This is a genomic window from Phenylobacterium sp. Root700 (genome assembly GCF_001429025.1).
Taxonomy (GTDB): Bacteria; Pseudomonadota; Alphaproteobacteria; order Caulobacterales; family Caulobacteraceae; genus Phenylobacterium.
In genome coordinates this window covers 56,735-111,667 of record NZ_LMHT01000029.1, presented here as the reverse complement: position 1 = coordinate 111,667, position 54,933 = coordinate 56,735, and the positions used below count along the sequence as shown (strand labels likewise).

The window sequence follows — 54,933 nt, the reverse complement described above, 5'->3', positions numbered from 1 at the left end:
ACCGAGACGCTTGCGCCCTTCGATGTACGTGGCGAGTTCGTCGTCGTGCATGCGGTCGCGCCCCAACTGCGCCTGCGCCGAGGCCGTCAAACTCTGTGCATCTTCAACACGGCCTACGATCCCCATGGCGTCAATTCGGGCCTTGGCACCGCAGCTAGCGACGTCGAACGCGTGATTCAACCGGAGCGCCGACATTGAGCGGTCCCAACCCCGAAGACCCAGTCAGCGCCCTGAGCCAAAGTGGATCCAGGGCCGGCGCTGACGTCGTTGATCGCACGATCACCCCGGTTTCCGGCTCGCTCTTCGGACGGCCAGCGCTGAAGATCACGGGCCTGGCCGTGCTCTGCCTCAGCACAGCCGCCCTCCTGGCCGCCACCTTGGAACGTGAAACGCCAATTGCCGAGGTAAGGCGAGACCCCGCCCGCCAAATCGTCCGTTTCGAGACGCTGGGAGCGCCGGCACCCGCTCAGCCCGGCCCCAAGGCGCCCCGCCTCGACGATGGACTGACTGAAGTACCAGCCATCGATGTCAGCCCCGCGCAGCCCACGAGTGAACGAACATCCGGCGGCCGAACTACGCAGGCGGCGGCGACCTCCTCCTTGTTGATCTACTCGCGCGCCCAACGGGAACAACCCGTGAGCGCCACAGGAGCGACCGCAACCAACAAAGGCGCAGGAGAAATACGCGTTTCCCCTACCGAGCTTGAAACCCTGAGCCAAGGCTCATCTGTCGCGACCCTGTCGGCTCGCCGCCTTCCTGATCGCAACTTCCTGATTGTCGCCGGCGCCAGCCTCCCCTGTATTCTTCGCACCGCCCTAGACACCACCGCGCCGGGTTTGGTGTCCTGCGTAATCCCGCTCGACATTCTCTCAGACAACGGCGCCGTCGTGCTGCTTGAAAAAGGCACCCGCGTACTTGGAGAGTACAGATCCTCAATGGGGCAAGGCCAGCGACGGGTCTTTGTGCTCTGGACGCGGGCCGTGACGCCTCACGGTATCGTCGTCGCTCTGGCTTCGCCGGCCACAGATCAATTGGGCCGCTCCGGCTTCGATGGTGATGTCGACAATCACTTTTGGACTCGCTTCGGAGGCGCGCTCCTCCTGAGCCTGGTCGATAGCGCTTCTGGCGACATGGCCGGTGACGATAATGACCTACGCCGACGGGGTTCTGAGGTCGCCAACACCGCCCTTGAGGCCACGGTCAACATCCGACCTACCCTGCGCAAGGATCCGGGAGCCGGCGTTGCGATCTTCGTCGCCCACGACCTCGACTTCTCTGCGGTCTATGGTCTGAGGAGCCGATAATGGCCGACGCGTCAGTCCTTGAGCACTACCTCGCACCGCTGACTCATCTGCTCGCATCTCCTGGCGTCACCGAACTCGTGGTCAACCGCCCCGGCGAGGTCGGCGTAGAGACCTCCGGACGCTGGAGCTGGCACAACACCCCCGAACTCAGCTTTGAATGGCTTTCGACCCTGGCGACAGCGGCGGCCGGCCACACCCGCCAGGACATCGGAGCGGACCGACCGATCTGTTCGACAGTCCTACCGGGCGGCGAGCGATGCCAGATCGTAATCCCTCCGGCGACGCCGCCAGGCCTGGTCTCGCTCACAGTGCGCAAGCCCTCTCAGGCCCGCCTTGGCCTCGACGACTTGGCCCATTCCGGCTTCTTCAGCGCGGTCGCCTCAAGCGATAGCGTCTTGCAGCCGAATGAAGAGGAGCTCCTGCGTCTGCAGGCAGCTGGCCAGTGGCCCGCCTTCTTTGATCTTGCTGTGCGTGCACGGAGAAACATCCTCATCAGCGGCGCCACAGGCTCGGGCAAGACCACGTTCGCTAAGAGTCTGATCGCACTCATTCCGCTTGAGGAACGCCTGCTGACGATCGAAGACTGCCGTGAACTCATCGCCCCCCACCGCAACCTCGTGCATCTGCTCTACTCCAAGGATGGGCAGGGCGTTTCGAAGGCCGACGTGAAAGCGTTGCTTGAAAGCGCACTGCGCATGCGCCCCGATCGCATCCTGCTGCAGGAACTGCGCGACGGGATCGCCTTCTTCTACCTGCGCAACATCGCCAGCGGTCACCCCGGATCCATCACCACGATACATGCGGATTCGGCCGCTCTCGCCTTCGAGCAGCTCACGCTGCTGGTGCGGGAGTCCGATGGCGGCCGTAACCTTCCGAGAGATGACATCCACAGCCTCCTGCGATTGCTCGTCGATATCGTCGTCCAGGTCAGAAAGACGAGCGGCTGCTTCGGCGTGACCGAGGTTTACTATGAGCCGCTTCTCAAACGCCGGAGCCCAGTCTAGGGCCCTCATCCTTGGCGGCGGCCTGTTCGTCGGCGCCGTGCTCATTGGCGCGCTGACGATATTGGTCGCGCTCGCCGGGCTGCGGCGGCTTGGCGACGACACCGACTTGCTCACGGCGGCCGCCTGGCTCTGGTATTATCGGTTCGATCCAGAGGTTGCGCGCTGGACACGACTTGGACTGCTCACCTCAGGCCTGTCGGTCACCACCATCGCGTTCTCCATTATGCTGAACATCCGAAGGCCTTTGCATGGTGCTGCGCGCTGGGCCCGCGCTGGAGAGCTGCGCAGAGGGGGCCTGCGCAGCCGCGAGGGCATAGTGCTCGGCATCCATGGGCGAAGGCTCATGGTCTTCGGCGGGCCCGAGCACGTGATGCTCTACGCTCCCACTCGAACGGGGAAGGGCGTTGGCGTCGTCATCCCCAATCTACTGTCGTGGCCTCATTCCCTCATCGTCCTCGACATCAAGCGCGAGAATTGGGCCGCCAGCGCGGGTTTCCGGGCCGCCCATGGCCAGGACGTGCTGCTTTTTGACCCGTTCGCCGCCGATGGAGCGACAGCGCGCTTCAATCCGCTGGGGCACATCGATCGCTCCGACAGTAGCGCCACGCTCGATGAGCTTCAGAAAATCGCGATGATGCTGATCCCGACATCCGAACATTCCGATCCCTTCTGGTCGGAGGCGGCTCGAACCGGCTTCATTGGAGTGGGCGCGCTCGTCGCCGAGACATCGGAATTGCCTCTAACCCTGGGCGAAATCCTCCGGCAGCTCACCACCGGCGTCCCACGTGCGCGACTTCAGGAGTTGGTCGTCGACCGGGCCAGGAGCGCGCGCCCGCTCTCCAGCGGCTGCGTCAGCGCCCTTGGCGACTTCTGCAGCGCCAGCGAAAATACGTTCAGTTCTATTCGCCAGACGATTACGTCGCGCTTAGGGCTCTTCCTCAATCCGCGGGTCGACTGGGCCACAGCGGCATCAGACTTCGATCTGGCGGAAATTAAGTCTCGGCCGACGTCGCTCTATCTGGGCGTGAGCCCCGACAATCTCTCCAGGGTCGCACCCCTTTACAATCTTTTGCTGCAGCAATTCATCGACTTGAATACGCGAGGCCTCCCCTCTCACGACAACTCAAAGCCAATCTTGGTCGTGCTCGATGAATTCGCGCGGCTGGGCCATGCGCACGTCATCGCGCGCGGCTTTTCCTTCGTGGCCGGATACGGGATTCGCCTTCTGGCCGTCCTCCAAAGCCCGTCACAGCTACGGGCCGAGTACGGCCCTGATCTCGCCGACGAGATTATTGGCAATTGCGGCGTGGAAATCGTCTTCGCCCCCAAGGATGTCAGGGTGGCGCAGACACTCTCCGAACGACTGGGCTACTATGGGGCGCCTGCGCAGTCACACTCTCGCCCGTTTGGCCTAGCTAATGGCCGGCACAGCATCACCCAGAGTGATCAGCGTCGCGCCCTCATGCTCCCCCAGGAATTGATCGGTTTGTCGCAGGACGAGCTCATCGTACTGCGCGCCAGCCTGCCCCCGATCCGCGGTCGGAAGCTCTGCTACTATAGGAATCCGGAATTTCGCCATCGCGTTTTGGCGCCTCCGAAACTCCGGCCGCGGATGGATACGTTCAGCGCCCCGCCAGGTCAGCCCTATGCCGACGCTCAGGGGCGCGAAGACGCGATAGATGCATCGCCCGTCAATCGAGAAGCCGCAGTACGCGCTTGGACCGAAGCTGTTCTTGATCGCGACCTGAAAGCGCCGCCACCTCATGAAGGCCGATCCAAGTCTTAACGATACGAGCGAACTACTGGGCCGAACTTTGTGTGACACTGGCGACTTGGCGCAGCGTCAAGACCCTCCGCGCCTGCAGGTGATCGCTCTTGATTAGTCCAGGACGACTGGGCCGTAAGTTCGTCGCAAACCTGGCTGGGTTCGTCCACTTTAGGGATGTCCCGACTGCGCCCAACCGCTAGCTGGACTGATCATCCAGTCCGTGAGCATCCATTGCCCAATTCCCAGTCCCCGTCGGCGGCGATCGCACCGCGGTCCGCTCGCTTGTTGACGCTGCTGTTGCTTCTGGCGGCCTCGGGCGCCGCCTGGGGCTATTTCATCGCGACCTTCGGATGGTCGGGCGCGCTGCTCGGATGGTGGCCTGCGGCCGTGATTGGCGGCGGCGGCGGTCTCACGACCCTGCGGGGAATCGAGCTTTGCTGCGCCGGCTTCAGGAGGCGGCCCGCAGGGCCTCCACCGGCTCCTGCGGGCGCTCAAGTTCGGTAAACCAGCACTCGTCGTCGCGGCAGTGCATGATCAGGGTCGCCTCGCCGTCAGCCGGGCTCAGCTCGTACTGGCCATACCAGGCACGGTCCTGAGCAGGGTCGCAATCCAGTAAGACGGCGGCGTCGCCAAGCTCACGGAACAGCTGCTCAATGTCAGCGGGCGCGGCAAAAATCCGTCTGATCTCGTAGCCCTCTCCCACGAGTTCAGCGACCCTGGCGTCCAATATGTCGGCGAAACGCGAAGTCATCGGGGGCAAGCATTAACCAAAAACAGGCATCGCGCACTTCAAATTGTGTTGGCCGGTCAAAGATCTCGAGCCTAGCGATCAAACTCAGAAGGCACGAACGCTTCAACAGAGAGGCCCAATCTCAGCAGAGAGACCGCGCCTTGAACTGTAAGGCAGGAATTCAGGCGAAGGCCTGCAAACGACAACGATTGCTGCGAACCATGGCGCCTGCCGCCCCCCAAAGCCGATGATGATCATCGCCCGCGTTGAGAGTTCCGGAACACGTCGCCGGCGCACTTGCTGGTGGGACGCCCCTCCCAGTCAGTTGGCTACGCCCTTAGAAAGCGATCGATTTTCTGAGTGCGCTCCAAGAAGCCGGCCGCGATCGGCCCGCTCACCGACGGCGGAAAGGCCTCTGGCAGATCTTTCAACACCTGGTCGAGCGCCGCTGGCCCCTCGATGACCAGGTCGCTCAGCAGTGCAAGCATCGCGGTTTCCGCTAGCCCGGCCTGAACTCCTGTCTGCACGAAGTGCCGCGGGGTGATCTCATCGACCCGGTAACGGCGCTTGTCGCCAGCCGCCATCGCCAGTTTCATCTGGCTCTGGCGGATCTGGCCCGCGGCGAGGTTGGGCTGCGCCGAGAGCACGTCATAGAGCGGCGTCATACGTGCGCCACCTCCAGGGAACAGGAATAGGCTGAAGTTCTTAGCGTGGCCGTCGGTCGCGGCCAGGAGCCAGAAGGCGATGATCGCCTTCATGAACGTTAGGCGGTCGAGATTGGGCTCATCGCTGACGCTGAGCAGGTCAAGGCATCGCGCAACGCCAGGACCGCCGTCGCTCTCGTGCTTCAGCGTCCACGGCGTAGACAGGGCCTGGCAGAAGTCTTCCTGCGGAAGACGCAAGGGCCGGCCGTCCTCTAGCCATCGGCGATCGAACCGTTCGACAACGAGCGCCTGCTTGGCGCCGAACCTCGCCATTTCCACACTGGCGGTTGGTAGTCCCAAGGCGCGCAGCAAGGTGAGGCAGAAGTACTCGTTTTCGACGCTATTGGAGAGGTCGAGGCCGTTCGGAAGCTGACCGATCTGCGGCTTGAAGATATGGGTGGTCGGTGTCGCGCCGATCGGCCTTTTCCAGCCATCGACGGTCCTGAGGAAGGCGGTCTTTTCCTGGGCCCCAGCGATGGAAATACGAAAATTGATGTCGCGCTCGACGCCAGGTGGAGCTCGGGCGAGGTTTGAAAGGATCTCCTCGATCTGCTCATCGCTAACAGCTTCCCCCTCCGGCAAACCAACTTGCGGAGGGTTCAAGCCGTCTGGTGCGGGCGGTCGGAATCGAACCGACACGAGCCTCTCGGCCCTACGGATTTTCATACCACTTCGGCTTTCACCGCCGCACCTGGTCGTGACAGGGCGTTCGTGGTCTGGACTATCCCTTCATCCTAACCTCGAAAGAGGCCTTAGACGCCGCCCGTCTAGTCTCTACACCTTCCCTCCGAAGAGGGCTTGGCTCGGGATCGCCATCTGACAGGGTTCCCCGAATTTGAGCGGTTCTACGTCCGGGGTTTCCCCCAGCGCACTCAATCCTCAGCTTAAGTCCGTTGCGTCTACCAGTTTCGCCACGCCCGCGAGCCGAGCGGTCGGTATAGCGAGTAGGCCTGTCCAGGCCAAGGCGCTCACGCAGCGTTCACCGCTCAGACCACCCATTGTCTTGCTAGAGTGGCGACGCCGGGCTCGGTCCACCCCGACCGAAGCATGAGACTAAAGTGGCTGTTAACCACGGTCGGGGATGGTGGCGACGTCAAAGGATGGCCGGCGCCTAGGCTGGCCTCGGGAGCCGTCGATGAACGCCATGATCGCCGCTGACGCCAGGTCCGACCAGGTCGTCGCCGACTTCATTCGCGACGGCGCCCATCTGTTCCCCGAGCCGCTCGACCCGGTGGCCGCGAGCGACCTGCTGACCAAGGTCCGCGCCACCCGCGCCTTCGACGAGACCCTGTTCCTCAGCGAGGCGGAGTTCGACGCCGATCCCCAGTACACCGGGGTCAATCCACGTCCGGGCCGCAACCTGCTGGAACAGTTCGAGACCGGGCTTGGCTTTGTCGAGCAAGCCCCGCAGGTCGTGGCGGCGATGACCACCCTGCTGGGCGAGGGCTATGAGCTGCTGAACAAGAAGCTGGTCTGCGGCGTGCCGGCCAAGTCGATCCCGCCCTGGCTGCGCGAGCGGATCGCCGGCAACCCGGTGAACAACCTCGGCGCCTATGTGAAGCCGCAACACCGCGACATCACCTACTTCTACGGCATCGATTTCCACCAGGACCTGATCGACTACAAGGAGCGCGAGGCCGACTTCGTCACGCTCTACATCTACCTGCACCCGGTCACCCGCCAGGACGCGCCGCTGTTCCTGCTGAAGGGCAGCCACGCCTTGGGCGGCGCGGTGTTCCCCCACGACCTGACCCGCACCGGCCCCGACAGCTGGGCCTATCGCAACGGCGGCTATGGCGAGACACAGGCCGGACAGATCATCCTGACCGGCGCTGCCGGGTTCGCGGCCATGTGGCACGCCTGCACCCTGCACGGCACCCAGCCGGACGAGGCCGACCACGAACGCATCTCCCTGCGCTATCTGCTGGCTCGCAAGCCTGGCGTGAGCGCCGGCATCGACCAGGTCAACGCCGCCCTGCGCGGTCCGCTCAGCCTGACCGCGACCCGGATCGATCTCGACGTCGCCGGCGCGGCGGTGATCAAGGCCAACACCGTCAACCAGGCCTAAGCCCCGCTAACCCTTCGGCAGCGCCGCCACCGCCTCGCGCAACGCCGCCAGCCTGGGGCCGTCGGCCGGATGGGTCGACAGCACTTCGGGCGGCTGGGCCTGGCCCGCGCCCTTGGCGGCCATCCGCTCGAAGAACCGCACCGCCCCGGCCGGGTCCATGCCGGCCCGCTGCGCCAGGTCGACGCCGACCTTGTCGGCCTCCAGCTCGTGCTTGCGCGAATAGGGCAAGATCACCCCGTAGAGCGCGCCCATGCCCATGGCCCCGGCGATCTCGCCGGCATATTGGCCATAGTCGCCATTGGCCAGCACCGCCTGGACCACGCCCACCCCGACCTGCACGGCCAGTTGCTGGCTGACGCGCTCGGCCGGATGCCGCGCCAGGATGTGGCCGACCTCATGGCCCAGCACCCCGGCCAACTCGTCGTCGTCCTGGATGAAATCCATCAGCCCCTTGAAGGCGCCGACCTTGCCGTTCGGCAGCACGAAGGCGTTGATCTGCGGCCCGTCGAACACCACGAACTCCCAGGCCAGGTCCTCGCGCCCGCTGGCGGCGACGATCTTGCGGCCGACGCGCGCCAGGCGCGCCTGCAACGCGAGGTCGGGCGAGGCCGGGGTCTGGGCGCGCATCTCGCTCCAGGCCTGGTCGGCCATCTGGACCAGCGCCTCGTCGGGGACCACCGCGAACTGGCTGCGCCCGGTGGCCGTATTCTCCGAGCAAGCCACCAGCACAGCGCCGCAGGCCAGGAGCGCCAACAGATTGCGCCGCGAGACCGGCGTTACGCCCGGCGCATGGGCGCAGCCGCCCTCCAGGCTCAGAGCGACACCCTCGCCGCAGCTTCCCACTCCAGGAATTCCGGGGTCGCCAGCAGCCGTGTGGCGTAGGCGCCGCAAGCGCCGTCATCGCCATAGTCGGACAGATGGATGCCATAGCCGCGGAACCGCGTCGCCACCGGGGTGTAGAACGCATCGGCGATCGACCACTCCCCGACCAGGAACGGGCCGCCCGAACGCTTCAGCAGGCTCGACCACAGGGTCACGATCCGCCGCACGTTCTTCTGGGTGGCTTCGGAGATCGCCGTCACCTTCGGCTCGACGTCGAGCGCCATCGGGCATTCCCCGCGCAGCGACTGGAAGCCGGAGTGCATCTCGCTAGCCGCCGCCCGGGCCAAGGCGCGTAGCGCCGGATCGGCCGGCCACAGCTTCGCCTGCGGGAACTTCTCAGCCAGATATTCGCAGATCGCCAGCGAATCCCAGACCGTCAGATCCCCGTCCTTCAGGGCCGGAACCAGGCCAGAGGGGGAATGCGGCAATATGGCCGCTTCGGTCCGCCCCTCGTCCTGGCGCAGGCCGACCAGGGTCTCGATAAACGGCGCGCCGGTGCGTTTCAGCGCCAGCCAGGGGCGCAGCGACCAGGTCGACCACCGCTTGGTTCCGATCACGAGTTCCATGAGCCGCTCCTTTTCCTTAGGTCAGCCTATTGCCCAAGCCCCCCGTGCTTCGTCTAGAGTGGCGCCAACAATAAGAAATTCAGTTCCCCTATTTTCAGGAAACGCCATTTATGACCGAGACCGCCGCGCCGTCGGTTGAACCAACCGCTCCGCCCGTCACATCAACGGTCAGCGCAGCCCCATACTCAGCCGCCTACACCCGCTATGCGATGTTCCTCCTGCTGGGGATCTACATCGTCAATTTCCTCGATCGCGCCGTGGTCAACATTCTGGCCGAGCCGATCAAGAACGACCTGGGTCTCGCCGACTGGCAGCTCGGCCTGATGAGCGGCCTGGCCTTCGCCATCTTCTACACCGTGCTCGGCATCCCGATCGCCCGCATGGCCGAGCGTAAGAACCGTCCGATCATCATCGGCACCGCCGTGGCCGTCTGGTCGGGCTTCACCGCCATGTCGGGCTTCGCGCAGAACTTCGTCCAGCTGGTGATCTTCCGCATCGGCGTCGGCGTCGGCGAGGCCGGCTGCACCCCGCCGGCCCACTCCCTGATCGCCGACTACGTGCCCAAGGAGAAGCGCGCCTCGGCCCTGGCCTTCTATTCGATGGGTACGCCGCTCGGCGGCCTGCTCGGCCTGGTCATGGGCGGCCTCGTGGCCGACGCCTACGGCTGGCGCGCAGCCTTCCTCGTCGCCGGCGTGCCGGGCATCATCTTCGCCCTGCTCTGCTGGTTCACGCTGAAGGAGCCGCGCAAGCAGATCGCCCAGCACTCGGCCGCCATCCAGGCGACCCAGGCCAGCTTCGGCGCGACCCTGAAGTACCTAGCCACCAAGAAGACCTTCTGGCTCATCGCGCTGGGCGCCGCCATCAAGGCCTTCATCGGCTACGGCCACGCCCCGTTCACCGCCTCGTTCTTCCTTCGTGTCCACGGCGACGAGATCAAGGGCCTGGCCGAGGGCTTCGGCCTGCAGTCGATCGGCTTCCTGGGTCTGGCGCTTGGCCTGATGGGCGGCACCGCCGGCGCCATCTCGTCCTATCTGGGCGGCCAGATCGCCGACAAGTACGCCAAGACCGACCTGCGCGGTTACGTCGTCGTCCCGGCCTTCGCCTCGCTGCTGGCGGTGCCGATCTACATCCTGGCCGTCAGCGTCCCCTCGGCCTCGGTCGCGCTCTGGATCCTGGTCATCAACGGCCTGCTGGGCTCGCTCTGGTACGGCCCGGTCTACGCCATCGGCCAATCGATCGTGCCGCCGCACATGCGCGCCACCACCGCCGCCATCCTGCTGTTCACGATCAACCTGATCGGCCTGGGCCTCGGCCCGCTGGCGGTCGGCATCCTGTCCGACGTCATGTCGAACGGCGTCGGCCTGGGTTCGGCCCAGGGCGTGCGTTGGGCGCTGATGATCTCCACCTGCTTCGGCTTCGTCGCCTTCGCCCTCTTCTGGGTGGCCCGTAAGACGATCCGCGAAGAAATGGTCAGCTAGTCTCCGGAGCGGAGGGCGCAACCACGCCCTCCGCTACCGCAGGAACGCCAACCAGATCGCCGTGACGCCGAAGATCGCCGCGAACATCACATTCACCCAGCGGGTCCGCCGCGTCGGACGCCCCTGGATCGCCTGAACCAGAAAGACCCCGCCGGCCAGGCCGCAACCGCCCGCCGCCAACCAGGTCTTCCACGGCGGCCCGACGAACAGCGCGCCAGCCACGATGGCCAGGGCCAGCAGCCGGACAAACAGCTCCGGCGACACCGGCCGGCCCATCTTTCCCCCGGTCTTCCCATCGTCCGCCATGCCGCGCTCCCGTCGTTTGCGAATCCGGCGAAGATACGCACAAGCCCGCGACGCGGCTGCATCTGCTTGAAATCGGGGCCAAAGCCTCGACGGCGGCGCCCATCACACAATCGTCACGTGTGTCCCCCGCGCCATAGCGCCGCCTCCGCCGAGCCCATAGGCTCGTGTGCAAGCCACCCGCACCGGTGGAGAGTCCCTAGGGGGGAAAGCCGAATGATCTCCAAGCGTTCAGGCTTGCTTTGCGCAAGCGCCCTGGCCAGCGTCATGGCCATCCACGCCACCCCGGTTCTCGCCCAGCAGACCGAGGTTTCCGAGATCGTCATCACCGGCTCGCGGATCGCGCGCCAGGACTACGTGTCCGAAAGCCCGATCGTCACCATCGGCCAGGACCGCATCGTCGAAGCCGGCATGGCGACCATCGAAAACGCGCTGAACCAGCTGCCGCAGTTCCAGCCCTCCAACGGGGCGGGCACCAACACCACCAACTTCGTCACCACGCCGGGCCAGGCCTACGCCAACCTGCGCGGTCTTGGCCCCACCCGCACCCTGGTGCTGGTCGACGGCCGCCGGATGGTCGCCGGCAACCCCAACGCGGTCGTCGACCTGAACACCATCCCGACCTTCCTGGTCCAGAACGTCGAGACCATCACCGGCGGCGCCTCGGCGGTCTATGGCTCGGACGCCATCGCCGGCGTGGTGAACTTCAAGCTGCGGAAGAACTTCGAGGGCCTGGTCGTCGACACCCAGCTCGGCTCGACCAGCGAGAACGACGCCGGCCAACAGAGCTTCTCGGTCGGCTGGGGCAAGAACTTCGCCGAAGGCCGCGGCAACCTCTCGGTCGGCCTGTCCTATGATCGCCGCGAAGGCCTGGTGGCCTCCGACCGCGACTGGGCGGCCATCGGCTATTCGGTGCTGACCACCGGGCTGACGCCGTCAGGCGCGGCGACCATCCCCGACGGCCGGTTCGACCCGACCTCCAACGCCGGCGGCGCGGCCAACACCCCGACCCAGGCGGCGATGGACGCGGTCTTCGCCAAGTACGGCTTCGCGGCCGGCAGCATCGCGCGCGGCGCGAACCTGTCCTTCAACGCCGACGGCACCCTGTTCTCGACCTCGCCGGTGCGCAACTATCGCGGCGACCAGATGCCGGGCTTCTCGGCCACCAGCTACACCTTCAACAGCGCCGACTACCGCTATCTGAACCTGCCGCTGGACCGCTGGTCGCTCTACGCCTCCGGCCGCTACGACCTGGGCGCGGCCGAGGCCTACGGCACGTTCAGCTACACGACCTATGACGTCTCGCGGCAGCTCGGCCCGGCCTCGGCCTCGGACGGCGCCTTCCCGGGGCCCGACATCGTCGTGCCGGTGACCAACCCCTACATTCCCGCCGACCTTCAGGCCCTGCTGGCTTCGCGCGCCAACCCGACCGCCGCCTTCTTCCCCCGGCGCGCCTTCAGCGAGGTCGGCGGACGCCTCTCCGACAACACCTATGAGACCTTCCAGATCGTCGGCGGCCTGCGCGGCGACTTCGGGTTCAAGGACTGGAAGTGGGACGTCTACGCCAGCTACGGCGAGATGAACCACACCGAGGATCAGCACGGCAATGTCAGCCGCGCGGCCATGCGCGAACTCACCTTCGCCGCCGACGGCGGCAAGGCGATCTGCGGCGGCTTCAACATCTTCGGGGCCGGCAAGGTCAGCCCCGGCTGCGCGGCCTATATCGCCCGCGAGGTCAGCAACGACACCAAGATCCAGCAGACCGTGCTCGAAGGCTTCGTCACCGGCTCGATCTTCGACCTGCCGGCCGGCGCCGTGAAATTCTCGGCCGGCGCGCAGTATCGCAAGGATCAGTTCGACTACGCGCCCGACGCCCTGCTGCAAGGTCCCGACCTCGTCGGCTTCAACCCGGCCGTCCCGGTCAAGGGCGACATCTCGTCGAAGGAAATCTACGGTGAGCTGCTGATCCCGATCCTCAGCCAGGCGCCTCTGGCCTACAGCCTGGACCTGTCGCTGGGCGGCCGGATCGCCGACTACAACACCACCGGCACGATCAGCGCCTACAAGGCCGACCTCACCTGGCGTCCGGTGGAAAGCCTGATGCTGCGCGGCGGCTATCAACGCGCCGTCCGCGCGCCCAACATCGCCGAGCTGTTCTCGCCCCAATCGCTGGGCTTCTCCGGGATCGGCACGCCCGGCGCCGGCACCACGGCGGGCGATCCCTGCGACGTGCGCTCATCCTTCCGCACCGGCGGCGCGGCCGCCCAGGTCAGGGCCCTGTGCATCGCCCAGGGCGTTCCGGCCGGCATCGTCGACACCTACAACCAAGCCTCGACCCAGGTGGAGATCCTCGGCGGCGGCAATCCGGGTCTCAGCGAGGAGAAGTCCGACAGCTACACCCTGGGCGCGGTCTGGGCGCCGAGGATCGACGCGCCGTTCCTGCGCCGGCTCAGCGTCAGCCTCGACTACTACAAGATCGAACTGGAGGACGTGGTCGGCTCGCTGTCGGTGCAGACCATCGTCGGCGAGTGCTTCAACACCGGCGGCGCCAATCCCAGCTTCGACAACTCCAACTTCTATTGCCAGCAGTTCAAACGCATCGGGAACGGCAACATCACCGGCGTGCTGACCACCCAGGTGAACCTGGCGGCTTGGAAGACTTCGGGGATCGACGCCCAGGTCGACTGGGGCTTCGACCTCGCCGACCTCGGCCTGCCCGAGAGCGCCGGCGCGTTCGACCTGAACCTTGTGGTCTCCAAGCTGGAGAGCTTCGAGAAGCAGGCCCGCCCCGGCGCGCCGTTCCTGGAAAGCGCCGGCACCATCGGCGGCGACCTGTCGGGCGGCGCCTATCCGGAGTGGAAGTCGACCCTATCGGCCACCTATCGGGTGGGCCCGGCCAAGGCGACCCTGCGCTGGCGCCATATCGCGGCCATGCAGGACTTCCGCAGCGTGCCGGTGTTCTCGCCGACCGCGGTCGACACGCCTGACTACGACCTGTTCGACGTCGTCGGATCCTGGTCGTTCGACGAGCGGGTCACCATGCGCATCGGCGTCAACAATGTCGGCGACAAGGACCCGCCCTTCTATACGAGCTACTCCAACTCCAACACCGACCCCTCGACCTACGACGTCCTTGGCCGCCGGTTCTTCGTCGGCCTGAACGCCCGGTTCTGACCAACCTCGTTTCTCCCCCGCCGGGCGGGGGAGAAACGAGTTGCTTGCCCGTCGCCGCGTTCCTCCCGACAATGGCGGGGTGACCAAGCTCATCTTCGATTGCGACCCTGGTGTTGACGACGCCGTCGCCCTCTTCCTGGCCTTCGCGTCTCCGCAAGACCTCGAGATCCTCGCCATCACCACCGCCGCCGGCAATGTCGCGGCCGACCTGACCGCGCGCAACGCCGCGATCATTCGCCAGATCGCTGGGCGCGAGGACGTCCCGATCCATGCCGGCGCCCAGCGGCCCCTGGTCCGCCCGCCTATCGGCGCCGGCGACTTCCACGGCGAGAGCGGCCTTGGAACCCTGCCGGTCTTCAAACCCACGAAGGGCGCCGCGAAGGGCCACGCCGCCAACGTCATCGTTGACCTGGTCATGGCCCATGCGCCCGGAGAGGTGACCATCGCGGCGACCGGCGCGCTCACCAACCTGGCCCTGGCCATGCGGCTGGAGCCCGCCATCGTGCCGCGTCTCGGCCCGATCGCCATCATGGGCGGCGCGCGGCGCGAGGGCGGCAACATCACCGCCTCGGCCGAGTTCAACATCTATGCCGATCCCCATGCCGCCGACGTGCTCTTCACCTCCGGCGCGCGCTGCGTGGTCTTCGGCCTCGACGTCACCCACCAGGTCCGCGCCGACCCCGCCCGCACCGCCGCCATCGCCGCGATCAAGACCCCCGCCGCCCAGGCCAGCGCCAACCTGCTCGAATTCTCCAACGCCCTGGAACGCGACATCGTCGGGGGAACCGGCGCCCCGATCCACGATCCCTGCGTCATCGCCTGGCTGCTGGCGCCGCAGCTCTTCACCCTGCGTCCCTGCGACCTGAAGGTGGAGACCGCCTCGCCCCTGACCCTGGGCCACACCGCCGTCGAGTTCCGCCTGGCCGATCCGTCCGCCGCCACCGTGCAATGGGCGACCGGGGCCGACGCCGACGGCGTGTTCGCCCTGCTCAATGAACGGCTGGCCCGATGACCGCTGTCACCGTCATCGGCTCGGTCAATCTCGACTTCGTGGCCACGGCCGCGACCCTGCCGGCGCCGGGCGAGACCGTGACCGGCGCGACCCTGGCCCGCCATCCCGGCGGCAAGGGCGCCAACCAGGCGCTGGCCGCTCAGCGCCTGGGCGCCGACGTCAAGCTGGTCGCCCGCGTGGGCGCCGACAGCCTGGCCGACGAGGCGCTGTCCCTGCTTTACGCCGAGGGCGTCGATCTCTCGGCCTGCGCGGTGGACGAAGCCGCCGCCACCGGCGTCGCCCTGATCGCCGTCGCCGCCGGCGGCGAGAACCAGATCGTCGTCGCGCCCGGCGCCAACGCCGCCTTCACGCCGCGACACCTGCCCCACACGACGCCCGGCGCGCTGATCTGCCAACTGGAGCTGCCGCTGGACACCGTCGCCGCGGCGGTGGCCCAGGCCACCGGCTTCGTCTGCCTCAACCTCGCCCCCGCCGCAGAGATGCCGCCCCAGACCCTGGCCCGCGCCGACCTGATCGTCGTCAACGAGACCGAGGCCGCCTTCTATGGTGAGGCCCTGCACGCCCTGCCTGGCCTGATCGCCGTCACCTGGGGCGCCAGGGGGGCCGGCCTCTACCGCGCCGGCCAGCAGATCGCCGCCGCTGCGCCGCCGCCGGTCATCGCCATCGACACCACCGGGGCCGGAGACGCCTTCGTCGGCGCCCTCACCGTGGCGCTGCTGGAAGGCCAGGCCCCCGAGACCGCCTTGAAATTCGCCTGCGCCGCCGGCGCGCTCGCCGCCACGCGGGCCGGCGCCCAACCCTCCCTGCCAACCCGCGCCGAGGTCGACGCCCGCCTGGAGTCCGTCTGATGCCCGTCCCCACGCTCAGCCTCAAAGACTTCACCCACGGCTCGGAGACGCAGCGCGCCGCCTTCTCCGACGCCCTGATGGCCGGCCTGCAGGACTACGGCTTCTTCATCCTCACCGACCACAACGTGCCGACCGACCTGCTCGACGCCGCCTACGAGCAGAGCGCGCAGGTGTTCCACCTGCCCTATGTGGACAAGCGCCGCTACGCCGCCGGCCTGCGCGGCTACACCCCGTTCGGGACCGAGCACGCCAAGGATTCCGGCCTGCCCGACCTCAAGGAGTTCTGGCAGATCGGCCGCGAGCCGGCGCCCGGCCTGCCGGCCGACGACTTCCCGCCCAATGTCTGGCCCAAGGAAGTCCCGGCCTTCGAGCCGACCTTCAGCGCCCTGTTCACCGCCCTGGACGAAACCGGCCGCCTGCTGCTGACCGCGCTCGCGCCAAAGCTGGGCCTGAACGCCGACTACTTCGACGACAAGGTCGCGGCCGGAACCTCGATCCTGCGGGTCCTGCACTATCCGCCGGTGCCCGACGACGCCCCGGAGGGCGCGGTGCGCTCGGCCGCCCACGAGGACATCAACTTCATCACCATCCTGGTCGCCGCCAAGGGCGCGGGCCTGCAACTGCTCGACCGCGACGGAACCTGGCTGCCGGTGGAGACGCAGCCTCGCAACCTGATCGTCGACAGCGGCGACATGCTTCAGCGCCTGACCAACGGGGTCATCCCCTCGACCACCCACCGCGTGGTCAACCCGCAGGGGCCGAACGTCAGCCGCTACTCGATGCCGTTCTTCATGCACCCGGCCTCGGACGTCTCGCTGAAGTGCCTGCCGACCTGCGAGGGTGACGGCGCCAAGTGGCCGGAGATCACCGCCGGCGCGTTCCTGACTGAACGCCTGCGCGAAATCGGCCTGGCCAAATAGGCGTTCGCCGCGATGCGGCGCGATCGTCGCCTATTCGGAAACGGTGTGTCGCGAACGGTGACCTACAAGCGGGGCTTGCGGATCACTAGATTGTCCTCGCGCCTTTACTGTGGAGGCGCGATGTCGGCCCTCGGGGGGAGCACGATGCAAACCGATCCAGCGCGCCCTCCAAGGCATGGGGGCCTGCGCGCCTGTCTCGTCTAACCTGCCCGCCGACTCGTTCCCCCGCCAAACCCACACACGCCAACACCAGGAACCGCCTATGAAGACTCTCGCCATCGCCTTCGCCGTCGCCGCGATCGCCACCCCCCTCGCCGCCCAGCCGGCCTCGGTGGACATCTCCAAGATCGCCGCTGGAACCTACAAGGCGGACGGCTCGCACACCCAGGTGGCGTTTACGGTCAATCACATGGGCTTCACCGACTATCGGGGCCTGATCGCCGACGCCAAGGGCGAGCTGACCCTCGATCCGAAGAACCCGGCCGCCGCCTCCGTCACCATCGAGATCCCGATCTCCAACCTGGCGACCACCAGCGCGGGCCTGACCAAGCACCTGCACGCCGCCGACTTCTTCGACAGCGCCAAGTACCCGACCGCGACCTTCCGCTCGACCAAGGTCGTCGTCGACGGCCAGACCGCCAAGATCACCGGCGACCTGACCCTGCGCGGCGTCACCAAGCCCGTCACCCTCGACGCGCGCCTGACCGGCGCCGGCCCCAACCCGATGAGCAAGGCCCAGACCGTCGGCTTCCACGCCTCCGCCGTCATCAAGCGCAGCGATTTCGGCATGACCTACATCGTCCCGGTGGTCAGCGACGCCGTCGACCTGCAGATCGAAGCGGCCTTCGAAAAGGTCAACTAAGGCCTTCGGGCGTCGCGCTCCGTAGAGCGCGGCGCCCATCGCTACCCCTCGCCGTGGCGCCCCGTTAGGGTTGCGCCATGACCGACCCTTCCACGCGCCGACCAATTCTTGCTCAATCGCCTCGATGCGATGTGGGAGGAAGAATGGCGCACAATCACTCGCCTTGCGCCGGGTCGGTTCGACGAGGTCGCCACCCGGGCCCGCTGGCTGAAATTGCGCGCTCATTCGCTAGATCGCACTGCCGTGAGCGTGGCTCTAACCAGCGCGCTGATAGCCGGCGCCGCCACGCTCCTGGGCCATGGTATCGAAAGCAAAGCCTTCGCCCCCTGGCTTGAGGGGGAATCGCTCGCCCGGCTCCAAGCTTGGATCAACCACATACCCGCGGCCATAGGATGCGGAATGGCGATCTCCGCGCTGTATCATCACCGGCTGGCCACAAAGCTAAGTCGGGTGGAGTCCCTGATCTCCGAGGCTGCCCTGGCGGCCCAAGCGCTAGCTTTGCCCAAGCCTTCAGGCCCCGAGAGCTCCCACCCGCACGCCGCCGCGCCAAGCCCGGCTAAGCCGAGAGCGGTGAGGCGTAGCCCGTCCAAGATCCAGGCCTAGCTGGCGTCGACCGATCAACGTCACGTGTCCGACTAAGGTCAAGGTTCGGCGGGAGAAAATCCCTCCCAAGTGCAGAACTCAAGAACGCAAACCATTGCAAGCAGGCGGAGCTAGCCGCGCGCTAGCCCAGCCGTCTCACCACGACCCGCCGAATTTCGCCATGGCCATCGCGATCTTCCATCCTCTTCGGCCGCTAGGCTCAGCAACTCCCACTACGGCGACGCCTGTTGCGATGGGCTCTGACGCTCCGACCACCACCGGAAGGTGGAATGTCATAGGCTTTCCAAGAAGCCAGCCGGCTGCTGATCGCCCCCATCGTTACAAAACCTAGGACTTTGAAAATATTCATCTAGGATTTATAACACTCACATGGAACCAAAAGGCCATCGTCAGCGCGCCATCGAAGTCGCCCAAACTCGTGGGATCGCCCGTGGGTCGGACTTCGACGCGGCGGGTGTAGCGCGCACGTACCTGAAGCGCCTGACCGAGGAGGGCGTCTTCCTACAGGTCGGACGCGGGCTCTATCGCCTCGCCGATTCGCCCGCCCATGCAGCGTCGAGCCTGGCGGAGGCCGCTCGCATCCAGCCCCGTGGTGTCATCGGCCTGCTCTCCGCTCTCCAGTTTCACGACCTCACCACCCAGACGCCTCATGCCGTGTGGATGCTGCTTGGGCCGAAGGACTGGTCGCCCACCAGCGCGCCCGTCCAGATCCGTGTCATTCGCGCCAGTGGCCGCGCGCTTACCGAGGGCGTCGAACGTCACGAGATCGACCGAGTGCAGGTGCCGATCACCTCGCCCGCAAAGACGGTCGTCGACTGCTTCAAGTACCGCAATAAGATCGGCCTCGACGTAACCGTAGAGGCGCTGCGCGATCTCCTGCGCCGCGCTGATAGACGCCCCCCCATCGACGAGCTCTGGCGCTTCGCCGCGATCGACCGGGTCCAGACCGTGATACGCCCATATCTTGAGGCGCTATCATGAGCGAGACGCCAAAGAACATGGCCGTATCGGTCCGCGCCCGCCTCACCAATCGGGCCCGGGAGCGCAGGAGAACGCACAGCTGTTGATGACCCGCTACGTCATCGAACGGCTACTCTGGCGCCTCAGCATCTCGGACTATCGCCAGCTCTTCGTACTGAAGGGCGCCATGCTCTTCAGCCTTTGGGCGCCGACGCCTTATCGGGCGACTGGCGACCTGGACCTGCTGGGATTCGGCAACAACGACCCCGAGCAGGTGGCCGGCCTCTTCCGGGAGATCATGGTCATCGCGGCGGACGATGGCGTCGTCTTCAAGCCGGCCACCATCGTCAGCGCCGCGGCCCGGGCGGAAGATGAGTACAGCGGCGTTCGCCTGGACTTCCAGGCCGAGCTCGCCGGCGCTCGCCTGTCTATCCATGTGGACATCGGCTTCGGTGACGCCATCACCCCCAGTGCCCAAGACATCGACTACCCCTCCCTGCTCGACCTGCCGCAGCCGAAGCTCCTGGCCTATCCGCCCGAAACGGTGGTCGCAGAGAAGTTCCACGCGATGACGGCGCTCGGCATGATCAACTCGCGCATGAAGGACTTCTTCGATCTCTGGGCGATCGCCAATACCTTCATCTTCGAAGGTCCGGTCCTAGCCGAGGCCATCGCCCTCACATTCGCTCGACGCGAGACACCGCTGCCAACAGAGCCGCCGGTCGCGTTCACGGCAGCGTTCGCGGATGCGAAGCAAGGCCAATGGTCCGCCTTCCTAAAGCGCACCGAAATCTCGATGGCACCCGAGCCATTCCCGGAAATCCAGGCCCAGGTCGCAACGTTGGTGATGCCGCCAGTGCTCAGCCTGACAAAGGGTGAGGTGTTCGAGGCTCGCTGGCCGGCGGGCGGCGCCTGGGTCGCGTGAGCGCCTTCGCCCACCCCCGCGAGCCGAGCGATCAAGTAGCCGGAGGCCTGCTCAGGCCAAGTCGATCACGCGGCGTTCGCCGCCTTCCTCGCTGAAGCCGTCCGTTTGGCCGGCTTGGGCTTGCGAACATTGATCGCCGCCGCATCAAGAGTGTTCTTGATGTGAGAGGCGTAGAATTTCTCGATCATCTCGACGCTGGTGCGGCAGTTCTTGGCGACCTGATAGATGTCTGCGCCCTCCATGAGGCGCATGCAGATGTAGGTATGGCGAAGGCTGTAAGCGGTCCTGCGTTGGCCATCGCGGTCCGTCCGCAAGTTCAGCTCGGCGAGCAGAGTGTTGAAGAGTTCGCGCTGGAAGGTCGGGAAAATGAGGTCGGTCGCTTGCCCTTTGTTGCGCTCCTTTAGGCGGCGCAGAGGCATGACCGCGCCCGGCATGCTCTTGCAGTAACCAACGCCGCGTTTGCCCCGGACCTCGATCTCCAGGATGCGTTCACCCGTGGGCGACTGAGCTGCCGCTTTACAGCGCCATCGCCTGCCGTGCTCTGGTCGAACTTGTGAAGACGATCACACCGGACCAATTGCGTGCCTACGGCTGGTCGCCTGAAGACAGGGCGCCCACTTGGAAGACGCCCACGCTCCTCAACTCTGAAGAGCTTCAGTCAGTACTCGAAGAGGCGGACGCGAGCGACGCTCTGTGAACAGGCCGCTCGAGGCAGTCTCCAGCGGACGTCAAAATGGCTACAAACAGCCAAAGGCCGTTTGGCCTCGGTTCGCTGAAGGTCTCAGATGGGTCGATGGCGGTCCTGGGCGCCAGTGCGACTAGCAGACGTCAGGCGCGTCCGCTTGACCGCCGGACGGTGATTTCGGCTTTCGACCCATGGCGACGCTCGAAAGGTCTGCTATTGGGGACCATGCTCGACTTCGGCAGCGCTGCTTCGGCCGCCCCCGCTAAAGTTTGGCCGCCTCGTCACGGACGATCCCCAGCAACCAGTTGACCGGCTGGCTCTCGCCGGCGCGGATCACCGCGCCGAAGCTGGCCGGTTCCGGCTCGCGGCTGGGTTCGATCAGCACCAGGCGGCCGCGCTGCTGCGCCAGCATCGCCAGCCGACGCGGCAGCAGGGCCGCCATGTCGGTCTGGCCGACGATGATCAGCGCCGAATAGGCGTCGGGCACTGTCACCGGCCCTTGGAAGTCCCGCAGCGAAACCCCGCCCAGATCGTAGTCGTCGCCCCAGGAGGTGATGGTCCGCAGGCCCAGGTCCCGCCCGCCCATCCGCGCCGCACCCTCCATGGCCGCGTCGCCGCTGGCCACGATCAGGCGCGGCAGCCGCGCCAGCACCGCGTCGTCCAACTCGCCATTGGCGGCCGGGTGGTCGGCGCGGATCACCCAGACGCCGGTCTCCATGAACAGCGGCGCATAGGCGAAACGCGCCGCCACATAGTCGAAGCCGCCGATCACCATGTCGAGCCGCCCGCGGTCGAGGTCGTCCACCAGGCTGGCGTCCGGGCCGCGCATCCGAAGCTTGACCCCCGGCGCCTCGCTCAGCAGCCGTTGGACCACGCCGGGCATCAGCACCGAACAGGCATAGGCGCTGGCCGAGATGTGGAACGTGCGCTGGGTCGTGGCCGGGTCGAACCGGGGCGTGGTGACCGCGCTCTCCAGCAGCTTCAGCGCCGCCCGGATCGCCGGCCCCATCTCGGCGGCGCGTGGCGTGGCGCGCAGGCCGGTCGGCCCGCGCAGGAACAGCTCATCGCCAAGCGAAGCGCGCAAACGGCCCAGGGCATGGCTGACCGCCGACTGGGTCAGCCCCAGCCGTGCGCCCGCCCGCGTGGCGCTTTCCTCCTCCAGCAGGGCGACGAACACCCGCAGCAGATTGAGGTCGAGGTTTCGAAAATGAGTATCAGGCATAATGGTAGTGACCAATTATCATTTGGCTCATGGCGCGGCGAGGCCTATCTGCCGCAGCCTAGGTTCAGCCTCCCCGCTGGGCCTTTCACAATCACACACCCAATCCAGCGGGCGACGTCATGTCGGCCGCTTCAGCACGTGGAGCAGCCCGTGAGCGACGCGGAAGGTTATCAGGCGATCGCCGAGGCCGAGCAGGAAGCCGCCAGCCATCGGCCGCCGGAACGCTCGCTCGGCCAGAAGCTGCGCCTGCCGCTGATGCTGGGCGGGCCGTTGGCGGTCGTCGCCATCGTCGCCTACTTCGTCCTGACCGGCGGGCGGTTCGAAAGCACCGACGACGCCTATGTGCAGGCCGCGCGCGCCGCCATCAGCCCCAGCATCGACGGCCGGGTGATCGAGATCGACGTCAAGGAGAACCAGCAGGTCCGCAAGGGCCAGGTGCTGTTCAAGCTCGACCCCGCCGACCACCAGGTCGCCCTGGCCCAAGCCGAGGCCGCCCTCGCCGCGGCCCGCTTTGAGACCCAAGGCTCCCAGGCGGTCTATGGCCAGCGCCAGGCCGATCTGGCCGCCGCCCAGGAAACCGTGATCTACACTGAGCGCGAAGCCGCCCGCCAGAAGTCGCTGGCCGCCGCCGGGGTCTCCACCCAGGCCCAGGCCGACCAGGCCGCCCACGAGGCCGAGCAGGCCCGCCGCCAGATCGCCGTCGTCCGCCAGCAGATCGCCTCGGCCCTGGCCGACATCGGCGGGCGCACCGACATGGCGGCCGACCAGCACCCGAAGGTCATGCAGGCCAAGGCCCAGCTGGACCGCGCCAAGCTCAACCTCTCCTACGCCACGATCGTGGCGCCGGCCGACGGCGTGGTCGCCAAGGTCGAGCAGCTCCAGGTCGGCAACCGGGTTTCGGCCTCCCAGACCCTGTTCTGGCTGATCTCCGGCCAGCCCTGGATCGAGGCCAACTTCAAGGAAGACCAGCTGGCGCACATGCGAGTCGGCCAGCCGGCGACGATCAAGGTCGACGCCTATGACCACGACCTGAAGGCCCACGTCGCCAGCTTCAGCCCCGGCACCGGCTCCAGCTTCGCCCTGCTCCCCCCGGAGAACGCCACCGGCAACTGGGTGAAGGTCGTTCAGCGCCTGCCCGTCCGGCTGGTGCTCGATGAAGCCGCGCCGCATCTAAGCGGCGGCCTCAGCGCCAAGGCGATCGTCGACATTCGCTCGGCGAAGACGGCGGCGGCGGCGCGATGACCCGCGCCGGAAACGGCAAGGGCGACGCGGCCAACCGCGTCGCGATCACCGTCTCCATCATGCTGGCGACGGTGATGAACTCGCTGGACACCACCATCGCCAACGTCGCCCTGCCCCATATCCAGGGCAGCGTCTCGGCCTCGGCCGACCAGATCACCTGGGTCCTGACCTCCTACATCGTCGCGGCCACCATCATGACCCCGCTGACCGGCTTCCTGGCCGACCGGCTGGGCCGCAAGATGGTGTTCCTGATCTCCATCGCCGGCTTCACCATCGCCTCGATGCTGTGCGGCGTCGCCGCCAGCCTGTTCGAGATCGTACTGTTCCGCCTGCTGCAGGGCCTGTTCGGCGCGGCGCTGATCCCGCTGTCGCAAGCCGTGCTGCTCGACATCAACCCGCCCGAGAAGCACGGCCAGGCCATGGCGGTCTGGGGCGCGGCGGCCGTGCTCGGCCCGATCCTCGGCCCCGGGCTCGGCGGCTGGCTGACCGACAACCTCGACTGGCGCTGGGTGTTCTTCATCAACCTGCCGATCGGCATCCTGGCCTTTGGCGGGGTGTTCCTGTTCCTGTCGGAGAAGAAGGGCGAGGAGAAGCGGCCCTTCGACATGCTGGGCTTCGCCAGCCTGGCCCTGACCATCGGCGCCTTCCAGATGATGCTGGACCGCGGCCCCGGCCAGGACTGGTTCGCCGCCACCGAGATCTGGATCTACCTGATCGTCGCGATCATCGCGGCCTGGATCTTCGGGGTGCAGCTGGCCACCGCCGCCAAGCCGTTCGTGGCCCGCGCCCTGCTGGCCGACAGCAACTTCATCACCTGCTGCGTGTTCGGCTTCTTCGTCGGCATCCTGCTCTATTCGACCTTGGCCCTGCTCCCGCCGATGATGCAGAATCTGCTCGGCTATCCAGTGGCCTTCACCGGCCTGGTCTCCATGCCGCGCGGCATCGGTTCGTTCATCGCCATGTTCGCGGTCGGCCAGCTTATCGGCCGGGTGAACATCAAGCTGATCCTGCTGGCCGGCCTGAGCATCAGCGCCATCTCGCTCTGGCAAATGACCCACTTCAGCCTGGGGATGGACACCGACCTGATCATCGTCTCCGGCTTCCTGTCGGGGGTCGGCACCGGCCTGATCTTCGTGCCGCTCTCGACCATCGCCTTCGCCAAGGTGGCGTCCCAGTACCGGGCCGAGGGCGCGGGGCTCTTCACCCTGGTCCGCAACATCGGCTCGTCCGCCGGCATCTCGATCATGCAGGCCAGGTTCATCACCGGCATCGAGACCCACCACGCGGTGTTGGTCGAGCACGCCCGCCCCGACAACCCGCTCTACCAGGCCTACGCCCCGACGGTCTTCCAAACCCAAGGCGCCATCGCCGGCTTGAACAATCTCATCACCCGCCAAGCCTCGATGCTCTCCTACATCGACGATTTCCGGCTGATGTTGGTGATCACCGTCCTCTGCGCTCCCCTGATCCTCCTCATGCGTACCCCCAAAGCCACGGGGGGAGAGACCGTCCATGTCGCAGCCGATTAAGTCCCGCCTCGCCGCCATCCTCGCCTGCGCCAGCCTTTCGGCCCTCGTGGCCGGCTGCGCGAGCGTGGGCCCCGACTTCGCCCGCCCCGACGCCCCGGCCGCCAGCAGCTATGCGATGCAGGGCGACGCCGCCCCGCCGCAGGCGCGCCTCGACGCCGCTTCCAGCGCCAGCGGCCCGTGGTGGAACGCCTTCGGCTCCCCGGCCCTCGACAGCGTGATCCGCCAGGCCCTGGCCGACAGCCCGACCATCACCGAGGCCGACGCCACCCTGCGCCAGGCGCAATCGGCCCTGGCCCAGGCGCACGGCGCGGCCGGTCCCCAGGTCGACATGAACGCCGGCGCCAAGCGCGAGCACGCCAACCTCCAGGCCTTCGGCTTCACCGGTTTCGGCGACGTCGAACTCAGCAACCCGACCTTCAACCTCTACTCAGTGGGAGCCGGGGTCGGTTACGATCTGGATCTGTTCGGCGGGCAGCGCCGGCGGATCGAGGGGGCGGCCGCCCGCGCCCAGGCCCAGAGCCAGCGCGCGGACGCCGCCTATCTCACCCTCACCGCAAATGTGGCCCTCCAGGCGGTGACCATCGCCACGCTCCAGGCCCAGATCGACGCGGTCGATGCGATGATCGCCGCCGACGAAGCCAATATCGACCTGGTCCGCCGCGCCAATGCGCTCGGCGGCTCGACCAGCACGGCCAAGGTCGCGGCCCAGAGCCAGCTCGAGCAAGACCGCGCCCTGCTGCCGCCCCTGCGCGGCCAGCTCGCCGCCGCCCGCCACGCCCTGGCGGTCCTGGTCGGCCACGCTCCCGCCGATTGGACAGCGCCTGACTTCAAGCTGACCGAGATCGCCCTGACCTCGGCCGTGCCGCTCGCCCTGCCTTCGGAGTTGGTGCGCAAGCGGCCCGACATCCTGGCCGCCGAGGCCGACCTGCATGCGGCCACCGCCGACATCGGGGTCGCCACCGCCGACCTCTATCCGAACATCCGGCTGACCAGCTCGCTGACCCAGGGTTCGCTGAAGCCCGGCGACATCTTCTCCTACGACGCCAGCGCCTGGGACCTCGCCGCCGGCCTGACCGCGCCGCTGTTCGACGGCGGCGCCCTGAAGGCCCGCCGCCAGCAGGCGCGTGAAGCGGCCCAGGCGTCCTCGGCCCGCTACCAGCAGACCGTGCTCACCGCCTTCGCCCAGGTCGCCGACGCCCTCACCGCCCTGGCCGCCGACGACGAGGCCATCGCCGCCCAAGGCCGCGCCCAGGTCCAGGCCGACGAGACCCTGCGGCTGGCCAAGGTCGCCTACGAAAAGGGCGGCGGCACCCTGCTGGAGGTGCTCGACGCCCAGCGCCGCGCCCACGACGTCCAGTCGTCCCTGGCCCGCGCCCAGGGCCAACGCCTGGCCGACGCAGTACGCCTCTTCGCCGCCTCCGGCGCCGACTGGCGCACGGCGAGCTGATCGCCACCGGCCACAACTCGTCATCCTAGGCACAAGGCCTAGGATGACGAAAGCTGGGGATGACGAAGTTTGGGGCCCGCGCTCACGCCAGATCCTCCCCCGCTGGGGGAGGTGGCGCGCGCAGCGCGACGGAGGGGGCCAGCGGCAAGAGCCGCAAGTCCCCCTCATCAGCCATTCGGCCGACAGATCCCCCAGCGGGGGAGCATCTCGTGATCAGCCGGCCGCGCCGAGATAATCCATCTTGCCGATCTTCACGCCCTGGCTGCGCAGGATGTCGTGGGCGGTGGCGACGTGGAAGAAGAAGTTCGGCAGGGCGAAGGTCAGCAGATAGACGTCGCCGGGGAAGCTGATCTTGCGCTCGGGACCGAAGTTCAGCTCGACGGTCTTGGTCTCGCTGCCTTCCAGCGCCGCCTCGTCGAGGGTCTCCAGATAGGCCACAGTGTCGGCCACCCGCTTGATCAGGTCGCCGAAGGTCGTCTCGGTGTCGGGCATCGGCGGCGAGGCCACGCCGCTCAGCCGCTGGCCCGAGAGCTTGGAGGTGTCGCTGGCGCGCTGCACCTGGCCGGCCAGGTTCAGCATGTCGGGGGCGAGTTGGGCGTTGATCAGATCGGCTTCGGCGACGCCGGTCTGGGCCGCGTGGGCCGCGCCCTTTTCCAACAATCCGGAGAGCGCCTGCAGCCCCCGGACGAAGACCGGGATCGAGACCTGATGCATGGAAAGGGACATGGCGTGCTCCAACGGTAGAGGTGAGCGCCCGATATGGTCCCGCCCCTCGCCCGCCGCAACGGCGTTCGGCGTTCAGGCCGGTTCGGCCACCAGGCTCGGCGGCAGCGGCGCCGTGCGGGCCTCCTCGATCAGCCAGTCTCGGAAGGCGCTGACCACAGGGCGCGGCGAGGTCTGCGGCGCCACGAAATGGAACCGCGCCGGACTGCGGACGAACCCGAACGGCGCCGCGAGCCGCCCCGAGGCGATGTCGCCGGCCACGTAGATCCAGGGCGAGACCCCGACGCCCAGGCCCGCCACCGCCGCCTCCAGCATGTAGAACAGGTGCTCGTACTCGCGGTGCTCGGCCGCCTCGCCGATCTGGACATCGGCATGCCGCGCCCATTCGGCCCAGGCCTGGCGGTGCGGACGGGTGTGCAGCCGCGGCGCGCGGGAGATATGCGCCAGATCGCCGGCCAGGCCAGGCGCCATCACCGGGCCGTGGAAGTTGTCGAGGAACGGCGTGGCCTCCAACCCCTCGCCTGGGATCGTCTCGGCCAGCCGGATCGCCGCGTCGAACTGATCGCGGCCGAAATCCACCGGCCCATAGGCCTCGGTGACCCGGATGCTCAGGCCCGGATGCAGGGCGTGGAACCCCGACAGCCGCGGGATCAGCCAGCGCATCGCCAGGGTGCCGACGCAGGAGACATGCAGTTCGCGGTCGGCCGTCGACTTCAGCGACAGGAACGCGCGCTCCATCCCGTCGAAGGCCTCGCCCAGGCTGGCCGCCAGCCGCACCCCGGCCTCGGTCAGCCGCAGGCTGTTGCGCGGCCCCTGGGTCAGCCGCACCCCGCATTCGCGCTCCAGGCTGCGGACCTGACGGCTGATGGCCCCATGAGTGACGCAAAGCTCGTCGGCGGCCACGCTCATCCGCCCTAATCGGGCGAACGCCTCGAAGGCGCGCAGGGCGGTCAGCGGCGGCAGGGTTCGCTTCGACATGTGACCTCAGATCACAGACATGACGCGGTTATATCGGCGGATGACCTGGCTTGGTAGCGGTCTCACCGATCCTTCTCGGTCGGCCCCTGAAGCACCTTCAGCCACGGCGCCGGCGGGTCTTCCAGGCAAGACCGAGGGATGCCGTGACGCGCGGCGACATGGACCCGCAGCACCCACCAGTAACAGGCCCAGATCCGCTCCAGCTCGTAGATCGAGCGCTCCAGCAGCCAGTCCAGGACGCCGCCCTGCCTAGCCTCGCTGATCGGGATCTCGTTGGCTCGCATCGAACCGCCCTCGCGTCATGAGGGCAGGATGCGAGGCCTCGCCCCGCACCGCAAACGACATCTGCGCCGCCTCTTCGTGATCTGAACTCACAGAGGTCGGGCGGGCCGCGAATACCTCACCTAGCGGCGACGGCGGGTCTTAGAAATTGACCACGACATTGACGAAGCCGCCCGTCCAGATGGGCGCGTCGTTGTTGACCACCGAGTCCACGCCCGCGCCGGGAACCGACACGCTGAAGCCCGCCGTCAGGTAGGTGTTGCGGTTCAGCGCGCGATTGTACTCCAGGAACACGTCGTCGGAGAGATGCGCCCGAGTGACGCCGGCGATCGGGTTCACCACGCCATCGACGATCTCGACGCGGGTCGCCTGGCCAAACTGGATCGGACTGCGCAGTTCGTTGGCGCTGATGTGCGCGTAGCGCAGGGTCAGCGTGTCGCGCGGCGTCGGCTGAGTGCGCAGCGTCAGCTGATGGGAATTGACGTTGGAGTTGATGAACACCATCGCCGACTTCGACCCCGTCGACCAGGAACTGGGGCTGCCCTCGTAGTAAAGCGGATCGAACCGCTCCAGCCTGCTGGTCGAGGGATCATCGCCCGAGAAGGTCTGGTAGGCGTAGGACAGCGTCGGCGACCAGGGCGCGCTGGCGAAGGTGTAGCCGACCTGGATGCGCCCAGCCCACGCCTTCAGGTCGATGTCGTTGTTGCGTTCGATCGCCAGGTCGCCGGCGATGAAGGCGTTCTCGAACGCCCCGCTGAACGGATAGGCCCGCCCATAGAGGCTGACGAACTTCAGCCCGTCGCGGGCGCCCGGCAGGATGCTCGGCGCGCCGATCCCGTTCGGCGCGGCCTTCGGATAGGGCGATCCCGATTGCAGCACCTGGCCCACGCTCATCCCGGCGAAGGTCCCGGCCTGCCCGTCGTAACGCAGGTCGACGCCGGCGATCTTCGTGCCGCTGTCGCCGCCCGACTGCTCGTTGGCGTCGACATAGAACCCCGTCCCGGTGAACTTGCCGTAGCCGACCTTGCCCAGCATCGCCATTTCCCAGGCCCGGTGCGGCCCCAGCTTCAGCGCCCCGCGATCAAAGCCGCTGGACCCGCCGTTGGAGATCAGCATCCCGGTCCCGGCGCTGTACTCACGCGGACCGACCGAGAGGTCGAAGGTCAGCCCGCCGGCGCTGCGGGTGTGCACGCCGATGAAGCCCTCCTCCAGCGTGACCCGTCCGGTGTCTCCGGTGTCGAAGGCGTCGGTCCCCACGGTTGCAGAGGCTACCCCCGAAACCATGCCGTAGAGCGTCGTCCCGCCGCCGCCCTGTTTGTAGAAGCTGATCCCAGGCTTGGCGTAGAGCTCGAGCCATTCCTTGTCGGCGTCGAACCGGGTCGTCGGCGCCAGGGCCTTGGACATGTTCCAGAACAGGTTCTGCTCGGCGACCGCGTTCACCCCTGCCTGGAAATGGCCCCGAACCACCAGCCCGTCGCTGTCGTGCAGGACCATCGCGTCGGCCGCCTGCGCCCGCGGCGCCGACGGCGCGAGCAGCAACAGCGCCGCGCTGGCCCACAACGCCCGCCCCGCCGTCCTGCGTCGCCAATCAGCCCCCATCATTCGTGAACGCCCCACAGAACCCCGCCCCGGTTTTCCTCGGTGCTCCAATGCGACTCTCCCTGATAGGTTGCCGGGCGCCAGGGAAATTTGCGCCGGAGAACCCCGCAGCATGACAGGACAGGTCACCGACATCGGCGCCCTTCGCGCCTTCGTATGGAACGCCGAGGGACCGCTCCTGGCCACCTCGCGCGATGCGTCCGACCTAGTCGGCGAAGCGTTCTCCGCCGACGCGCGCCTGGTCGTCGTTCCGGTCGAGCGGCTGGGCGGCGACTTCCTCAAGCTGTCCTCGGGCCTGGCCGGCGAGGTGCTGCAGAAGTTCGTCAACTACGGCCTGAAGATCGCAATCCTCGGCGACGTCTCCGCCGCGAGCGCCGCCAGCGGCCCGCTGCGCGACTTCATCTACGAGTCCAATCGCGGCAAGAGCGTGTGGTTCGCGCCCGACATGGCGGCGTTGGAGGCGCTGGTCGCGCGCGGTTGAATTCCGCCCCCTCGCCGCTAAGCTGGCCCGGTCGAAAAAGGCGGATCGGTATGGTTAGCCCGATCGCACCCCGCCGGGGTGTTCTGGCCGAGGCTTAGCCTTCGAGTCCCACGACCCTGACCTGCCGGCGCATGGTGCGCCGGCACAGCAAAGGGCGTGTGTGATGCAACAGCAGATTTCGGTGATCACCCTCGGCGTCACGGACCTGGCCCGTTCGCGCCGGTTCTATGTCGAAGGCTTCGGCTGGACGCCGGTGTTCGAGAACGAAGAGATCGTCTTCTACCAGATGAACGGCCTGATGCTGGGGACCTGGCTGCAGTCGGGCCTGGAGGACGACATGCGGCGCCAAGGCCTGTCGCGGCCCGGCGCCTTCGCCCTGGCCCACAACGTCGCGCACCTGACGGACGTCCAGCCGCTGATCGACCAACTGGCCCTGGCCGGCGGAAAGGTCCTGCGCGACGGCGACGCCCCGCCGCACGGCGGCTTTCGCGGCTATGTCGCCGACCCCGACGACCACGCCTGGGAGATCGCCTGGAATCCGGCCTGGACGATCGACGAGCATGGCGCCGTGACCTTCGGCCTGTAGGAAATCCTTGTCATTCGGCGCAATGAGGCGCGCAGTGACGCTTCACGCCAAGCCATGGGAGAAACCCGTGCCTCAGTTTGTCATAGAGCGGAACATGCCCGGCGTCGGGGCCCTCAGCCCCGGCGAATTGCAGGGCGCCTCGCAGACCTCCTGCAATGTCCTGCGCGACCTCGGCCCCGATATCCAATGGGTCCAAAGTTACGTCACCGACGACAAGATCTACTGCGTCTATCGCGCGCCCAGCGAAGACCTCATACGCGACCACGCGCAGAAGGCGGGCTTCCCGGCCAACACCATCTCCCAGGTCCGGGCGATGATTGACCCGACGACCGCCGAGTAGACCCAAGCCTGCGCGACGGCCGAGATCTGACGCTCCTCCGGCTGCCTGGCTGGTCGGAACCATTCCAGCTTGGCCGTCGTTCGGGTTTCTTGACCCGGAGCGTTCCATGAAGCCCATCGTCTTGGCCGGCCTGCTTGCGGCCTGCGTCCTACCCACCGCCGCCGCGGCCCAGCCCGTGGCGCTCGGCCTCACGCGCCTGCAGCTGGAGGACGCCGACCTGGTTGACGCCAAGGGCCGCGAGATCGGCGAGGTCGAGCGGGTGCTCGTCGACGCCAAGGGCGCGGTGACCGGGCTGATCGTCGAGATCGACCGCCCCGACCCCACCCCCGACCACATCGCGCGCATCCCGCTGACCAGCCTCGCGGCCATCCCCGACCCCGACGAACCGGGCGACTTCGACATCCAGACCCAGCTCACTATCGACGATCTGCTGGCCCTGCCGGCGACGAGCGTTCGCTAACCCTCGCCCGCAGATCCGCTCATCCCGACGGAGCCCGGGCCCGAACCCCGGACATGCAAAAGGGCGCGGTCCAGCCACGCCCCTGCACAACTATCGTATCTTGATCCCGGACCGCCGCGACGCGGCGGTCTCCGGGATGACCGTCAAACGCCGAGGTAGGCGTTAGACGTGTTCAGGCGCCTGATGCGTCGCGGCGCAGATGGCGCTCAGATGGCCTTGCAGCGACCGGCTGGCGAGCAGAGCGTCGACGGCGCGGCAGCCTTCTTCCTTCAGCCGGGTCTTCAATTGCCCGATGCTGGCGAACTGACCGGTGCGGGCCAGGGCGTAGGCGCGTTCTACAGTGGAGACTTCAGCCATAACAATCACCGCTTCCTAAAGGGAGGACGTTGACCACCGCCGACCCGGGGGCCGTCGGTCTTGTGCCGGAAGGTGATCCGACCACGGGTCAGATCGTACGGCGTCATCTCGACGATAACACGGTCCCCGACCAGGGAGCGGATTCGGTTCTTCTTCATCTTGCCGGCGGTGTAGGCCAGGATCTCATGATCGTTATCGAGCTTCACGCGGAACCGGCCCTCTGGCAGCAGTTCAATGATCAGCCCGTCGAATTCGATGAGCTCTTCCTTGGCCATACATGGCCTCCTTTCTGCTAGGCCGCGTTTTATCCCGTAGCGATAGGATAACGCGGCAAACGAAAAAACGGGCCGGCGAATCGCCGGCCCGTCTCAACTTAGTGCAGGCTTGAAGCCTGCCGCCGTCTTAGACGGACTGGAGCTGGCCCGCGGACATCTTGCCGCTGCGCTGATCGCGCTCCAGTTCGAACGCGACCTTTTGGCCTTCGTTCAGGGTGCCCATGCCGGCACGCTCAACGGCCGAAATGTGCACGAAGACGTCCGCTCCACCTTCATCAGGTTGGATGAAGCCAAAGCCCTTGGTTCCGTTGAACCACTTCACAACGCCGGTAGCCATGTTTAGTCCCTTTCCGGGTCTAGTATATTCTCTGAACCAAGTTCGGCCGAGAGATCAAAATTTCGGAGAGGGTCGAAGGCGGGTTCCGGATGTCCGCAGAGCGAACGAGGGATAGCGGCCGAACCACAACGATATTCGATGGGTCCTTAAATCCTACATTGGCGCGAAAAGCAAATTCTTTCGGGAAAGCTGAGCCGCGACAGATCCGCAACCCCCCAGCCGCTAAGGCGCCGGCGCCCTAAACATAACTGTCGGTGACGACCATGAGGGCCAGGAATCCGGCGACGATGGTCAGCCCCGTCATCGCCAGCCCGAGGCATTGGATGAAGCGGCGAACCGGCCCCGCGTCCCGCGCCACGACGACCGGAAGGGCCAGGCTTACGACGATCATCAGATAGATGAACCAGGTGCGCCAGTCCGCGGCGCCCCGGCTGGCGGCCGCCTGACCGCCGAACGCCACGGCCCACATGAGCGCGAGGGCGGCGGGGACCGGCAAGATCAACACGGGAAGCAGCCGACGCTGCGCCTCCTGGTCCTCGTAGGGGAACGTCACGACCGCGCCCGACACGCCGCAGACGATGGCGACGACGGGCAGGACCTCGAAAAGCAGCAACGTCCACATGACGCTGATCATGACACTTTCATCGACCCTGGGGCAGGCTGCGCGCCGCGCGACGAGCTGAGCTACCCCTCACGGACCGGAGTGTGGAACATGATCGTCAGGTGACCGCGCGCCGCCGACGCCAGGGCCGCCGCGAGCGTTCCGATCAGCAGGAACATCGCGGCCTCCGCAAAGGCCGGCGCGAACATCGTCAGGTCCGGCGCGGGCCTGACATTCACCAGCCCCAGACACACCTTCATCACCTCATAGATCGCCCGGACGAACGCCAGCAGCGGCGCGGTGACGACCACGGCCGACAGATAGGCCAACGCACTATCGCGCCAGGCCCCTCGCCCTCTGACGAACGCGATCCACTGCATCGCCCAGACGATGATCGTGGCGACGATGGACGCCAGCAGCACCGCGAAGACGATCTGCGCCAGCCAGTCCGAGTGAGTGAAAATCCTGAGTAGGGTCAGGCGCTCCTCGTCAGGAACCAGTCTACGCACCTCGACCATCGTCACGCCCCTCGCCCAAGCTTTTAACTAGGCTGATAAGGCCCGAGCTTGGCAATATCGCCCACGCCGCTCACCACCCGGAAAAGTTGATTGTCGTGGACAACGCACCGACCGCCCGCTCAATAGAAGCCGTCGTGTGGGGCGACGGTTTGAGGGGCGAGCAATGAAATCCTGGACGTTTTGCATCGCGCTGACGGCGCTCGCGGCCGCGTCGACCGCCGCCGCCGACACCCTGACCTTCACCCCGCAGCCCAGCGCCTCGCAAAAGCTGGGCGTCGCCAGCGGCAAGCCGGCCCTGCAGTCGGACGGCCGCGCAGTCAGCGCCGTGCTGGTGCTGAACAACGCCACCCTGGACGCCGCGGCCGCGCCGATCTTCCTGGTCGGCGTGCACAACGCCGCCGCCGCGCCGCTGAACATCACCATCAAGTCCATCAGCGCCAAGGCGGGCGAGACTGTCGTCCATGTGTTCACCGCCGAGGAACTGCGCAAGTCGGCCCAGGACCACCTGACCATCGCCCAATCCCAACTGCGCGCCAGGACCGACCCGAACGCCGGCCTCGGTCAGTCCAGCAACATCGGTTATGTCCGCAAGCCTGGCGGCGCCTATCTGGTCGACACCACCCCGCAGGTCGGCTCCAACAAGCGGCTCGCCGCCGAGGCCCAGGTCCGCGTCGAGGCCGCCACCGCCGCGCTGGCGAGCGCCGACGCCGCCGGCTTCAAACCCGCCACCATCGCCGCCGGCGAAAACGCCTGGATCCCGATGACGCTCGCGGCCCTCCCAAAGAAGGCCTCCACCCTCCAGCTCACCCTGACCGCCGCCGGCGAGACCCACGTCTTCACCTACGCCGTTACGCGCCAGCCCTAGCGTCTGGGCTCCGGAACCAGCTCAGCTCTTGGTCCCGATCCAGATCACGTGCCGCGCGCCTCGCCCCTTGCGGTTGGCGTGGACGCGGACCTCCTCGACGGCGTAGCCCGTGGTCCGCAGCCGCCGGGCGAACTCGTTGTTCGGCCCCGACGACCACACCGCCAGCAGTCCGCCGGGGCGCAGCGCCTTGGCGCAGGCCCGCAGGCCGGGGACCGAATAGAGCCCGTCATTGGCGTCGCGGCTGAGGCCGCCCGGCCCATTGTCGACGTCCAGCAGGATGGCGTCATAGCCGCCGTCCGCCGCGCCGATCAGGGCGGCGACGTCCACCTCGTGGATCGCCACGCGCGGGTCGGTCAGGCTGTCGCCGAAGATGTGGGCCATCGGCCCGCGGCCCCAGGCCACCACCGCCGGCACCAGCTCGGCGACGTCGACCTGCGCCGTGTCCGGCAGCTCGGCCAAGGCCGCGCGCAGGGTGAAGCCCATCCCCAGCCCGCCGATCAGCATTGCCGGCTTGGGCCGCCCGGCGATGCGCTCGCAGGCCAGACTGGCCAGCGCCTTCTCCGACCCGCTCATCCGGCTGTTCATCAGCTCGATCGAGCCGGACATGATCGAGTATTCCTCGCCGCGCCGCATCAGCCGCAGCTCGTCCTCGCTGTCGGGAATCTTCGCGGTGTCGAGATGGACCCAGGGAATCAAGGAAACCTCACCTTTTCAGCAGCCGACACACCTATTCCATGCCGGGCCGCGCGGCCACGCCGCCGCACCTCCATCGACCAATCGCGACGCTGGCGCGACCAAAATGGAAGCCTCGCCGCCTGGCCTGAGTTATGGTCAAGTCCGGCTGGAGCAGAGGGCGCCCCATGTTCAGGACCGAGGAAATCCGGCAAGTCGCCTGGCTGACATTGGGCGTATGGCTGCTGTCGGCCACGCTGTTCGTCATCACCTATATTCTGGTCAACGGGTCGATCTCGGCCGTGTATTTCGCCACCGCCGTGGCGATGAACCTGCTCGGCGTCGTCGGCTCCATCGGCCTCTACCAGGCCGCGTCCCATACCCGGTATCGGTCCACCCTGGTGCGGGTCGGCGTCGTCGCGGCCGCGGCGGCGGCGGCCTCGGCGGGGCTCAGCCTGATCGACGTCCTGATGATGGACTTCGTCAACGGCGTTTTCGACGCCGGCAAGATGTCGACCAGGCCGCTGTGGATCCGCTCCTCGGTGAACTTCGCCGCCTTCCTGTGGGTGTTCGGCATGCTGGCGGCGATCTACCTGACCCTCCAGGCCAACTGGACGGTGCGCGAGCGCGAGCGCCAGCTCGCCGACGCCCGCACCGCCGCCAGCGAGGCCAACGCCGCGGCTAGCGCCGCGCGGCTGGCGGCCCTGCGCTACCAGCTCAATCCGCACTTCCTGTTCAACACCCTGAACGCCGTCTCGGCTGCGGTGATCACCCGCAAGACCGACCAGGCCGAGAGCATGCTCTCCAAGCTGGCCGACTTCCTGCGCGTCACCTTGGTGGCCGATCCCCAGGCGATGATCCCGGTCGAGGACGAACTGGCCACCCTCCAGGCCTATCTGGAGATCGAGGCCGTCAGGTTCCGCGAGCGTCTGGCCCTGGAGTTCGTCTGCCCGAACGAGCTGCGCGAGGCTCAGATCCCCAGCTTCCTGCTGCAGCCGCTGATCGAGAACGCCATCAAACACGGCGTGGCGCCCACCAGCCAAACCGTCACCATCCGGCTGGAGGTCCACCGCGAGGACGACGACCTGGTGATCCTGGTTCAGGACGACGGCGACGGCCAAGGCGCCCAGGGCGAAGTCCGCCCCGGCGCGGGCGTCGGCCTGCGCAACATCCGGCTGCGGCTGGAGACCCTCTATGGCCCGCGCGGCGCGCTGCAGGCCGCGCCGCTGGACCGCGGCTTCCTGGCGATGGTCCGCCTGCCGCTGCAATGGCCGCCGGCCAAGCCCTTGTCGCAGGCGGCCTGACCCGATGCGCGTGCTCCTGGTCGACGACGAACCCGCCGCGCTTGAGCGGCTCTCGGCCCTGCTCGCCGACGCCAGCGACGTGAGCATTGTCGGAACCGCGCGCAACGGACGCGAGGCCGCCCAGGCCATCGCCGACCTGAAGCCCGACCTCGTCCTGCTCGACATCCAGATGCCCGAGGCCAGCGGCCTGGCCGTGGCCGCCGCCCTGCCCCTGGACGAACGCCCGGAGATCGTCTTCGTCACCGCCTTCGAACTCTACGCCGCCGACGCCTTCGAGGTGGAGGCCGCCGACTATCTGCTCAAGCCCGTGCGGTTCGACCGGTTGCGGCAGGCCATCGAGCGCGCGCGCCGCCGCCAGGCCCTGCGCGCCGCCGCCGCTCGCGCCGAGAGCGCCCTGGCCGCGCCGGCCGATGAGGACCCCGACGGCTTCTGGGTCCAGGTCCGCACCGGCTTCGTCCGCGTGCCGCTGGCCGATATCGACTGGATCGAGGCCGCCAAGGACTATGTGCTGCTGCACACCGCCACCCGCAGCCACATCCACCGCGCGACCATGAACGCCCTGGAGCGCAAGCTGAACCCGGCCGAACTGACCCGCGTGCACCGCTCGGCTTTCGTGCGCCCCTCCCGCGTCAAGGAGGTCCAGCGCCTGGGCAAGGGCCTGATCTCGCTGATGCTGCAAGACGGCGTCAGCGTCGCCGTCGGCCCGTCCTACGTCAACGCCGTCACCGGCCGCCTGGCGCTCTATCAGGACTGAGCGCGCGGCCCCCCAGCATCGTTATCCTCCGGTCAGCCGCAGGCTGATCCGGGGGACCCAAGCTGAATTGCAAACCTGGAGCCGCCACATGGGTCCCCCGGATCGTCTTTCAGACGACCGGAGGATGACGAACGTGTGGGGGACGCCAACCCGCCGCCCTCACAGAATTTGCGGCCCCATGTCGGGAGCGGGCATACTCGCCCGTCCTTGGGGAGAACGAGAACGCAAATGCTCTACGCCGTCCTTTGCTACAACGACGAGGCCGTCACCACTTCCTGGACCCAGGAAGAGGACGACGCGGTCATGGCCAAGCTCATGGTCGTCCACGACCAGCTCTATGCCGACAAGCTGCTGGGCCCGTCCATCCGGCTGATGCCGACCACCACCGCCACCACCCTGCGCAAATCCCAGGACCTGGTGATCGACGGCCCGTTCGCCGAGACCAAGGAACAGCTGCTCGGCTTCTACATCATCGACGTGGCGGACCTCGAGGCTGGCCTCCAGGTCGCCCGCGATCTCGGCAAGGCCAATCCCGGCGGCGCCTATGAGCTGCGCCCGATCAACCTCTACATCCCTGGAATGGAGATCAAATGAGCGACCCGGCCTGGATCGATGCGGCCCTCACCTCGGCGCGCCCCCAGGCCGTTGGCGCTCTGCTGCGCTATTTCCGCGACCTCGACACCGCCGAGGAGGCGTTCCAGGACGCCTGCCTGCGGGCGCTGAAGAACTGGCCGGTCAACGGCCCGCCGCGCGATCCAGCCGCCTGGCTGATCATGGTCGGCCGCAACAGCGGCATCGACGCCGCGCGCCGCAGATCCAAGCAACAGGCCCTGCCCTCCGAGGACGCGATCTCCGATCTCGACGACGTCGAGGCGCCGCTGGCCGAGCGGCTGGACGGCGCGGACTACCGCGACGACATCCTGCGGCTGCTGTTCATCTGCTGCCATCCCGACCTGCCGGCGGTGCAGCAGGTGGCCGTGGCCCTGCGCATCGTCTGCGGCCTGTCGGTGGCGCAGATCGCCCGGGCCTTCCTGGTCGGCGAGAGCGCCATGGAGCAGCGGATCACCCGCGCCAAGACCCGCATCGGCCAAGCCAAGGTCGCCTTCGAAACCCCCGGCCCGGCCGAACGCACTGAGCGCCTCACCGCCGTCGCCGCCGTCGTCTATCTGATCTTCAACGAGGGCTATTCCTCCACCGGCGAGGAGGCCGACCGCAAGGCGCCCTTCGCGCAGGAAGCCATCCGCCTGGCCCGCCTGCTGCTGCGCCTGTTCCAGACCGAGCCGGAGATCATGGGCCTGGCCGCCCTCATGCTGTTGCAGCACGCCCGCGCCGGCGCCCGCTTCTCCCCCAGCGGCGAACTGATCCTGCTCGAGGATCAGGACCGCACCCTCTGGAACCGCGCCATGATCGCCGAGGGCCTGGCCCTTCTCGACAAGGCCCTGCGCCACGCCGCGCCCGGCCCCTATCAGGTCCAGGCCGCCATCGCCGCCCTGCACGACCGCGCGCCGCGCGCCCAGGACACCGACTGGCCCCAGATCGACGCCCTCTACGCCAACCTTGAGCGCATGACCCCCTCGCCGGTCATCACCCTCAACCGCGCCGTGGCCGTCAGCAAGGTCGCCGGTCCCCAGGCCGCCCTCGACATGATCGAGCCCCTGGCCCAGCCCCTGGCCGGCTACTTCTATTTCTACGGCGCCAAGGGCGGGTTCCTGATGCAGCTGGGCCGAGGCCGCGAGGCCCACCAAGCCTTCGACCGCGCCATCGCCCTGGCCGGCACCGCCGCCGAAGCCGCCCACATCCGCCTGCACCTCGACCGCCTGGCCAAGGACGCCGAGGCCGGCGCCCGCTGAGCGCCCAACAAAAAGCCCGCCCCCAAGGCTGGAGGCGGGCCGATTTCGTTCAGCTCATCAACGCCTAGGCGGCGCTGAAAGCATTCCGGCGGCGCGAGATCCGAACCATCGAGCCGGCGGCGCCGAAGCCGATGATCATCATCGCCCAGGTGGCCGGTTCGGGAACCGCCGCCATGACCGAGACATTGTCGAGCGCCGCGCCCCAGCAGCAGTTGGCCGGGGTGTCGCTGGTGCCGGTGAAGACGATCTGGGTCAGGGCGCCGGTCGCGACGAACGACATGCTACGCGACGACCACAACATATTGGCCCGGGTGTTCGTCGGCCCCATGACGTATTGGGTCGCGCCGACCGCCGCGCCTCCGGCGCTGACGGTGATGAAGCGCGCGGCGGCACGTTGCAGGTCCGGATTGCCGGAGATGTCGAACGTCAGGTTGTAGGTCCGGCCAGCTTCGGTGGCGATGGTCTGCCCGATGGCGCCGAGACCGTAACCCCCCATGAGATCAAGACTATAGCCGTCGCCGTCCGACGACTGCCAGGCGCCGTTGAACCAATCGACATAGTTGGTGAGCACCGTCCAACCGGCAATCTGGGTGGCGCTGACAGCAGAAACGGCGGTGGAGCCGACTTTCACGCTCCCCGTGAAGCCGCCGTTGACGACGAGTTCGGTGGCCGCGTTGGCGGCGCCCGGCGACACGGCCAGCGCCAGAGCCAAACTCGACGCCGCGCAAACGGCCTTCAATCTATTGAGAAGCATTTCCAAACCCCACCCACTGTTCAGTTTTCATTAATCGTGACGCTTAGCTACCACAGGCTGCGGCCCTAGGTTGCGTTAACTGACGACATCGTTGCATTTTGTCGAACGCAGCGCGGCCAGCGGATCCTCCCGTCTGGGGAGGTGGATCGACACGCAGTGTCGAGACGGAGGGGGGCTTCCCCGCCGCCGCCAAAAAATCCCGCGGCCCTTGTCGGAACCCCGCGACCTCGTTCGTCCTTGGGACATCTGCGGGACAAACCCGCGCCGAACTGCTCGCAAGAAGGACGGAAACAATGGCCAGCGAAACCATGACCCCGCCGACCGTGACCGGCGTCACCCCCTATATCAACGTCCAGGGCGCCAGCGACGCCTCGGCCTTCTATCAGAAGGCTTTCGGGGCTCAGGAGCTGATGCGGATGCCGGCCCAGGACGGCAAGCGCCTGATGCACTGCCACCTGGTCATCAACGGCGGGCCGCTGCTGATGAGCGACTGCTGGCCGGAGGAAGGTTACCCCTACGAACCCTCCCGATCCTTCACCATGCACCTGCAGGTCGACGACATCGACGCCTGGTGGACGCGCGCGGTCGAGGCCGGCGCGACCCCGGTCATGCCGCTGGCCGACATGTTCTGGGGCGATCGCTACGGCACGCTCCGCGACCCCTTCGGCGTCACCTGGTCGCTCGGCCAGACCCCCAAATCCGCCTGATTACGCAGCAGCTCGGAGCCAACCCCATGGTCACCCTCACCGACACCGCCCCCGCCGCGACGCCCAGGCTGATGCTCTGGACCGGCCGCGTCCTCACCGGCCTGGCGATCGCCTTCATGACCTTCGACACGGTCATCAAGCTGATCGACCTGCAGGTCGTGCGCGACAGCCTGACCCAGCTCGGCTACCCGACCGCGCTTGGCCCCACCATCGGGGCGATCGAGCTGATCTGCCTGCTGCTCTATATCTTCCCCCGCACCGCGGTGCTGGGCGCCGTGCTGCTGACGGCGGTGATGGGCGGGGCGATCGCCAGCCATATGCGGCTGGGCGATCCGCTGGTCTCCCACACCCTGTTCGGCGTCTATCTGGGCGCGGTGATCTGGGGCGGCCTCTACCTGCGCGACGCCAAGCTGCGCGCCATCTTCCCGATCCGGCGTTAGGAAAGGAAACCCACCCCATGTCCGACAAGGTGGACGCCTACATCGCCGCTCTGGACGGCTGGCAAGCCGACACGGCCAGGCTCCTGCGCCAGGAAATCGCCGCCGCCGGCGACCTCGCAGAAGATTTCAAATGGGGCCATCCCATATGGTCGGCGGGCGGCGCGGTCTGCCTGTTCAAAAGCTTCAAGAGCCACATGACCTTCGCCTTCTGGCGCGGCGCGCAGCTGACCGACCTCGACCCTCGGCTGGAGCCTGGCGGCAGCTTCAACATGGCGGCGATCAAGCTCACCGGCCCCGATCAGATCACGTCAAATGAAGTCGGCCGCCTGGTCGCCGCCGCCATCGCGCTCAACCGCGAGCACGGCGACCCGATGAAGACGGCCAGGGCCTAGCCCCCCTTTCCCCCCTGCGCAGCGGTGGAGGGGGCGAGACTGGGCGCTAAGCTTGGGAAGCGCCCCGAAGGGCCCCGCCCTCAGGCCGCCACGCGCTGCTCGGTCGGCAGGACCTGCTCCAGCGAGAGCAGCGTAACGATGCCGTCGTCGGTCGAGATGATGCCCTGGACGAACTCGCGCACCTCCTCGGTTCCCAGGCTCGGCGGCGGCTGCACCATGTCCTCGGTCACCGCGATGATGTCGCAGACCGCGTCTACCAGCAGCCCCACCGGAATGCCGCGGATATGGGCCACCACCACCACCGACGAGCTATCCGGCTGGCAGGCGCCCAGACCCAGGCGCGCGCCCAGATCGACCACCGCCAGGACCACGCCGCGCAGATTGATCATCCCCACCACATAGGACGGCGCATGAGGCATTGGCGTCGAGGCGGTCCAACCCCGGATCTCCCGCACCGCCATGATGTCGAGGGCGAACTGCTGCTCACCGATGCGGACGCTGATCAGCTCCGCGCCGGAGAACCCCGCACGATCTTGGATGTCCACCTAGAACTCCTCCCAGCCTTCGGCTTGCGGAGCCGGTTCATACTTGCGGGCGGTCGCCCCGACCGACACCGGGCCACGGGCCGGCGACGCCCGATACTGTTGTTGTTGCTGCTGCGGCGGCGTGCGGGCCGGCGCGGCGCGGCGCGGCGGTTCAGCCCGGCGAGCGGTCGCCGGCTCCCCGATCGCGAACTCGCCCATCAGGTGGTCCAGCTCCCCGGCCTGCTGGGCCAGGGCGTGGCTCGCCGCCGTCGATTCCTCGACCATGGCCGCGTTCTGCTGGGTCATCTGGTCCATCTCGTTGACCGCGGTGTTCACCTGGGCCAGGCCCGTGGCCTGCTCCTGGGCGGACGCGGCGATCTCGGTGACCAGGTCGGTGATCTTGGCGACCTCGCTAACGATCCGTTGCAGCGCCTGGCCGGTCTTGCCGACCAGCTCAACGCCTGAGCTGACCTGGGCCGTCGAGGCCGAGATCAGCGCCTTGATCTCCTTGGCCGCCTCGGCCGAACGCTGGGCCAGGGCCCGGACTTCGGAGGCGACGACCGCGAAGCCACGGCCAGCTTCCCCGGCGCGCGCGGCTTCAACGCCGGCGTTCAGGGCGAGCAGGTTGGTCTGGAAGGCGATCTCGTCGATCACGCCGACGATCTGGCTGATCTGGGTGGCCGAGGCCTCGATCTTGCCCATGGCGGTGATCGCATCGGCGACCACAACCCCGGAGGCTTCGGCGTCGCCGCGCGCGGCATTGACGACGGTCTGCGCCTCCTTGGCCCCTTCGGCGGTCTTCCTCACCGTGGCGGTGATCTCGTCGAGGGCGGCGGCGGTTTCCTCAAGATTGGCCGCCTGCCGTTCGGTGCGGCGCGAAAGGTCGTCGGCCGCGCTGCTGATCTCACCGGTCCCGGAGCGGATCGCCCCAGCGGTGTCGACCACATTGCCCATCACCTCGTGCAGGCGGTTGTTCGCGGCGTTGAAGTCCGATTGCAGCCGGAGATATTCTTCAGGGAACGCACCGTCGATGCGATAGGTCAGGTCGCCCCCGGCCAGCTTCGACAGCGCCGTCGCCGTGGCTTCCACCGCATAGACCTGCTGCTCGCGGGCCGTGTTGCGCTCGATCTCGCGGCGCTGGTGCTCCTGCTCGGTCGCGGTGATGTCGGTGGCCAGCTTGATGACCTTGTAGAGCTTGCCCGACGCGTCGAACATCGGGTTGTAGGAGGCCTGAAGCCAGACCTCGCGCCCGCCCTTGGCGAGCCGCAAGAACTTGCCGGCGGCGAACTCCCCGTTGTTCAGAGTTCTCCAGAAGGTCCTGTATTCGTCGCTCGCCGCATATTCTGGCGTGGCGAACATGCTGTGCTTGCGGCCTTCAATCTCGGCGGCGGAATACCCCATCGCCTTGGAGAAGTTCTCGTTCGCCCGAATAATCGTACCATCGAGTTGAAACTCAATGACCGCCTGGGACTTGTGGATGGCCCCCAGGACCGCCTCTAGTTCAGCGGTCTTGTCATTGGTCTTCTCGTTTGCGCGATTTCTTCCGAATATCATGAAACTACCCCCCAGCAGCCAGACGAACGTGCAGATGCCCTCCGCACAACCTGAGAGTTGCGCCAGGTAAGTAAATGAAAGCGTAACAACGCGCCGCCTCGCGGGCCTACCCGCTAAGAATTCACAATCTCAGACTGCGCATTTTACGTATAATCCTACAAATCCGTGTATTCGCCTGGCCGCTTATCGGCAAACGAGCGAGCACTCTGGTGTCGTCAGCGTGCAACCGCCTGTTAGGCTGCTTCCCCAAGCGTGAGTTGGAGACCCCATGGACCTTGACCGCATCCTCACCCCCGGCGCGCTCGCCGTGATTACGGGCGCCGCGAGCGGCATCGGCCTGGCGGCGGCCAAGCGCTGCGCCGGGCTTGGCATGCAGGTCGCCCTGGCTGATCTGGGCGGCGAGGACCTGGACCGCGCCCACCGCGCGGTGGCCCAGCTCGCGCGCCGTCCCGACCAGGTGGTCGCCGTCCCCACCGACGTCTCCAGCTTCGATGACGTGGAGAACCTTCAAAGCCGCACGGCGCAGGTGTTCGCGACCGCGCCCGCCCTGTTGATGAACAACGCCGGGATCGGCCTCAATCCGGGCGGGGCGGCCAAGGACCTGGCCGGCTGGCGCCGGCTGATGGACGTCAACCTCTGGGGCGCCATCCACGGCGTCCAGGCGTTCCTGCCCGGCATGATCGCGCGGGCCGCCCCGGCGCTGATCATCAACACCGGCTCCAAGCAGGGCGTCACCACCCCGCCCGGCAACGCGGCCTACAACGTCTCGAAGGCCGCGCTGAAGGTCTATACCGAGGCCTTGGCCCACGAATTGCGCAACACGCCGGGCGCCGAGACCATCACCGCCCACCTGCTGATCCCCGGCTTCACCTTCACCGGCATGACCACCCGGCCCGGCGCCGAGCCCGCCGCCAAGCCGCCCGCCGCCTGGACGCCCGAACAGGTGGTGGACTTCATGCTGCAGCGCCTGACCGCCGACGACTTCTACATCCTGTGCCCGGACAACGACGTGGCCCGCCCGGTGGACGAGCGCCGCATGCAATGGGCCGCCGCAGACATCATCGAGAACCGCCCCGCCCTCTCCCGCTGGCATCCGGCCTGGAAGAAGCGCTTCGAGGCGTTCATGGCGCGAAAATAGCCGGCAGGTCGCCGCGCCGATCAAGCCGACAACTCGTATTGCGTCCGCAACTTCCCGCCGCCGCACAATAAGCAGCCACAGGTAGCATCAATTACTTGACCTGACGTCTATTGGCTGCCGAGATTGCGCGTGGCTCGCTCCAGTCTGGGCGTCGCACGTACTGAACCTGTATCGCGTACACCAACCCCTAAGGGCGTGAATATGCTGCGGAGTTCTGACGCCGCGCTCACAGATCCGCATCCTCGCCCGGTACTCGACGATGAACGCATCGAACGGATCGGAGAAGTCTATGGCTGAAGATTGGTACGCCGACGTCAAGAAATACGCGCCCAACGCCGACACCAACGTCGTCGCGGCGATTGTCCGCTACTGCGGCATCGCCCTGCAAAACAGAGATTCATCATTGGTGGCCTTCACCGATGAGGTCGAAGTCGGGCGCGTCCGCGAGAATTTCCTGAAGAAGAAGCTCGGCCTGACCGACAGCGACGCAGACCTCAACCAGGCGATCGCCGCGGTCGGCGTGAAGATGAAGCAGGACCCCACGCGAAATCGCGTCACCGTCTACTACCTGCTGGCCGAACACTTCAAAAAGCTCGGCCTGTTCGGCGGCGCTGACGTGGTCGAAGGCCCGGGCGCCGCCCCGCTCGCGGCGGTCGGCGCGGCTGCGGCCGGTGTCGGCGCGGCCGCCGGAACCGGAGCGGGAGCCGCGGCCAAGGCTTCTGCTCCGCTCGCTGCGGCGGGGGCTGGCCTAGACGCCGCCGCGACCGGAGCCGGAGCCGCCGCCACCCAGGCCTTCGCCGGCGGCGCGGCCGCCGCCCCAGTCGCCAAATCGGGCCTCATGCGTTGGCTGCCGTGGCTGCTGCTGGCCGGGTTGCTCCTGCTGCTCTGGTGGTTCTTCGCCAACCGCCAGCCGGCCGCTCCGGCGATGGACACCGCCCAGACCACCGCTCCGGCGGTTGCGGCTGCTCCCGCCGCCACGCCGGAAACCCCAGCCGTAACGGCGGCGGCCCCAGGCGCGCCCGTCGCGGTGGCGGTCGTTGGCCTGCCGGCCAATGTCTACTTCGATGTCGGGTCGTTCGCGCCGGGCGACGAAGGCGGCAAGACCATCGCCACGGCGGCTGGCGCGATCACGGCGAGCGCGGCCAAGATCGCCATCACCGCATATACCGACAAGACCGGCGACCTGACCAAGAACCAGGAGCTTGCGAAGAACCGCGCCAAGGCGGTTCGCGACGCGTTGATGGCCGCCGGCGTGCCGCAGGCCAGCATCGAGATGCGCCCGCCCCTGTCCGTCGAGATCGGCGCCGCCGGAACCAGCGACGCCCAGTCCCGCCGGGTCGAGATCACCAGCCAGTAACCTAAAGAAGCAGGGACGGGTCCGCCCGTCCCTGCTTCACTATCGCAGCTAGGCCGCGACCATCCCGCGCCGCGCGCGGCGGACCGCCGTGCCGGCCAGGCCAAAGCCCACGATCATCATCGCCCAGGTCGCCGGTTCGGGCACCGCCGAGCCGCTGAACTGCACTTCCGACAGGCCGACCGGCGCATAGCCGTAGGTTTCCGGGAACTGCTGGTGATTGCCGTCCAGGCTTAGGCGGACGTACCGCGCCACCCCGGCCACATCGAAGGTCTCGCCGGCCAGCAGCTGGCCCGTCCCCCGCGAGAAGCTGTCGGACAGGATGTCGGTGAAGGTCACGCCGTCGGTGGAGATCGACATCACGAAGGCCTTGGCCGCGCGGTCCAGGGTGCTCACCGCGAACTGATCGTCGCCGAAGTTGTAGTTCCACACCTTCAGGCTATCGAGCTTGTAGGCCTTGCCCAGGTCGAAGGTCAGGGTCGCGGCGTCGACGCCCAGATCGGTCATCCACATGTTGGCGAAGCCGGAGTCGTGCTTGTCGCCGACCATGCCGCTGCCGTTGATCAGGTTCTCGGCCTTGTACTGGTTGTAGTGCGTGAAGGTGCTGGAGGCCTCGATACCGACCGGCGCGATGGTGGCGGCCGCGGCCGGGTTGGCCAGCGCGATGGCGGCGGCGGCGAAGGCCGCCGAGAGGATCATGGCCTTGGTCATCATGCTTTCCCTTTTGTTAATTGCGTGGGGAACACATGCCCGGCGCCCATGGCGGCCCGATAAAGCTTCGATGACGGTTTGGCGTAGCAGCGCTTGCGATCCCCCTTCCCCTGGACCCGCAACCCCGCCACAGTTGGCGCAACAAGATAGAGTCCCGGGGGAAGACGCCTATGGCCATGACCGACGCCGCTGCACCGCCGGCGGGGCGAAAGCCCCTGTTTTCAGAGAGCTACAAACAGTCAGTGCTCTGGCTGCTGGTCCTGGCCTACACCTTCAATTTCATCGACCGGACGATCATCGCCACCATCGGTCAGGCGATCAAAGTCGACCTGAAACTCACCGACACCGAACTGGGCCTGCTGGGCGGCCTGGCCTTCGCCCTGCTCTACACCACCCTGGGCATCCCGATCGCGCGGCTGGCCGAGCGCCACAGCCGCATCAACATCATCACCGTCGCGATCATCATCTGGTCCGGCTTCACCGCGCTCTGCGGCACGGCCACCAGCTTCCTGCAGCTGCTGCTGTTCCGGGTCGGCGTCGGGGTCGGCGAGGCCGGGCTGTCGCCGCCCGCCCACTCGCTGATCTCCGACTATTTCGAGCCCAAGAAGCGCGCCTCGGCGCTGTCGATCTATTCCTTCGGCATCCCGCTCGGCACCATGTTCGGCGCCGTGGCCGGCGGCTGGATCGCCCAGAACCTCGACTGGCGCATGGCCTTCATGCTGGTCGGCCTGCCCGGCGTCATCGTCGCCATCCTGCTGAAGATCTTCGTCAAGGAGCCGCCGCGCGGCTATTCCGACGCCATGATGGCCCAGGCCGCCGCCGACGAGGCCGCTGATCTCGCGGGCCTCGCCCGCGCCGACGAGGCGCCCGCCGTCCACGCCTCCCCGCCCTCCGTCCTGGCGGTCGCCAAGCGTATCTTCGGCAAGTGGGGCTTCTTCCACATGGTGGCCGGGATCACCGTGGCCTCCTTCGCCAGCTACGGCACCGGCCAGTATTCGGCCCCCTACTTCATCCGCATGTTCGGGCTGGACCTGGCCACCGTCGGCCTGATCTTCGGCGTGGTCGGCGGCATCGCCGCGGGCATCGGCACCCTGATGGGCGGCTTCCTCACCGATTGGGCGGCCAAGAAGTCCGGCCGCTGGTACGCTCTGGTCCCGGCCTTCGGCCTGCTGATCGCCTGCCCGCTCTACATCCTCGTCTACACCCGCGACGACTGGAAGCTGGCCGCCGGCCTGCTGCTGATCCCGGGCATCTTCCACTACACCTATCTCGGCCCGACCTTCGGCGTGATCCAGAATGCGGTGTCCCTGCGCATGCGCGCCACCGCCACGGCCCTGCTGTTCTTCGTGCTGAACCTGATCGCGCTCGGCTTTGGCCCTCCCTTCTGCGGCTGGTGCATCGACATGCTGTCCCAGGCCCAGTTCGCCCTGACCAACACCGGCTCGTTCTTCGAGATGTGCCCCGGCGGCGTCGGCAAGGAAGGCGCCGGCGCGGCGCTGGACACCGCCTGCAAGCTGGCGACCGCCCAAGGCACCCGCCAGGGCATCGTCTTCAACCTGCTGATCTACGCCTGGGCCGGCGTCCACTACCTGCTGGCCGCCATCACCCTGCCCAAGGACATGGCCGAAGCCCAACGCCTCACCGAAGCCGAAGCGCTGAAGGCCTAAGCCCCGGGTTTCTCCTCCCCCATTCGTGGGGGAGGAGAACCGCCAGCCGGGCAAACCTGACTTCACTTCCTATCGCGTGTTGGAGACCTTGGTGACAGCGAGCGTGAGCATGACCGGAGGATGTCAGTGCGGAGCGGTGCGGTTCCGCGTCGATGGCGAGCTCGGAGAAGCGTCCATCTGCCATTGCCGCATGTGTCAGAAAGCGACCGGCGGCTTCTTCGGCCCCTATGTGGGCGCCCCCCACGACACGGTGGCCTGGACGCGCGGCCGGCCCAAGCGCTTCCAGAGTTCAAACAAGGTCGCTCGGGGGTTCTGCGGCGACTGCGGCACGCCCCTTACCTTCGAGTACGACGGCCAGCACGTCGCCCTGGCTATCGGCGCCCTCGATCGGCCAGGTGAGGTGCGGCTAAGCGAGCAACTCGCCTCGCCCGCGCGCCTGCCCTACTTCGAAGAGCTTGCGACCTTGCCCGTGCACGAGGCCGACGAGCCCCGGGCGGCGGCGCATATCGCCAGCATCGTCTCCTATCAGCACCCCGATCACGACACCGCCGACTGGACGCCGAAGCTCTAAGGCCCAGGCGTCGCCGAGCCGCCAAAACTACTCCGGCCAGCGCCCCACGCCGCCGTCCTCGATCAGCAGGCCGGTCAGCGTCCGGTCGGCGTGCTGGGCGCGCCACGCCAGCATCGCCTGGGCCTGGGGCAGCACCCGCGCCGGGTCGGTGAGGTTCGTGCGCCAGCTCGGGTCCGCCGCCAGGTCGAAGCATAGCCAGTCGCCGTCGGCCAGTTGCACATAGGCCGCATCCGTGGTCCGCCGCACCGCTAGGCTCTGGCGCTCCAGCCGCCGATCCCAGGGCCAGGGATGATCGCCCTGCAGGATGTTCCCCACCCGCCAGTCGAACTCCCAATGAGCGGCCTCGCGCCACCAGGGCGGTTCCTCGCCGGCCAGGAACGGCGTCAGCGGCAGGCCGTCGCACTGGGCCGGAACCGGCGCGCCCATCGCCTCGCAAAGGGTCGGCAGGATGTCGACGTTCTCGGTGAACCGCTCGACCACGCCGCCGTGCGCCTGCGGCTGGCGCGGATCGCGCACGATCCCCAGCACGTGATAGCTCTGCTCGAAATAGCCGGCCTTCTGGATCAGTCCGTGGTCGCCCAGCTGCTCGCCGTGGTCGGCGGTGACCACGATGAAGGTCTCCTCCCACTGGCCCGCCGCCTCCAGCGCCGCCCAGACGCGGCCCAGCTGATGATCGACCTCGCTGATCATCCCGAAATACTGGGCCTGGACCCTGGCCATCTCGACCGGATCGCCGGGCGCGGGCAAGACCCGCAGCAGCCCCTCGTGCAGCCGGTGCCGCTCGGGCGACGGCGCGATCGGCGGGGCGATGTCTCGCGGGTCGTACATCGTCGCGAACCGCCCGGCCGCCGCATAGGGCGGGTGCGGGCGAAGCTGGCTCAGATGCGCGAACCACGGCCCCGTCTGACGGCCCATCCAGCCGATGAAGGCGTCGGTGTGGAACGCCGAGAGGCTGTGCTCCGCCGGCCGCCCCGGCTCGCCCAGCAGCGCGGCCTCGCTGTCGTCTGGAACTTCGTGGCCCAGTTCCCGCAGCCAGCCGATCCAGGCGCTGGGGTCATGGGTGGTGAAATCGAGTTCGACGGCGAACCCCGGCAGCACGCCTTCATAGGTCTGCAGCCGTGGATCGTCAGGCCCGCTGACGTCGCGCGGATCGACCGCCTGGTCGGTGTAGCCGAACAGGGTCGGCTCATAGCCCGCCCGCCGCGCGGCCAGCGCCACATTGTCCAGCCGCCGGTCCAGCGGCGTACCGTTGGCCACCACCCGGTGATTGAGCTGGTAGGTCCCGGTGTAGAGGCTGGCCCGCCCCGGCCCGCAGGGCGCGGCCTGGCTGTAGTGCCGCGCCAGCCGCACGCCCTCGCGCGCCAGTCGGTCGAGGTGCGGCGTGCGGACCACGGGATGCCCGGCCACCGAGAGGCAGTCGGCGCGGAACTGATCGAGGGTGATGAAGAGGATGTTCACCCCGCCACCCTGGACGCCCTCCGCGCCGGAGGGAAGCGGCGCCTTACGCCAGGGCGCTCCACATCGCCGTCGCCATGCCCAGGCCCCGGGCGTCGCCGATCGTCGTCACGCCCATGCGGTTCATGGCGAAGGCGTAGGTGGCGCGCGCGTCCATGTCGATGATCGCCAGGGAGCCGCCATAGCCGCCCCAGAAGATGCAGTTGGGACCCGGCAGCGGGATGATCGGCGCCAGGCCAAAGCCGAGGCCGTACCGAGCCGGCATGCCCAGCACCAGATCGACGCCCTCGACCTGCGGCTCCAGGGCCCGGCGGCAACCGGCCTCCGACAACAGCCGCTTGCCGTTCGCGACGCCGCCGTTGGCCAGCAGCATGTGGATCTGCGCGATGGAGCGCGCATTGCCCTGCCCGTTGGCCGCCGGGATCTCGGCGCCGCGCCAGGCCCGTGTCCTCGTCTCCAACGGATCGGACGCCGGGTTGGTCATCACATTGATCAGCAGCGGGGTCAGCGCGCCCAGATCGGCCGGCGCCGCGGCCGGCGGCGGGATCAGGTCGGCGACACGCGCGTCGTGCTCCGCCCCCATGCCGATGTGGAAGTCAGCGCCCAGCGGCTCGGCGATCTCTTCACGGAAGACCGTCCCCAGCGAGCGGCCGGTGATCCGCCGGACCACCTCCCCCACCAGGAACCCCTGGGTCATCGCATGGTAGCCGGGCGCGCTCCCCGGCTCCCAGAACGGCGCCTGGGCCGCCAGCAGCCCGGTCGCCTTGTCCCAGTCGTAGAGGTCCTCCTGGCTGATCGTCTCCTGCCAGCCGGAAAGCCCCGACGCGTGCGCCATCAGCTGGGCGACCGTGATCTGCGCCTTCCCATTGGCCGCGAATTCCGGCCAATAGCGGGCGACCGGCGCGGCGAAATCGAGCTCGCCACGGTCGGCCAGCAGCAGCGCAGTCAAGGCGGTCATGGTCTTGGTGGTCGAGTAGACATTGACCAGGGTGTCGGCCTCCCAAGGCCGGGTGCGGGCCTCGTCGGCGAAGCCGCCCCAGAGATCGACCACCGTTTCGCCCTCGATCGTGGCCGCGAAGCTCGCGCCCACATCGGCCCCGCTGGCGAGGTTGGCCTCGAACAGCCCACGGACCGCCTCGAAGCGCGGGTCGCATGATCCAGATACTGACGTGGCGGTCATCGGCGCTCGGCTCCTTGTCCAGCAACAGGTTCAATCGGGCGGCGCATCACCAGGCGACGCCCAGGGTCACGCCGAAGGTGCGCGGCGCGCTGTAGATCTTGGTCCCGAAGCCGAGGCCGGTCAGGTCGATCACCTGGGTCAGATATTGCTCGTCCGTGAGGTTCTTGCCCCAGACCGAGAAGGTCCACGGCGAGCCGGCCGACGACAGCAGCACATTGCCGTCCACCGTCCAGTAGCTCGGCGTCTTGGCGATGCGAGTGTTCTCAGAGTCGCGGTAGGCGCTGCTCGCATGGCTCGGCTGGATCGTGACCCGCGCCATGTAATCCCGCGGCAGGTGGACGTCGTAGGACGCCGAGCCCTTGAAGCTGAACGCCGGGGCGTTCGGCATCTTGTTGCCGTCCTGCACCACGCCGGCCGCATTGACGAACTCGCCCAGCTCGGAGTCCAGGATCCCGACCGCGGCCTGCAAGGTCAGGTCCTGGGTCGGCCGCCACGAGACGTCGGCGTCGATGCCCTTGACCGTGGCCTTGTCGACATTGCCCAGGATCTGGATCGGAATGAAGCCGGCGGTCGAGCGCTTGAACGTCTGGATGTCGCGGTAGTCGTAATAGAACCCGCTCACATTGACCTGCAGCGAGCGCTGCAACAGCGCCAGCTTCACCCCGACCTCATACGAGGTGAGCTTCTCCGGGTCGTAGGGCATCAGCTGCCGCGGATCGGTGGCCAGGCCTGAGAAGAACCCACCGCTCTTCTGCCCCTGCGAGATCGAGGCGTAGATCAGGCTGTCGTCGTCCGGCTTGTAGTTCAGCCCCACCGTGCCGGTGACGTTCTTGTCGCTGATGGTCTGGTCGACCACCGCCAAGGGAAACGGCTGGGCGCAGCCGCCGCAGAGCGCGCTGGCGCCGAAGGTGTTCAGGTCGAACGATCCGCCCGCGTAGTGACGCTCCTCCCAGGTGTAGCGCAGGCCCAGGACCCCGGTCAGTTTCGGGGTGATGGAATAGAGCCCGTGGGCGAAGGCCGCCGCCGACTTGGTGGTCTGGTCGGCGGTGATCAGGGTGTTGGTGTTGAACAGCGCCCGGTTCTGGCCGACCGACGAGTAGGTGTACTGGTCCCAGGAATAGAAGCCGCCGACGATCCAATCGAGCGGCCCGGACTTGCCGCCGAACCGGACCTCCTGCGAGAACTGATCGATAGCGTACTTGTTCAGGTAGTCGAGGATCGGCGCCGGCGTGGTGTCGATGTTGGAATCGGTGCGCTGGATGAAGCTGCGATAGCCGGTGACGCTGGTCAGGGTCAGGCCGCCCACCTGCAGATCGTTGCGCCAGGTGGCGTCCCAACCGTCGCTGTTCTGGATCGGCTTGCGCTCCCAGTCGCCCTTATAGGGGTCGCCGTCGCGGTCGGTGTAGCCGAGATAGTTCGTGCAGCTGGTGTCGTCGATGCGGCCGGCCGCCAGGGCCGCGCAGGGGCCGAAAGTGGTCGGGTCGACGCCGCCGAAGAACTCGGTCAGGCCCTGCTGGCCGCGCTGGCGCAGGCCCTCGACCTTCAGCAGGCTGCGATAGTCGTCATTGGGCGTCCAGAGCAGCATCGCCCGGCCGGTCTGGATGCTCTGCTTGCCGATCGTGCCCGGCAGCAGGCGGCTCTTCCAGTACCCGTCCTGCTGCTCGATCAGCTTGCCCGAGACCCGCAGCGCCAGGGTGTCGGAGATCGGCATGTTGACCATGCCGTCGAGGGTGAAGGTGTTGTAGTTGCCGTACCCCGCTTGGACGCGGCCGCCGGCCTCCTTGGTCGGGGGCGCGGAGATGAAGTTGATCGCCCCAGCGGTGGAGTTGCGGCCGTAAAGCGTGCCCTGCGGGCCTTTCAGCACCTCGACCCGGTCCAGGTCGAACAGCTGGCCGTTCATCATCACCACGGTCGAGAGGAAGATCTCGTCGACATAGATCCCGGCGGGCGGGCTGGTGTTGCCGCCGAAGTCGTTCAGCCCGACCCCGCGGATCGTCACCACCGGCAGCACGCCGGGCGCGTTCTGCTTGATGTCGACATTGGGCACGATGCCGATAGCCTCGGACATGTTGTCCAGATGGCGCTCGGCGATGGTCTGGCCCGAGACGGCGGTCAGGGTGGCCGGCACGTCCTGGGCGCTCACGCTCCGGCGGTCGGCCGTCACCACGATCTCCTCGATGGCGGTCGGGGACGGGCTGGCCTGGGCCATCGCCGCGTCGGCCACGCAAAGGCTGGCGAGCGAGGCCGTGCAGAGCAGAGCCCAGCGGCGCTTGGCCGCCAAGGCGGTCTGGTTCGATCCTGAGTGCATTCCGTTCCCCGTCCCGAACTGCGTCGGTTTTTAGTTACGATTAGGTGCGCACATTCCGCAAATCGTTACCCTGTCGTCAAGTGGGTTTCGAACGAGTACAGTTCCGCCCCTATTCGAAACTCCGCTGAGAACCCGCCGAGAACCCGCTTGAACGTCCAGGAAACGACAGCCCGCTCCCGAAATCGCGAGCAGCAGATTCTGGATGTCGCCTCCCGGCACCTGAACACCATGGGCGTGTCGGTGGAGTGGTTCGGCGAGATCGCCGCCGAACTCGGCCTGACCCGGCCGGCGATCTACAAGTACTTCACCGACCGCGAGGATCTGCAGTTCCGATGCTACGCCGACGCCTGCGACGCGCTCGGCGCGCGCCTGGACGCCGCGACGGCGGCGTCCTCCGACATCGTCGAAGTCCTCTCAGCGTTCCTGACCAAGGCCGACGCCGCGCCCGAGCCGGCGGTGCTCAGTGAAATGATGGCCCTGCCCACTGAGCAGCGCGACCTCATCTGGTCACGCCAGCGGGCGATCATCGATCGGCTCGCCGCGCTGATCCAGGCCGGGATCGACGCCAAGCAGCTTCGCCCCATGGACCCCGTCGTGGTCAGCCACGCCATCCTCGGCATGGCCAACTGGACGCCGATCTACGCGCGATGGGCGCCGACGGACGCCGACCTCGACCTGGTCGCGGTCGGGGCTCGCGAAATCCTGTTTCAGGGCCTGGTCGCCGACCGCTCCGCGCCGTCGGCGAGGCTCGCGCCCCTGACCTCGCTGGCCCCGCCCCAGGCCGACATCTTCAATCGCCACGCCGTCGACGCCGCCAAGCGCGAGGGGATCCTGATCGCCGCCTCGTTCCTGTTCAACCGTCGCGGCATCGGCGCCACCCGGATGGAGGATGTCGGCGCGGCGCTGGGGCTCAGCAAGCGGGCGATCTATCACCACATCGGCCAGAAGCAGGATCTCATC

General features: G+C 67.4%; 57 protein-coding genes (2 of these 57 only partly in view). 33 read left to right on the top strand and 24 right to left on the bottom strand.

What is annotated here, in order from left to right:
- The 4 genes in view from ASE02_RS14810 to ASE02_RS14795 are tightly spaced (each overlapping or abutting the next) and all read left to right on the top strand, a layout consistent with a single transcriptional unit that may run on beyond the window.
- Positions 1–198 carry the final stretch of a TrbG/VirB9 family P-type conjugative transfer protein gene (locus ASE02_RS14810; protein ID WP_056735302.1) on the top strand. The gene continues 639 nt to the left of window position 1, outside the view, so 198 of the gene's 837 nt are visible here — the last part of the coding sequence; its start codon lies beyond the left edge, outside the window; its stop codon occupies positions 196–198.
- The gene (gene virB10 / locus ASE02_RS14805) at positions 195–1,304 is read left to right on the top strand and encodes a type IV secretion system protein VirB10 (protein ID WP_056735301.1); all 1,110 of its coding nucleotides are present in this window, start codon (positions 195–197) and stop codon (positions 1,302–1,304) included. Before ASE02_RS14810 ends, virB10 begins: the two co-directional genes overlap by 4 nt.
- Positions 1,304–2,308 (top strand): P-type DNA transfer ATPase VirB11, encoded by a 1,005-nt coding sequence (virB11, locus tag ASE02_RS14800; RefSeq protein ID WP_056735300.1) that lies wholly within the window; start codon positions 1,304–1,306, stop codon positions 2,306–2,308. Before virB10 ends, virB11 begins: the two co-directional genes overlap by 1 nt.
- A complete protein-coding gene (locus ASE02_RS14795) occupies positions 2,274–4,094 on the top strand; it encodes a type IV secretory system conjugative DNA transfer family protein (protein ID WP_056735299.1) in 1,821 nt (606 codons plus the stop codon). Before virB11 ends, ASE02_RS14795 begins: the two co-directional genes overlap by 35 nt.
- A 430-nt stretch (positions 4,095–4,524) precedes the next feature.
- On the opposite strand, the gene ASE02_RS14790 is transcribed toward ASE02_RS14795, so the two are convergent.
- Positions 4,525–4,827, bottom strand: a complete 303-nt coding sequence (locus ASE02_RS14790) for a hypothetical protein (RefSeq protein ID WP_056735298.1) — start codon at positions 4,825–4,827, stop codon at positions 4,525–4,527.
- A gap of 308 nt (positions 4,828–5,135) precedes the next feature.
- Positions 5,136–6,149, bottom strand: a complete 1,014-nt coding sequence (locus ASE02_RS14785; RefSeq protein WP_235536710.1) for a HipA domain-containing protein — start codon at positions 6,147–6,149, stop codon at positions 5,136–5,138.
- Between the two features lie 496 nt (positions 6,150–6,645).
- On the opposite strand from ASE02_RS14785, the gene ASE02_RS14780 reads away from it, so the two are divergent.
- A complete protein-coding gene (locus tag ASE02_RS14780; protein ID WP_235536709.1) occupies positions 6,646–7,578 on the top strand; it encodes a phytanoyl-CoA dioxygenase family protein in 933 nt (310 codons plus the stop codon).
- Positions 7,579–7,584: 6 nt separating this feature from the next.
- Here the strand turns inward: ASE02_RS14780 and ASE02_RS14775 are convergent, their stop codons facing one another.
- Both ASE02_RS14775 and ASE02_RS14770 read right to left on the bottom strand, forming a co-directional pair.
- The gene (locus ASE02_RS14775; RefSeq protein WP_082602105.1) at positions 7,585–8,421 is read right to left on the bottom strand and encodes a M48 family metallopeptidase; all 837 of its coding nucleotides are present in this window, start codon (positions 8,419–8,421) and stop codon (positions 7,585–7,587) included.
- Positions 8,391–9,026, bottom strand: coding sequence for a glutathione S-transferase family protein (locus tag ASE02_RS14770; RefSeq protein ID WP_056735296.1), 636 nt, complete (start codon positions 9,024–9,026; stop codon positions 8,391–8,393). Before ASE02_RS14770 ends, ASE02_RS14775 begins: the two co-directional genes overlap by 31 nt.
- A 110-nt stretch (positions 9,027–9,136) precedes the next feature.
- Here ASE02_RS14770 and ASE02_RS14765 point away from each other — a divergent pair, with 110 nt between their 5' ends.
- Positions 9,137–10,504 carry an MFS transporter gene (locus tag ASE02_RS14765; protein WP_056735295.1) on the top strand — a complete coding sequence of 456 codons (1,368 nt, stop codon included), beginning with the start codon at positions 9,137–9,139 and terminating at the stop codon, positions 10,502–10,504.
- A 33-nt stretch (positions 10,505–10,537) separates the two neighbouring features.
- Here the strand turns inward: ASE02_RS14765 and ASE02_RS14760 are convergent, their stop codons facing one another.
- Entirely contained in the window at positions 10,538–10,810 is a 273-nt protein-coding gene (locus tag ASE02_RS14760) for a hypothetical protein (protein ID WP_056735294.1), read from the bottom strand.
- A gap of 213 nt (positions 10,811–11,023) precedes the next feature.
- Here ASE02_RS14760 and ASE02_RS14755 point away from each other — a divergent pair, with 213 nt between their 5' ends.
- The 7 genes from ASE02_RS14755 to ASE02_RS14720 all read left to right on the top strand — a co-directional run bounded on the left by ASE02_RS14755 (position 11,024) and on the right by ASE02_RS14720 (position 20,111).
- Positions 11,024–13,981 (top strand): TonB-dependent siderophore receptor, encoded by a 2,958-nt coding sequence (locus ASE02_RS14755; RefSeq protein WP_056735293.1) that lies wholly within the window; start codon positions 11,024–11,026, stop codon positions 13,979–13,981.
- Positions 13,982–14,021: 40 nt separating this feature from the next.
- A complete protein-coding gene (locus tag ASE02_RS14750) occupies positions 14,022–14,993 on the top strand; it encodes a nucleoside hydrolase (protein WP_235536708.1) in 972 nt (323 codons plus the stop codon).
- Positions 14,990–15,841, top strand: a complete 852-nt coding sequence (locus ASE02_RS14745; protein WP_056735292.1) for a ribokinase — start codon at positions 14,990–14,992, stop codon at positions 15,839–15,841. The genes ASE02_RS14750 and ASE02_RS14745 overlap by 4 nt, the downstream gene beginning before the upstream one ends.
- On the top strand, positions 15,841–16,761 hold the full coding sequence (locus ASE02_RS14740; RefSeq protein WP_056735291.1) for an isopenicillin N synthase family oxygenase: 921 nt from the start codon (positions 15,841–15,843) through the stop codon (positions 16,759–16,761). The genes ASE02_RS14745 and ASE02_RS14740 overlap by 1 nt, the downstream gene beginning before the upstream one ends.
- A gap of 262 nt (positions 16,762–17,023) precedes the next feature.
- Positions 17,024–17,623, top strand: coding sequence for a YceI family protein (locus ASE02_RS14735; protein WP_056735290.1), 600 nt, complete (start codon positions 17,024–17,026; stop codon positions 17,621–17,623).
- Positions 17,624–18,595: 972 nt separating this feature from the next.
- The gene (locus ASE02_RS14725) at positions 18,596–19,207 is read left to right on the top strand and encodes a type IV toxin-antitoxin system AbiEi family antitoxin domain-containing protein (RefSeq protein WP_056735288.1); all 612 of its coding nucleotides are present in this window, start codon (positions 18,596–18,598) and stop codon (positions 19,205–19,207) included.
- An 85-nt stretch (positions 19,208–19,292) separates the two neighbouring features.
- Positions 19,293–20,111 carry a nucleotidyl transferase AbiEii/AbiGii toxin family protein gene (locus tag ASE02_RS14720; RefSeq protein ID WP_200957690.1) on the top strand — a complete coding sequence of 273 codons (819 nt, stop codon included), beginning with the start codon at positions 19,293–19,295 and terminating at the stop codon, positions 20,109–20,111.
- A 65-nt stretch (positions 20,112–20,176) separates the two neighbouring features.
- Here the strand turns inward: ASE02_RS14720 and ASE02_RS14715 are convergent, their stop codons facing one another.
- A complete protein-coding gene (locus ASE02_RS14715) occupies positions 20,177–20,545 on the bottom strand; it encodes a hypothetical protein (RefSeq protein WP_200957689.1) in 369 nt (122 codons plus the stop codon).
- Positions 20,546–21,058: 513 nt separating this feature from the next.
- Entirely contained in the window at positions 21,059–22,018 is a 960-nt protein-coding gene (locus tag ASE02_RS14710; RefSeq protein ID WP_056735287.1) for a LysR family transcriptional regulator, read from the bottom strand.
- A gap of 150 nt (positions 22,019–22,168) precedes the next feature.
- Here ASE02_RS14710 and ASE02_RS14705 point away from each other — a divergent pair, with 150 nt between their 5' ends.
- From ASE02_RS14705 to ASE02_RS14695, 3 genes are read left to right on the top strand one after another with little or no spacing between them, the layout of a single operon-like run.
- Complete coding sequence (locus tag ASE02_RS14705; RefSeq protein ID WP_056735286.1) at positions 22,169–23,260, top strand: HlyD family secretion protein; 1,092 nt, start codon at positions 22,169–22,171, stop codon at positions 23,258–23,260.
- Complete coding sequence (locus ASE02_RS14700; protein ID WP_056735285.1) at positions 23,257–24,789, top strand: DHA2 family efflux MFS transporter permease subunit; 1,533 nt, start codon at positions 23,257–23,259, stop codon at positions 24,787–24,789. Before ASE02_RS14705 ends, ASE02_RS14700 begins: the two co-directional genes overlap by 4 nt.
- Positions 24,773–26,236, top strand: a complete 1,464-nt coding sequence (locus tag ASE02_RS14695) for an efflux transporter outer membrane subunit (protein WP_056735284.1) — start codon at positions 24,773–24,775, stop codon at positions 26,234–26,236. The genes ASE02_RS14700 and ASE02_RS14695 overlap by 17 nt, the downstream gene beginning before the upstream one ends.
- Before the next feature lie 213 nt (positions 26,237–26,449).
- Here ASE02_RS14695 and ASE02_RS14690 read toward each other — a convergent pair whose 3' ends face one another.
- The 4 genes from ASE02_RS14690 to ASE02_RS14675 form a co-directional block, all read right to left on the bottom strand.
- Positions 26,450–26,962 carry a DUF1993 family protein gene (locus ASE02_RS14690; protein WP_056735283.1) on the bottom strand — a complete coding sequence of 171 codons (513 nt, stop codon included), beginning with the start codon at positions 26,960–26,962 and terminating at the stop codon, positions 26,450–26,452.
- A gap of 72 nt (positions 26,963–27,034) precedes the next feature.
- Positions 27,035–27,937 carry a LysR substrate-binding domain-containing protein gene (locus ASE02_RS14685; protein WP_056735282.1) on the bottom strand — a complete coding sequence of 301 codons (903 nt, stop codon included), beginning with the start codon at positions 27,935–27,937 and terminating at the stop codon, positions 27,035–27,037.
- 62 nt (positions 27,938–27,999) lie between these two features.
- A complete protein-coding gene (locus tag ASE02_RS14680; RefSeq protein WP_056735281.1) occupies positions 28,000–28,221 on the bottom strand; it encodes a hypothetical protein in 222 nt (73 codons plus the stop codon).
- A gap of 139 nt (positions 28,222–28,360) precedes the next feature.
- Entirely contained in the window at positions 28,361–29,821 is a 1,461-nt protein-coding gene (locus ASE02_RS14675) for an alginate export family protein (RefSeq protein ID WP_082602104.1), read from the bottom strand.
- A gap of 109 nt (positions 29,822–29,930) precedes the next feature.
- Between ASE02_RS14675 and ASE02_RS14670 the strand changes: the two genes are divergently transcribed.
- The 4 genes from ASE02_RS14670 (at position 29,931) to ASE02_RS14655 (ending at position 31,685) form a co-directional block, all read left to right on the top strand.
- A complete protein-coding gene (locus ASE02_RS14670; protein WP_056735280.1) occupies positions 29,931–30,299 on the top strand; it encodes a DUF4180 domain-containing protein in 369 nt (122 codons plus the stop codon).
- Between the two features lie 163 nt (positions 30,300–30,462).
- A complete protein-coding gene (locus ASE02_RS14665) occupies positions 30,463–30,885 on the top strand; it encodes a VOC family protein (protein WP_056735279.1) in 423 nt (140 codons plus the stop codon).
- A gap of 67 nt (positions 30,886–30,952) precedes the next feature.
- Entirely contained in the window at positions 30,953–31,225 is a 273-nt protein-coding gene (locus ASE02_RS14660) for a DUF4242 domain-containing protein (protein ID WP_056735278.1), read from the top strand.
- Positions 31,226–31,331: 106 nt separating this feature from the next.
- Positions 31,332–31,685: a hypothetical protein gene (locus ASE02_RS14655; protein WP_056735277.1), complete on the top strand. Its 354-nt coding sequence runs from the start codon at positions 31,332–31,334 to the stop codon at positions 31,683–31,685.
- Positions 31,686–31,847: 162 nt separating this feature from the next.
- On the opposite strand, the gene ASE02_RS14650 is transcribed toward ASE02_RS14655, so the two are convergent.
- The 5 genes from ASE02_RS14650 to ASE02_RS14630 all read right to left on the bottom strand — a co-directional run bounded on the left by ASE02_RS14650 (position 31,848) and on the right by ASE02_RS14630 (position 33,779).
- Positions 31,848–32,042: a hypothetical protein gene (locus tag ASE02_RS14650; protein WP_056735276.1), complete on the bottom strand. Its 195-nt coding sequence runs from the start codon at positions 32,040–32,042 to the stop codon at positions 31,848–31,850.
- Positions 32,043–32,047: 5 nt separating this feature from the next.
- Positions 32,048–32,317, bottom strand: coding sequence for a translation initiation factor IF-1 (gene infA, locus ASE02_RS14645; RefSeq protein ID WP_056735275.1), 270 nt, complete (start codon positions 32,315–32,317; stop codon positions 32,048–32,050).
- 127 nt (positions 32,318–32,444) lie between these two features.
- Positions 32,445–32,654: a cold-shock protein gene (locus ASE02_RS14640; RefSeq protein WP_056735274.1), complete on the bottom strand. Its 210-nt coding sequence runs from the start codon at positions 32,652–32,654 to the stop codon at positions 32,445–32,447.
- A 238-nt stretch (positions 32,655–32,892) separates the two neighbouring features.
- A complete protein-coding gene (locus ASE02_RS14635) occupies positions 32,893–33,288 on the bottom strand; it encodes a hypothetical protein (protein ID WP_056735273.1) in 396 nt (131 codons plus the stop codon).
- A 50-nt stretch (positions 33,289–33,338) separates the two neighbouring features.
- Complete coding sequence (locus ASE02_RS14630) at positions 33,339–33,779, bottom strand: hypothetical protein (RefSeq protein ID WP_056735272.1); 441 nt, start codon at positions 33,777–33,779, stop codon at positions 33,339–33,341.
- A 157-nt stretch (positions 33,780–33,936) separates the two neighbouring features.
- Between ASE02_RS14630 and ASE02_RS14625 the strand changes: the two genes are divergently transcribed.
- Positions 33,937–34,638 (top strand): hypothetical protein, encoded by a 702-nt coding sequence (locus ASE02_RS14625; protein ID WP_056735271.1) that lies wholly within the window; start codon positions 33,937–33,939, stop codon positions 34,636–34,638.
- A gap of 21 nt (positions 34,639–34,659) precedes the next feature.
- On the opposite strand, the gene ASE02_RS14620 is transcribed toward ASE02_RS14625, so the two are convergent.
- Positions 34,660–35,334 (bottom strand): spermidine synthase, encoded by a 675-nt coding sequence (locus ASE02_RS14620; RefSeq protein ID WP_056735270.1) that lies wholly within the window; start codon positions 35,332–35,334, stop codon positions 34,660–34,662.
- A gap of 164 nt (positions 35,335–35,498) precedes the next feature.
- Here ASE02_RS14620 and ASE02_RS14615 point away from each other — a divergent pair, with 164 nt between their 5' ends.
- From ASE02_RS14615 to ASE02_RS14600, 4 genes are all read left to right on the top strand, one after another.
- Positions 35,499–36,614, top strand: coding sequence for a sensor histidine kinase (locus ASE02_RS14615; protein ID WP_056735269.1), 1,116 nt, complete (start codon positions 35,499–35,501; stop codon positions 36,612–36,614).
- Between the two features lie 4 nt (positions 36,615–36,618).
- Entirely contained in the window at positions 36,619–37,368 is a 750-nt protein-coding gene (locus ASE02_RS14610) for a LytTR family DNA-binding domain-containing protein (RefSeq protein WP_056735268.1), read from the top strand.
- Positions 37,369–37,596: 228 nt separating this feature from the next.
- Positions 37,597–37,962, top strand: a complete 366-nt coding sequence (locus tag ASE02_RS14605) for a YciI family protein (protein ID WP_056735267.1) — start codon at positions 37,597–37,599, stop codon at positions 37,960–37,962.
- Entirely contained in the window at positions 37,959–39,218 is a 1,260-nt protein-coding gene (locus tag ASE02_RS14600) for an RNA polymerase sigma factor (protein ID WP_056735266.1), read from the top strand. Before ASE02_RS14605 ends, ASE02_RS14600 begins: the two co-directional genes overlap by 4 nt.
- 64 nt (positions 39,219–39,282) lie before the next feature.
- Here the strand turns inward: ASE02_RS14600 and ASE02_RS14595 are convergent, their stop codons facing one another.
- The gene (locus ASE02_RS14595) at positions 39,283–39,930 is read right to left on the bottom strand and encodes a DUF642 domain-containing protein (RefSeq protein WP_056735265.1); all 648 of its coding nucleotides are present in this window, start codon (positions 39,928–39,930) and stop codon (positions 39,283–39,285) included.
- Positions 39,931–40,265: 335 nt separating this feature from the next.
- On the opposite strand from ASE02_RS14595, the gene ASE02_RS14590 reads away from it, so the two are divergent.
- Genes ASE02_RS14590 through ASE02_RS14580 form a run of 3 tightly spaced genes read left to right on the top strand, consistent with a single transcriptional unit; the run spans position 40,266 to position 41,511 of the window.
- Positions 40,266–40,679, top strand: coding sequence for a glyoxalase/bleomycin resistance/extradiol dioxygenase family protein (locus ASE02_RS14590; protein WP_056735264.1), 414 nt, complete (start codon positions 40,266–40,268; stop codon positions 40,677–40,679).
- A gap of 26 nt (positions 40,680–40,705) precedes the next feature.
- Positions 40,706–41,119 carry a DoxX family protein gene (locus ASE02_RS14585; RefSeq protein ID WP_082602101.1) on the top strand — a complete coding sequence of 138 codons (414 nt, stop codon included), beginning with the start codon at positions 40,706–40,708 and terminating at the stop codon, positions 41,117–41,119.
- Positions 41,120–41,136: 17 nt separating this feature from the next.
- Positions 41,137–41,511, top strand: a complete 375-nt coding sequence (locus ASE02_RS14580) for a DUF1801 domain-containing protein (RefSeq protein WP_056735263.1) — start codon at positions 41,137–41,139, stop codon at positions 41,509–41,511.
- 80 nt (positions 41,512–41,591) lie between these two features.
- On the opposite strand, the gene ASE02_RS14575 is transcribed toward ASE02_RS14580, so the two are convergent.
- Positions 41,592–42,056 carry a chemotaxis protein CheW gene (locus tag ASE02_RS14575; protein WP_235536707.1) on the bottom strand — a complete coding sequence of 155 codons (465 nt, stop codon included), beginning with the start codon at positions 42,054–42,056 and terminating at the stop codon, positions 41,592–41,594.
- On the bottom strand, positions 42,057–43,589 hold the full coding sequence (locus tag ASE02_RS14570; RefSeq protein WP_056735262.1) for a methyl-accepting chemotaxis protein: 1,533 nt from the start codon (positions 43,587–43,589) through the stop codon (positions 42,057–42,059).
- A gap of 268 nt (positions 43,590–43,857) precedes the next feature.
- Between ASE02_RS14570 and ASE02_RS14565 the strand changes: the two genes are divergently transcribed.
- Positions 43,858–44,727 (top strand): SDR family oxidoreductase, encoded by an 870-nt coding sequence (locus ASE02_RS14565; RefSeq protein WP_056735261.1) that lies wholly within the window; start codon positions 43,858–43,860, stop codon positions 44,725–44,727.
- A gap of 289 nt (positions 44,728–45,016) precedes the next feature.
- On the top strand, positions 45,017–46,084 hold the full coding sequence (locus tag ASE02_RS22070; RefSeq protein ID WP_082602100.1) for a DUF2853 family protein: 1,068 nt from the start codon (positions 45,017–45,019) through the stop codon (positions 46,082–46,084).
- A gap of 48 nt (positions 46,085–46,132) precedes the next feature.
- Here ASE02_RS22070 and ASE02_RS14555 read toward each other — a convergent pair whose 3' ends face one another.
- Positions 46,133–46,792 carry a PEPxxWA-CTERM sorting domain-containing protein gene (locus ASE02_RS14555; RefSeq protein ID WP_162257177.1) on the bottom strand — a complete coding sequence of 220 codons (660 nt, stop codon included), beginning with the start codon at positions 46,790–46,792 and terminating at the stop codon, positions 46,133–46,135.
- Between the two features lie 170 nt (positions 46,793–46,962).
- Here ASE02_RS14555 and ASE02_RS14550 point away from each other — a divergent pair, with 170 nt between their 5' ends.
- Positions 46,963–48,459: an MFS transporter gene (locus ASE02_RS14550; RefSeq protein ID WP_056735259.1), complete on the top strand. Its 1,497-nt coding sequence runs from the start codon at positions 46,963–46,965 to the stop codon at positions 48,457–48,459.
- Between the two features lie 109 nt (positions 48,460–48,568).
- Complete coding sequence (locus ASE02_RS14545) at positions 48,569–49,030, top strand: GFA family protein (protein WP_056735328.1); 462 nt, start codon at positions 48,569–48,571, stop codon at positions 49,028–49,030.
- A gap of 27 nt (positions 49,031–49,057) precedes the next feature.
- On the opposite strand, the gene ASE02_RS14540 is transcribed toward ASE02_RS14545, so the two are convergent.
- The 3 genes from ASE02_RS14540 to ASE02_RS14530 are packed head-to-tail and all read right to left on the bottom strand — an operon-like array spanning position 49,058 to position 53,973.
- On the bottom strand, positions 49,058–50,488 hold the full coding sequence (locus ASE02_RS14540) for a sulfatase-like hydrolase/transferase (protein ID WP_056735258.1): 1,431 nt from the start codon (positions 50,486–50,488) through the stop codon (positions 49,058–49,060).
- Positions 50,489–50,531: 43 nt separating this feature from the next.
- The gene (locus ASE02_RS14535; protein ID WP_056735257.1) at positions 50,532–51,665 is read right to left on the bottom strand and encodes a serine hydrolase; all 1,134 of its coding nucleotides are present in this window, start codon (positions 51,663–51,665) and stop codon (positions 50,532–50,534) included.
- Positions 51,666–51,711: 46 nt separating this feature from the next.
- A complete protein-coding gene (locus ASE02_RS14530; protein WP_056735256.1) occupies positions 51,712–53,973 on the bottom strand; it encodes a TonB-dependent receptor in 2,262 nt (753 codons plus the stop codon).
- A 147-nt stretch (positions 53,974–54,120) separates the two neighbouring features.
- Between ASE02_RS14530 and ASE02_RS14525 the strand changes: the two genes are divergently transcribed.
- Positions 54,121–54,933: the 5' portion of a TetR/AcrR family transcriptional regulator gene (locus tag ASE02_RS14525; protein ID WP_056735255.1), read on the top strand. 423 nt of this gene lie beyond the right edge of the window; 813 of the gene's 1,236 nt are visible here — the first part of the coding sequence; it begins with the start codon at positions 54,121–54,123; its stop codon lies off the right edge, out of view.

What these genes read in the sequence shown, in the direction of transcription:
- virB11 (WP_056735300.1), top strand. Translation starts at nt 1,304, where the DNA reads ATGGCCGACGCGTCAGTCCTTGAGCACTACCTCGCACCGCTGACTCAT.
- ASE02_RS14795 (WP_056735299.1), top strand. Translation starts at nt 2,274, where the DNA reads ATGAGCCGCTTCTCAAACGCCGGAGCCCAGTCTAGGGCCCTCATCCTT.
- ASE02_RS14790 (WP_056735298.1), bottom strand. Translation starts at nt 4,827, where the DNA reads ATGACTTCGCGTTTCGCCGACATATTGGACGCCAGGGTCGCTGAACTC.
- ASE02_RS14780 (WP_235536709.1), top strand. Translation starts at nt 6,646, where the DNA reads ATGAACGCCATGATCGCCGCTGACGCCAGGTCCGACCAGGTCGTCGCC.
- ASE02_RS14770 (WP_056735296.1), bottom strand. Translation starts at nt 9,026, where the DNA reads ATGGAACTCGTGATCGGAACCAAGCGGTGGTCGACCTGGTCGCTGCGC.
- ASE02_RS14765 (WP_056735295.1), top strand. Translation starts at nt 9,137, where the DNA reads ATGACCGAGACCGCCGCGCCGTCGGTTGAACCAACCGCTCCGCCCGTC.
- ASE02_RS14760 (WP_056735294.1), bottom strand. Translation starts at nt 10,810, where the DNA reads ATGGCGGACGATGGGAAGACCGGGGGAAAGATGGGCCGGCCGGTGTCG.
- ASE02_RS14755 (WP_056735293.1), top strand. Translation starts at nt 11,024, where the DNA reads ATGATCTCCAAGCGTTCAGGCTTGCTTTGCGCAAGCGCCCTGGCCAGC.
- ASE02_RS14745 (WP_056735292.1), top strand. Translation starts at nt 14,990, where the DNA reads ATGACCGCTGTCACCGTCATCGGCTCGGTCAATCTCGACTTCGTGGCC.
- ASE02_RS14740 (WP_056735291.1), top strand. Translation starts at nt 15,841, where the DNA reads ATGCCCGTCCCCACGCTCAGCCTCAAAGACTTCACCCACGGCTCGGAG.
- ASE02_RS14735 (WP_056735290.1), top strand. Translation starts at nt 17,024, where the DNA reads ATGAAGACTCTCGCCATCGCCTTCGCCGTCGCCGCGATCGCCACCCCC.
- ASE02_RS14725 (WP_056735288.1), top strand. Translation starts at nt 18,596, where the DNA reads ATGGAACCAAAAGGCCATCGTCAGCGCGCCATCGAAGTCGCCCAAACT.
- ASE02_RS14720 (WP_200957690.1), top strand. Translation starts at nt 19,293, where the DNA reads ATGACCCGCTACGTCATCGAACGGCTACTCTGGCGCCTCAGCATCTCG.
- ASE02_RS14715 (WP_200957689.1), bottom strand. Translation starts at nt 20,545, where the DNA reads ATGCCGGGCGCGGTCATGCCTCTGCGCCGCCTAAAGGAGCGCAACAAA.
- ASE02_RS14710 (WP_056735287.1), bottom strand. Translation starts at nt 22,018, where the DNA reads ATGCCTGATACTCATTTTCGAAACCTCGACCTCAATCTGCTGCGGGTG.
- ASE02_RS14700 (WP_056735285.1), top strand. Translation starts at nt 23,257, where the DNA reads ATGACCCGCGCCGGAAACGGCAAGGGCGACGCGGCCAACCGCGTCGCG.
- ASE02_RS14695 (WP_056735284.1), top strand. Translation starts at nt 24,773, where the DNA reads ATGTCGCAGCCGATTAAGTCCCGCCTCGCCGCCATCCTCGCCTGCGCC.
- ASE02_RS14690 (WP_056735283.1), bottom strand. Translation starts at nt 26,962, where the DNA reads ATGTCCCTTTCCATGCATCAGGTCTCGATCCCGGTCTTCGTCCGGGGG.
- ASE02_RS14685 (WP_056735282.1), bottom strand. Translation starts at nt 27,937, where the DNA reads ATGTCGAAGCGAACCCTGCCGCCGCTGACCGCCCTGCGCGCCTTCGAG.
- ASE02_RS14680 (WP_056735281.1), bottom strand. Translation starts at nt 28,221, where the DNA reads ATGCGAGCCAACGAGATCCCGATCAGCGAGGCTAGGCAGGGCGGCGTC.
- ASE02_RS14675 (WP_082602104.1), bottom strand. Translation starts at nt 29,821, where the DNA reads ATGATGGGGGCTGATTGGCGACGCAGGACGGCGGGGCGGGCGTTGTGG.
- ASE02_RS14670 (WP_056735280.1), top strand. Translation starts at nt 29,931, where the DNA reads ATGACAGGACAGGTCACCGACATCGGCGCCCTTCGCGCCTTCGTATGG.
- ASE02_RS14665 (WP_056735279.1), top strand. Translation starts at nt 30,463, where the DNA reads ATGCAACAGCAGATTTCGGTGATCACCCTCGGCGTCACGGACCTGGCC.
- ASE02_RS14655 (WP_056735277.1), top strand. Translation starts at nt 31,332, where the DNA reads ATGAAGCCCATCGTCTTGGCCGGCCTGCTTGCGGCCTGCGTCCTACCC.
- ASE02_RS14650 (WP_056735276.1), bottom strand. Translation starts at nt 32,042, where the DNA reads ATGGCTGAAGTCTCCACTGTAGAACGCGCCTACGCCCTGGCCCGCACC.
- infA (WP_056735275.1), bottom strand. Translation starts at nt 32,317, where the DNA reads ATGGCCAAGGAAGAGCTCATCGAATTCGACGGGCTGATCATTGAACTG.
- ASE02_RS14640 (WP_056735274.1), bottom strand. Translation starts at nt 32,654, where the DNA reads ATGGCTACCGGCGTTGTGAAGTGGTTCAACGGAACCAAGGGCTTTGGC.
- ASE02_RS14635 (WP_056735273.1), bottom strand. Translation starts at nt 33,288, where the DNA reads ATGATCAGCGTCATGTGGACGTTGCTGCTTTTCGAGGTCCTGCCCGTC.
- ASE02_RS14625 (WP_056735271.1), top strand. Translation starts at nt 33,937, where the DNA reads ATGAAATCCTGGACGTTTTGCATCGCGCTGACGGCGCTCGCGGCCGCG.
- ASE02_RS14615 (WP_056735269.1), top strand. Translation starts at nt 35,499, where the DNA reads ATGTTCAGGACCGAGGAAATCCGGCAAGTCGCCTGGCTGACATTGGGC.
- ASE02_RS14610 (WP_056735268.1), top strand. Translation starts at nt 36,619, where the DNA reads ATGCGCGTGCTCCTGGTCGACGACGAACCCGCCGCGCTTGAGCGGCTC.
- ASE02_RS14605 (WP_056735267.1), top strand. Translation starts at nt 37,597, where the DNA reads ATGCTCTACGCCGTCCTTTGCTACAACGACGAGGCCGTCACCACTTCC.
- ASE02_RS14600 (WP_056735266.1), top strand. Translation starts at nt 37,959, where the DNA reads ATGAGCGACCCGGCCTGGATCGATGCGGCCCTCACCTCGGCGCGCCCC.
- ASE02_RS14590 (WP_056735264.1), top strand. Translation starts at nt 40,266, where the DNA reads ATGGCCAGCGAAACCATGACCCCGCCGACCGTGACCGGCGTCACCCCC.
- ASE02_RS14585 (WP_082602101.1), top strand. Translation starts at nt 40,706, where the DNA reads ATGGTCACCCTCACCGACACCGCCCCCGCCGCGACGCCCAGGCTGATG.
- ASE02_RS14580 (WP_056735263.1), top strand. Translation starts at nt 41,137, where the DNA reads ATGTCCGACAAGGTGGACGCCTACATCGCCGCTCTGGACGGCTGGCAA.
- ASE02_RS14570 (WP_056735262.1), bottom strand. Translation starts at nt 43,589, where the DNA reads ATGATATTCGGAAGAAATCGCGCAAACGAGAAGACCAATGACAAGACC.
- ASE02_RS14565 (WP_056735261.1), top strand. Translation starts at nt 43,858, where the DNA reads ATGGACCTTGACCGCATCCTCACCCCCGGCGCGCTCGCCGTGATTACG.
- ASE02_RS22070 (WP_082602100.1), top strand. Translation starts at nt 45,017, where the DNA reads ATGGCTGAAGATTGGTACGCCGACGTCAAGAAATACGCGCCCAACGCC.
- ASE02_RS14555 (WP_162257177.1), bottom strand. Translation starts at nt 46,792, where the DNA reads ATGACCAAGGCCATGATCCTCTCGGCGGCCTTCGCCGCCGCCGCCATC.
- ASE02_RS14550 (WP_056735259.1), top strand. Translation starts at nt 46,963, where the DNA reads ATGGCCATGACCGACGCCGCTGCACCGCCGGCGGGGCGAAAGCCCCTG.
- ASE02_RS14545 (WP_056735328.1), top strand. Translation starts at nt 48,569, where the DNA reads ATGACCGGAGGATGTCAGTGCGGAGCGGTGCGGTTCCGCGTCGATGGC.
- ASE02_RS14535 (WP_056735257.1), bottom strand. Translation starts at nt 51,665, where the DNA reads ATGACCGCCACGTCAGTATCTGGATCATGCGACCCGCGCTTCGAGGCG.
- ASE02_RS14530 (WP_056735256.1), bottom strand. Translation starts at nt 53,973, where the DNA reads ATGCACTCAGGATCGAACCAGACCGCCTTGGCGGCCAAGCGCCGCTGG.